This is a genomic window from Burkholderia sp. BE17 (assembly GCF_009362305.1).
Classification (GTDB): Bacteria; Pseudomonadota; Gammaproteobacteria; order Burkholderiales; family Burkholderiaceae; genus Burkholderia; species Burkholderia pyrrocinia_C.
Genome location: NZ_WHNU01000045.1, coordinates 1 through 56,170 on the forward strand (window position 1 = coordinate 1; position 56,170 = coordinate 56,170).

At 67.3% G+C, this 56,170-nt stretch carries 52 protein-coding genes and 1 tRNA gene (1 of these 53 cut by a window edge); 26 read left to right on the forward strand and 27 right to left on the reverse strand.

Going from position 1 to position 56,170, the window contains the following annotated elements; genetic code table 11:
* The 3 genes from GD429_RS31730 to GD429_RS31740 all read right to left on the reverse strand — a co-directional run.
* Nucleotides 1–1,206, reverse strand: a 1,206-nt coding sequence (locus GD429_RS31730; RefSeq protein WP_152863067.1) for a DEAD/DEAH box helicase, incomplete at its 3' end; no start/stop codon positions are given.
* 127 nt (nt 1,207–1,333) lie between these two features.
* Nucleotides 1,334–2,632 (reverse strand): c-type cytochrome, encoded by a 1,299-nt coding sequence (locus tag GD429_RS31735; protein ID WP_152863069.1) that lies wholly within the window; start codon nt 2,630–2,632, stop codon nt 1,334–1,336.
* Nucleotides 2,633–2,651: 19 nt separating this feature from the next.
* The gene (locus GD429_RS31740) at nt 2,652–3,416 is read right to left on the reverse strand and encodes a c-type cytochrome (protein WP_072443436.1); all 765 of its coding nucleotides are present in this window, start codon (nt 3,414–3,416) and stop codon (nt 2,652–2,654) included.
* Nucleotides 3,417–3,794: 378 nt separating this feature from the next.
* Between GD429_RS31740 and GD429_RS31745 the strand changes: the two genes are divergently transcribed.
* On the forward strand, nt 3,795–4,727 hold the full coding sequence (locus GD429_RS31745) for a CopD family protein (protein ID WP_152863071.1): 933 nt from the start codon (nt 3,795–3,797) through the stop codon (nt 4,725–4,727).
* A 156-nt stretch (nt 4,728–4,883) separates the two neighbouring features.
* Here GD429_RS31745 and dgoD read toward each other — a convergent pair whose 3' ends face one another.
* The gene (gene dgoD, locus GD429_RS31750) at nt 4,884–6,032 is read right to left on the reverse strand and encodes a galactonate dehydratase (RefSeq protein WP_021160175.1); all 1,149 of its coding nucleotides are present in this window, start codon (nt 6,030–6,032) and stop codon (nt 4,884–4,886) included.
* Between the two features lie 155 nt (nt 6,033–6,187).
* Here dgoD and GD429_RS31755 point away from each other — a divergent pair, with 155 nt between their 5' ends.
* Entirely contained in the window at nt 6,188–6,871 is a 684-nt protein-coding gene (locus GD429_RS31755; RefSeq protein ID WP_258282884.1) for a FadR/GntR family transcriptional regulator, read from the forward strand.
* Between the two features lie 27 nt (nt 6,872–6,898).
* Here the strand turns inward: GD429_RS31755 and GD429_RS31760 are convergent, their stop codons facing one another.
* Complete coding sequence (locus GD429_RS31760) at nt 6,899–7,147, reverse strand: DUF1272 domain-containing protein (protein ID WP_034178947.1); 249 nt, start codon at nt 7,145–7,147, stop codon at nt 6,899–6,901.
* Nucleotides 7,148–7,297: 150 nt separating this feature from the next.
* Between GD429_RS31760 and GD429_RS31765 the strand changes: the two genes are divergently transcribed.
* Complete coding sequence (locus GD429_RS31765; protein WP_152863076.1) at nt 7,298–7,645, forward strand: GFA family protein; 348 nt, start codon at nt 7,298–7,300, stop codon at nt 7,643–7,645.
* A 34-nt stretch (nt 7,646–7,679) separates the two neighbouring features.
* Here GD429_RS31765 and GD429_RS31770 read toward each other — a convergent pair whose 3' ends face one another.
* Nucleotides 7,680–10,787: a biosynthetic peptidoglycan transglycosylase gene (locus tag GD429_RS31770; RefSeq protein ID WP_152863078.1), complete on the reverse strand. Its 3,108-nt coding sequence runs from the start codon at nt 10,785–10,787 to the stop codon at nt 7,680–7,682.
* A 421-nt stretch (nt 10,788–11,208) separates the two neighbouring features.
* Between GD429_RS31770 and GD429_RS31775 the strand changes: the two genes are divergently transcribed.
* Nucleotides 11,209–11,601: an MAPEG family protein gene (locus GD429_RS31775; RefSeq protein WP_152863080.1), complete on the forward strand. Its 393-nt coding sequence runs from the start codon at nt 11,209–11,211 to the stop codon at nt 11,599–11,601.
* A 248-nt stretch (nt 11,602–11,849) separates the two neighbouring features.
* Complete coding sequence (locus tag GD429_RS31785) at nt 11,850–12,134, forward strand: PAAR domain-containing protein (RefSeq protein ID WP_034179418.1); 285 nt, start codon at nt 11,850–11,852, stop codon at nt 12,132–12,134.
* Between the two features lie 37 nt (nt 12,135–12,171).
* Here the strand turns inward: GD429_RS31785 and GD429_RS31790 are convergent, their stop codons facing one another.
* Nucleotides 12,172–12,483 carry a cupin domain-containing protein gene (locus GD429_RS31790; RefSeq protein ID WP_152863082.1) on the reverse strand — a complete coding sequence of 104 codons (312 nt, stop codon included), beginning with the start codon at nt 12,481–12,483 and terminating at the stop codon, nt 12,172–12,174.
* A 59-nt stretch (nt 12,484–12,542) separates the two neighbouring features.
* A complete protein-coding gene (locus GD429_RS31795) occupies nt 12,543–13,226 on the reverse strand; it encodes a DJ-1/PfpI family protein (protein WP_152863084.1) in 684 nt (227 codons plus the stop codon).
* A 117-nt stretch (nt 13,227–13,343) separates the two neighbouring features.
* Here GD429_RS31795 and GD429_RS31800 point away from each other — a divergent pair, with 117 nt between their 5' ends.
* Entirely contained in the window at nt 13,344–14,315 is a 972-nt protein-coding gene (locus tag GD429_RS31800) for a GlxA family transcriptional regulator (protein ID WP_152863085.1), read from the forward strand.
* Nucleotides 14,316–14,501: 186 nt separating this feature from the next.
* Complete coding sequence (locus tag GD429_RS31805) at nt 14,502–15,476, forward strand: LysR family transcriptional regulator (RefSeq protein ID WP_152863087.1); 975 nt, start codon at nt 14,502–14,504, stop codon at nt 15,474–15,476.
* Nucleotides 15,477–15,661: 185 nt separating this feature from the next.
* Here the strand turns inward: GD429_RS31805 and GD429_RS31810 are convergent.
* From GD429_RS31810 to GD429_RS31825, 4 genes are all read right to left on the reverse strand, one after another.
* Nucleotides 15,662–15,738 (reverse strand) — tRNA-Met (locus tag GD429_RS31810).
* A 156-nt stretch (nt 15,739–15,894) separates the two neighbouring features.
* Complete coding sequence (locus tag GD429_RS31815; protein ID WP_152863089.1) at nt 15,895–17,553, reverse strand: MFS transporter; 1,659 nt, start codon at nt 17,551–17,553, stop codon at nt 15,895–15,897.
* A 226-nt stretch (nt 17,554–17,779) separates the two neighbouring features.
* Nucleotides 17,780–19,327 carry a sensor histidine kinase gene (locus GD429_RS31820; RefSeq protein ID WP_152863091.1) on the reverse strand — a complete coding sequence of 516 codons (1,548 nt, stop codon included), beginning with the start codon at nt 19,325–19,327 and terminating at the stop codon, nt 17,780–17,782.
* Between the two features lie 17 nt (nt 19,328–19,344).
* Nucleotides 19,345–20,073 carry a response regulator transcription factor gene (locus GD429_RS31825; RefSeq protein ID WP_152863093.1) on the reverse strand — a complete coding sequence of 243 codons (729 nt, stop codon included), beginning with the start codon at nt 20,071–20,073 and terminating at the stop codon, nt 19,345–19,347.
* Between the two features lie 188 nt (nt 20,074–20,261).
* On the opposite strand from GD429_RS31825, the gene recA reads away from it, so the two are divergent.
* The 9 genes from recA (at nt 20,262) to GD429_RS31870 (ending at nt 29,438) form a co-directional block, all read left to right on the forward strand.
* Complete coding sequence (gene recA, locus GD429_RS31830) at nt 20,262–21,332, forward strand: recombinase RecA (RefSeq protein ID WP_152863095.1); 1,071 nt, start codon at nt 20,262–20,264, stop codon at nt 21,330–21,332.
* On the forward strand, nt 21,332–22,201 hold the full coding sequence (gene recX, locus GD429_RS31835; protein WP_152863097.1) for a recombination regulator RecX: 870 nt from the start codon (nt 21,332–21,334) through the stop codon (nt 22,199–22,201). The genes recA and recX overlap by 1 nt, the downstream gene beginning before the upstream one ends.
* Before the next feature lie 146 nt (nt 22,202–22,347).
* Nucleotides 22,348–22,956 carry a DUF2889 domain-containing protein gene (locus tag GD429_RS31840; RefSeq protein ID WP_152863100.1) on the forward strand — a complete coding sequence of 203 codons (609 nt, stop codon included), beginning with the start codon at nt 22,348–22,350 and terminating at the stop codon, nt 22,954–22,956.
* A 68-nt stretch (nt 22,957–23,024) separates the two neighbouring features.
* Entirely contained in the window at nt 23,025–24,191 is a 1,167-nt protein-coding gene (gene sucC / locus GD429_RS31845) for an ADP-forming succinate--CoA ligase subunit beta (RefSeq protein WP_110281496.1), read from the forward strand.
* 68 nt (nt 24,192–24,259) lie between these two features.
* Entirely contained in the window at nt 24,260–25,141 is an 882-nt protein-coding gene (sucD, locus tag GD429_RS31850) for a succinate--CoA ligase subunit alpha (RefSeq protein WP_034178933.1), read from the forward strand.
* A 157-nt stretch (nt 25,142–25,298) separates the two neighbouring features.
* A complete protein-coding gene (locus GD429_RS31855; protein ID WP_152863102.1) occupies nt 25,299–26,003 on the forward strand; it encodes a TerC family protein in 705 nt (234 codons plus the stop codon).
* Nucleotides 26,004–26,100: 97 nt separating this feature from the next.
* Complete coding sequence (locus GD429_RS31860; protein WP_152863104.1) at nt 26,101–26,697, forward strand: pilin; 597 nt, start codon at nt 26,101–26,103, stop codon at nt 26,695–26,697.
* 156 nt (nt 26,698–26,853) lie between these two features.
* Entirely contained in the window at nt 26,854–28,632 is a 1,779-nt protein-coding gene (locus GD429_RS31865) for a PglL family O-oligosaccharyltransferase (protein WP_152863106.1), read from the forward strand.
* Nucleotides 28,633–29,087: 455 nt separating this feature from the next.
* Nucleotides 29,088–29,438, forward strand: coding sequence for a TonB family protein (locus tag GD429_RS31870; RefSeq protein ID WP_152863107.1), 351 nt, complete (start codon nt 29,088–29,090; stop codon nt 29,436–29,438).
* Between the two features lie 100 nt (nt 29,439–29,538).
* On the opposite strand, the gene GD429_RS31875 is transcribed toward GD429_RS31870, so the two are convergent.
* The 6 genes from GD429_RS31875 to moaC all read right to left on the reverse strand — a co-directional run bounded on the left by GD429_RS31875 (nt 29,539) and on the right by moaC (nt 37,624).
* Nucleotides 29,539–30,759, reverse strand: a complete 1,221-nt coding sequence (locus GD429_RS31875) for a hypothetical protein (protein ID WP_152863109.1) — start codon at nt 30,757–30,759, stop codon at nt 29,539–29,541.
* A 31-nt stretch (nt 30,760–30,790) separates the two neighbouring features.
* Nucleotides 30,791–32,050: a WD40/YVTN/BNR-like repeat-containing protein gene (locus GD429_RS31880; RefSeq protein ID WP_227791836.1), complete on the reverse strand. Its 1,260-nt coding sequence runs from the start codon at nt 32,048–32,050 to the stop codon at nt 30,791–30,793.
* Nucleotides 32,051–32,246: 196 nt separating this feature from the next.
* Nucleotides 32,247–33,398, reverse strand: coding sequence for a WD40/YVTN/BNR-like repeat-containing protein (locus GD429_RS31885; RefSeq protein WP_152863165.1), 1,152 nt, complete (start codon nt 33,396–33,398; stop codon nt 32,247–32,249).
* A gap of 79 nt (nt 33,399–33,477) precedes the next feature.
* On the reverse strand, nt 33,478–34,344 hold the full coding sequence (locus tag GD429_RS31890) for a hypothetical protein (RefSeq protein ID WP_105390029.1): 867 nt from the start codon (nt 34,342–34,344) through the stop codon (nt 33,478–33,480).
* Complete coding sequence (locus GD429_RS31895) at nt 34,337–37,024, reverse strand: type VI secretion system Vgr family protein (protein ID WP_152863113.1); 2,688 nt, start codon at nt 37,022–37,024, stop codon at nt 34,337–34,339. The genes GD429_RS31890 and GD429_RS31895 overlap by 8 nt, the downstream gene beginning before the upstream one ends.
* 111 nt (nt 37,025–37,135) lie before the next feature.
* On the reverse strand, nt 37,136–37,624 hold the full coding sequence (moaC, locus tag GD429_RS31900) for a cyclic pyranopterin monophosphate synthase MoaC (RefSeq protein WP_031402572.1): 489 nt from the start codon (nt 37,622–37,624) through the stop codon (nt 37,136–37,138).
* A 178-nt stretch (nt 37,625–37,802) separates the two neighbouring features.
* Between moaC and GD429_RS31905 the strand changes: the two genes are divergently transcribed.
* Nucleotides 37,803–39,497, forward strand: coding sequence for a M48 family metalloprotease (locus GD429_RS31905; protein ID WP_152863115.1), 1,695 nt, complete (start codon nt 37,803–37,805; stop codon nt 39,495–39,497).
* Between the two features lie 22 nt (nt 39,498–39,519).
* Here GD429_RS31905 and GD429_RS31910 read toward each other — a convergent pair whose 3' ends face one another.
* From GD429_RS31910 to GD429_RS31935, 6 genes are all read right to left on the reverse strand, one after another.
* Nucleotides 39,520–40,104: a DUF2946 family protein gene (locus GD429_RS31910; protein ID WP_152863117.1), complete on the reverse strand. Its 585-nt coding sequence runs from the start codon at nt 40,102–40,104 to the stop codon at nt 39,520–39,522.
* Nucleotides 40,097–41,134, reverse strand: coding sequence for a hydrolase (locus GD429_RS31915; protein ID WP_152863119.1), 1,038 nt, complete (start codon nt 41,132–41,134; stop codon nt 40,097–40,099). The genes GD429_RS31910 and GD429_RS31915 overlap by 8 nt, the downstream gene beginning before the upstream one ends.
* 34 nt (nt 41,135–41,168) lie before the next feature.
* The gene (locus GD429_RS31920; protein ID WP_152863121.1) at nt 41,169–41,615 is read right to left on the reverse strand and encodes a nuclear transport factor 2 family protein; all 447 of its coding nucleotides are present in this window, start codon (nt 41,613–41,615) and stop codon (nt 41,169–41,171) included.
* A 115-nt stretch (nt 41,616–41,730) separates the two neighbouring features.
* Complete coding sequence (gene waaF / locus GD429_RS31925) at nt 41,731–42,768, reverse strand: lipopolysaccharide heptosyltransferase II (RefSeq protein WP_027785312.1); 1,038 nt, start codon at nt 42,766–42,768, stop codon at nt 41,731–41,733.
* Nucleotides 42,769–42,907: 139 nt separating this feature from the next.
* Nucleotides 42,908–43,102 (reverse strand): zinc-finger domain-containing protein, encoded by a 195-nt coding sequence (locus GD429_RS31930; RefSeq protein WP_006749970.1) that lies wholly within the window; start codon nt 43,100–43,102, stop codon nt 42,908–42,910.
* A gap of 50 nt (nt 43,103–43,152) precedes the next feature.
* Nucleotides 43,153–44,076: a branched-chain amino acid transaminase gene (locus tag GD429_RS31935; RefSeq protein ID WP_131946669.1), complete on the reverse strand. Its 924-nt coding sequence runs from the start codon at nt 44,074–44,076 to the stop codon at nt 43,153–43,155.
* A gap of 194 nt (nt 44,077–44,270) precedes the next feature.
* Here GD429_RS31935 and GD429_RS31940 point away from each other — a divergent pair, with 194 nt between their 5' ends.
* From GD429_RS31940 to GD429_RS31950, 3 genes are all read left to right on the forward strand, one after another.
* Entirely contained in the window at nt 44,271–45,026 is a 756-nt protein-coding gene (locus GD429_RS31940; protein ID WP_152863123.1) for an AzlC family ABC transporter permease, read from the forward strand.
* Nucleotides 45,023–45,346 (forward strand): AzlD domain-containing protein, encoded by a 324-nt coding sequence (locus GD429_RS31945; protein WP_152863125.1) that lies wholly within the window; start codon nt 45,023–45,025, stop codon nt 45,344–45,346. Before GD429_RS31940 ends, GD429_RS31945 begins: the two co-directional genes overlap by 4 nt.
* Before the next feature lie 280 nt (nt 45,347–45,626).
* Nucleotides 45,627–46,823 (forward strand): phosphoglycerate kinase, encoded by a 1,197-nt coding sequence (locus tag GD429_RS31950; protein ID WP_152863127.1) that lies wholly within the window; start codon nt 45,627–45,629, stop codon nt 46,821–46,823.
* 157 nt (nt 46,824–46,980) lie between these two features.
* Here GD429_RS31950 and GD429_RS41695 read toward each other — a convergent pair whose 3' ends face one another.
* Nucleotides 46,981–47,109, reverse strand: coding sequence for a hypothetical protein (locus GD429_RS41695; RefSeq protein ID WP_258170483.1), 129 nt, complete (start codon nt 47,107–47,109; stop codon nt 46,981–46,983).
* Between GD429_RS41695 and pyk the strand changes: the two genes are divergently transcribed.
* The 6 genes from pyk to GD429_RS31985 all read left to right on the forward strand — a co-directional run bounded on the left by pyk (nt 47,108) and on the right by GD429_RS31985 (nt 54,005).
* Nucleotides 47,108–48,544, forward strand: a complete 1,437-nt coding sequence (pyk, locus tag GD429_RS31960; RefSeq protein ID WP_034178917.1) for a pyruvate kinase — start codon at nt 47,108–47,110, stop codon at nt 48,542–48,544. The genes GD429_RS41695 and pyk overlap by 2 nt on opposite strands.
* 306 nt (nt 48,545–48,850) lie before the next feature.
* A complete protein-coding gene (gene fba / locus GD429_RS31965) occupies nt 48,851–49,915 on the forward strand; it encodes a class II fructose-bisphosphate aldolase (RefSeq protein ID WP_034178916.1) in 1,065 nt (354 codons plus the stop codon).
* Nucleotides 49,916–50,144: 229 nt separating this feature from the next.
* On the forward strand, nt 50,145–51,035 hold the full coding sequence (locus GD429_RS31970) for a phosphoribosylaminoimidazolesuccinocarboxamide synthase (protein WP_152863129.1): 891 nt from the start codon (nt 50,145–50,147) through the stop codon (nt 51,033–51,035).
* 115 nt (nt 51,036–51,150) lie between these two features.
* A complete protein-coding gene (gene purE / locus GD429_RS31975) occupies nt 51,151–51,672 on the forward strand; it encodes a 5-(carboxyamino)imidazole ribonucleotide mutase (protein ID WP_152863131.1) in 522 nt (173 codons plus the stop codon).
* Nucleotides 51,673–51,753: 81 nt separating this feature from the next.
* Nucleotides 51,754–52,965 (forward strand): 5-(carboxyamino)imidazole ribonucleotide synthase, encoded by a 1,212-nt coding sequence (locus GD429_RS31980; protein WP_152863133.1) that lies wholly within the window; start codon nt 51,754–51,756, stop codon nt 52,963–52,965.
* A gap of 11 nt (nt 52,966–52,976) precedes the next feature.
* On the forward strand, nt 52,977–54,005 hold the full coding sequence (locus GD429_RS31985) for an L-threonylcarbamoyladenylate synthase (protein ID WP_152863135.1): 1,029 nt from the start codon (nt 52,977–52,979) through the stop codon (nt 54,003–54,005).
* A gap of 191 nt (nt 54,006–54,196) precedes the next feature.
* On the opposite strand, the gene GD429_RS31990 is transcribed toward GD429_RS31985, so the two are convergent.
* Together GD429_RS31990 and GD429_RS31995 are read right to left on the reverse strand one after the other, a co-directional pair.
* Complete coding sequence (locus tag GD429_RS31990) at nt 54,197–55,336, reverse strand: SGNH/GDSL hydrolase family protein (RefSeq protein ID WP_152863137.1); 1,140 nt, start codon at nt 55,334–55,336, stop codon at nt 54,197–54,199.
* Nucleotides 55,337–55,430: 94 nt separating this feature from the next.
* Nucleotides 55,431–56,170: the 3' portion of a sterol desaturase family protein gene (locus tag GD429_RS31995; protein ID WP_152863139.1), read on the reverse strand. Its footprint extends 175 nt past the window's final position; 740 of the gene's 915 nt are visible here — the last part of the coding sequence; its start codon lies off the right edge, out of view — the gene reads right to left on this strand; the stop codon is at nt 55,431–55,433.

Consider the following 56,170-nt stretch of genomic DNA (forward strand, 5'->3'; position numbering starts at 1 on the left):
AAGGTGCGATGGGGGTGGAGCGTGCTGCCCGCGGCGCTGCTGGATCGGCTCCGGCTTCACGTTCGGATCGGGTTCGAAGCCCGCGATCACTTCCTGCGGAATCTCGCGCTTGATCAGCCGCTCGATGTCGCGCAGCAGCTGCTTCTCGTCGACGCACACGAGCGACACGGCTTCGCCGGTCGCGCCCGCGCGGCCCGTGCGGCCGATCCGGTGCACGTAATCCTCGGGCACGTTCGGCAGGTCGAAGTTGACGACGTGCGGCAACTGGTCGATGTCGATCCCGCGCGCGGCGATATCGGTCGCGACGAGCACCTGCAGCGTGCTGTTCTTGAACTCCGCGAGCGCGCGCGTGCGTGCCGACTGGCTCTTGTTGCCGTGGATCGCCATCGCGCTGATGCCGTCCTTCGTCAGCTGTTCGGCGAGCCGGTTCGCGCCGTGCTTGGTGCGCGTGAACACGAGCACCTGGAACCAGTTGTGTTCGCGGATCAGGTGCGTGAGCAGCTCGCGCTTGCGGTCGCGGTCGACCGGGTGGATCTTCTGCGCGACGCTCTCGGCGGTCGTGTTGCGGCGTGCGACCTCGATCAGCGCGGGCGAGTCGAGCAGGCTGTCGGCGAGCGCCTTGATCTCGTCGGAGAAGGTCGCCGAGAACAGCAGGTTCTGGCGCTGCGGCGGCAGCTTCGCGAGCACGCGCTTGATGTCGTGGATGAAGCCCATGTCGAGCATCCGGTCGGCTTCGTCGAGCACGAGGATGTCGAGATCCGACAGGTCGATCGTCTTCTGCTGCATGTGGTCGAGCAGGCGCCCCGGCGTCGCGACGACGATGTCGACACCGCGCTTGAGCGCATCGATCTGCGGATTGATGCTGACGCCGCCGAACATCACGGTCGAGCGCAGCTTCAGGTACTTGCTGTACGCACGGACGCTTTCCTCGACCTGTGCGGCGAGTTCGCGCGTCGGCGTGAGGATCAGCGCGCGCACCGCGCGCTTCGCGCCGCGATGCTCGGCGTAGAACGTGTGCAGGCGCTGCAGGATCGGCAGCGTGAAGCCGGCGGTCTTGCCGGTGCCCGTTTGTGCGCCGGCGAGCAGGTCGCCGCCGCCGAGGACAGCAGGGATCGCCTGCTGCTGGATCGGAGTCGGCGACGTATAGCCGAGCTCGTTGACCGCCTTGACAAGCGGTTCGGCCAGGCCGAGAGATTCGAAAGACATAGATACCACTCTTGAGTTTTATGATCGGCGACACCTCGCGCGGCCCGCGCGGGGACTGGCGTCGCAAAAAGCAAAGGGGCGCGGCTGCGGTTTCCCGCAGCCGCGCCCCGTTTGCGTCACGCGTTATTTAGTCAAGCGGCGCGGAACGCAGGTCGCTCACCTGTTGGGGCGAGATCGGCGTACCGTTGTTGCCCCACGACATCCGAATATACGTTACAACGGCTGCGACTTCCTGGTTCGACAGCGACTGCGCGAACGGCGGCATGCCGTACGGACGCGGATTCTTGAACGTACTCGGCGGATAACCACCGTTCAGCACCATGCGGATCGGGTTGACCGCCGATTCCATCATGATCGAGTGGTTGCCCGCGAGCGGCGGATACGCCGGCGGCTTGCCCGCGCCGGTTTCGGCGTGGCAGGTCGCGCAGTTGTCGGCGTAGATCTTCTTGCCCTGGTCGAACAACGCGTTGCCGAACTGCTTCGACGGCTCGTACTGCATGTTCTTCGGCGCTTCAGCCTTCTGCGGGATCGACTTCAGGTACGTCGACATCGCGCGCGTATCTTCGTCGGTCATGTACTGCAGGCTGTTGTGGACCACGTCCGCCATCGGGCCGAACACCGCGCCCTTGTGCGACACGCCGGCCTGCAGCAGGTCGGACAGTTCCTGCACGTGCCAGTCGCCGAGGCCGAGTTCCTTGTCGTTCGTCAGCGACGGCGCATACCAGTTCTGCAGCGGGATCAGGCCGCCTGCGAACGCCGACGAGCTCACCGGGCCGCCCATCATGTTGATCGACGTGTGGCACATCGAGCAGTGGCCGAGGCCTTCGACGAGGTAGGCGCCGCGGTTCCATTCGACCGACTTCGTCGGATCCGGCTTGTATTCGCCTTCCTTGAAGAACAGCGTGCGCCAGCCGATCAGCAGGTTGCGGTTGTTGAACGGGAACTTCAGTTCGTGCGGACGGCTCGGCACCGACACCGGCGGGACCGAACGCAGGTACGCGTAGATCGCGTCCGAATCCGAGCGCGTGACCTTCGTGTAGCTCGCGAACGGGAAGCCCGGGTACAGCAGGCTGCCGTCCTTCGAGCGACCCGTGTGCATCGCGCGGTAGAAGTCGTCCGACGTCCACTTGCCGATGCCGTTCTGGTCGTCCGGCGTGATGTTCGGCGTGTACATCGTGCCGAACGGCGTCGCCATCGGCAGGCCGCCCGCGAACGACTTGCCGCCGCGCACGGTGTGGCACGCGATACAGTCGCCGACGCGCGCGAGGTATTCGCCCTTCTTGATCAGCGCGGCCTGGTCGGCCGGCGTGGCCGCGACGGCGGCAGCGCCGTGCAGCGTATCGTTGCCCGGCCACAGGACCGGCACGAGGGCGGCAGCCGCGACGATCGCGACAGCCGAGAGTGCAAACAGGGACTTGCGTTTCATTGTGTCTGTCTCCCTTGCCTTATTGCGGTTCGCTGCCGCAGGCGAGCGGAGTCTTCATCGAGCGCGCCGGGGCCGGCACGGGGTTGGCGGGCGCCGGTTGCGCGGCGAGCCATGCGGTCACGGCCGTCACGTCTTCGTCGGAAAGCTTCGCCGCGATGTCGTGCATGCAATCCGGTGCCTTCGCGTGGCGGTTGCCCGAGCGCCATGCGCCGAGCTGTGCGCTCAGGTAATCGGCGTGCAGGCCGACGAGGCCCGGGATCGCCGGCTGCATGCCGGTCAGCCCTGCGCCGTGGCAGGCAACGCAGGCCGGCAGCTTGCGGGACGGGTCGCCCTGCGTGACGAGCTGCTTGCCGCGCGCGAGCGTCGCGGCCGGCAGCGTCGGCTTCGCCGGCGTCGGGTACGGCGGACGTTCGGCCGAGAAGTGCTCGGCGATCTCGCGCAGGTAGTCGTCGTTCAGGTAGGTCAGCAGGTAGTTCATCGGTGGGTACTTGCGCCGGCCGTCACGGAAGTTGACGAGCTGGTTGTACAGGTACTCGGCCGGCTTGCCGGCAAGACGCGGGAAGTAGTCGTTGTCCGTGCCCTGGCCGTGGACGCCATGGCATGCGGTACAGCCGCGCACGCGCTCGGCCATCGTATCGGGTGCCTTGAGCGGCGCCTGCTGGGCGTGCGCTTGCTCCGTGGGCTTGGTCTGCGCTTGGGCAGCGCTCATAAGGCCCGCTCCGCCGATCAACAGAACGGCGAGCAGCGGACGGAAGAGGCGTCTTGAAGACACACGAGACTCCATGATTATTCGTCGGGGACCTTGTCCGGGCTACGATCGGCTCGGCGCATGGACGGCAGGACAGCCGGGCTGCTGCGACGCGGCATTCTATCATCGATGGGTAATGACGGCTATTTGGCAAAAGGACAGCGGTTCCTGTCTGTTTACGACTTGCGACAATTTGACGCGTATTGCACAGCAGCGAAGTGAACCGGCGTGCGCTTTCACCATCGAAGACCGTACACTCGCGGGTCGCGCGGCGCCGCCTCCGCCGCAGGTCCAGTCATTTCTCCCGTTTCCGGATTCATCGATGACGTTTTCTACCGTGCCGTTGCCTCGTTCCCGTTGTCTGTCCCGTTGCCGCCGCGTCGCCGGCCGGCCGTTTCCGGGAGGGTGCGCGCAATGAAGTTCGACAGCTTGTGGATCGGGCAGGTCGCGCTCGCGGCGCTGATGGACGCCACGTTCGCGATGGCGGTCGGCTCGGCGCTGCTCAAGGCGTGGCTCGGCAAGGACGGCGCGCGGCCGGTCATCGCGCCTTCGCATCCCGCGTGGTTGCGCGCGCAACATTCGCTGGTCGCGGCGGCGCTGGCGCTCGTGCTCGCGGATCTCGGCTGGCTCGTCTACGAGGCCGCGACGATGAGCGGCGCGGGGCTTGGCGGCGCGTTTGCCGCGATTCCCGTCGTGCTGATGCAGACGCACGCGGGCTTCGCGTGGAGCGTCGCGTTCGCCGGTGCGGTGGTGCTCGCGATCGTCGCGCTGGCGAAGCCGGACGGCCCGGTCGCGCACGCGGTGCTGTGGCTCGCGGTGATCGTGGTCGCGGCCGGCAAGGCATCGCTCGGCCATGCGGCCGATACGGGCGCGCTGTCCGCGGCGGTCGGCGTGCAGACGCTGCACCTGCTCGCGACGGCCGTGTGGGGCGGCCTCGTGCTCGCGGGCGGGCTCGCGGTGCTGCCGGCGCTCGGTTCGTCGGTCGCACGCGGCGCGCTGATCCGCATCGGCCAGCAATTGTCGCGTACGTCGATCGTCGCGGTCGTATTCGTGCTCGGGGCGGGCGTGCTCAATGCGGTGCGCGGGCTCGGCGGTTCGCTCGCGCCGCTCGACGGCAGCACGTGGGGGCGCGTGTTGCTGCTGAAGCTGCTGCTCGTCGCGCTCGCGCTCGTGCTCGGCGGCCTGAACCGCTTCTCGGCGCTGCCGCGGCTGCGTCGCACCGCGTCGACCGAGGATGCGCACACGTTCCGCAACATCCTGCATCTCGAAGCGATGACGATGATCGGCGTGTTCGTCGCGGCCGCCGTGCTGTCGTTCAGCGTGCCGGGGTTCGCGGCGCTCGGCTGACGGCAGGTTCCGCATGGCGCGGCGCAAGGTCGCCGGCGCATGCATGGCACGTGCCGCTCGTCGCGCCGCTCACGTAAAAACGGCCGCCTGTCGGGCGGCCGCTCCGAAGTCGCTGCGTATCGCACGGGCCGCAGCCGCGCGCGATGCGCAGCGCGCTCACCACTCGGCGACGCTGCCGTCCGCATGGCGCCACACCGGGTTGCGCCAGCGGTGGCCCGTCTTCGCCATCTCGCGCACCTTTTCCTCGTTGACGTCGATGCCGAGCCCCGGGCCCTGCGGGATCGCGACGAAGCCGTCCTCGTAGCGGAACACCTCGGGGTTGCGCAGGTAGTCGAGCAGGTCGTTGCCCTGGTTGTAGTGGATGCCGAGGCTCTGCTCCTGGATGAACGCGTTGTAGCTGACCGCATCGAGCTGCAGGCACGCGGCGAGCGCGATCGGGCCGAGCGGGCAGTGCAGCGCGAGCGCGACGTCGTAGCTCTCCGCGAGCGTCGCGATCTTGCGGCACTCGGTGATGCCGCCCGCGTGCGACGCGTCGGGCTGGATGATGTCCACGTAACCGCCCGCGAGGATGTGCTTGAAGTCCCAGCGCGAGTACAGCCGCTCGCCGAGCGCGATCGGCGTGTTGGTCTGGTTGACGATGTCGCGCAGCGCCTCGGCGTTCTCCGACAGCACAGGCTCCTCGATGAACATCAGCTTGTACGGGTCGAGCTCCTTCGCGAGCACCTTCGCCATCGGCTTGTGCACGCGGCCGTGGAAGTCGACGCCGATCCCGACGTGCGGGCCGACCGCGTCGCGCACCGCCGCGACGTTCGCGATCACCTGCTCGACCTTGTCGTAGGTGTCGACGATCTGCAGTTCCTCGGAGCCGTTCATCTTCACGGCCTTGAAGCCGCGCTCGACGACCGCGCGCGCATTGTTCGCGACGTCGCTCGGCCGGTCGCCGCCGATCCACGAATACACCTTGATGCGGTCGCGCACCTGGCCGCCCAGCAGCGCGTGCACCGGCACGCCGTGATGCTTGCCCTTGATGTCCCACAGCGCCTGGTCGACGCCCGCGATCGCGCTCATCATGATCGGGCCGCCGCGGTAGAAGCCCGCGCGGTACATCACCTGCCAGTGATCCTCGATCAGCAGCGGATCGCGGCCGACGAGGTAGTCGGCCAGCTCCTGCACGGCGGCCTCGACCGTGTGCGCGCGGCCTTCGACGACCGGCTCGCCCCAGCCGACGATGCCCTCGTCGGTTTCGATCTTGAGGAACAGCCAGCGCGGCGGGACGACGAAAGTTTCGAGGCGAGTGATTTTCACGATGCGAGTCTCCATGGTTGGCCGGCGCGGGCGCTCGGGCGCGGCGCACGGTCGCGTGCTTTCACGATTATCCTAGCGTAGCCGGATAAAAAATAGTATTAATAGCATTATTGTGCAGATAGTGGGCAGCCTGCACGCCGGCCCAACGGAGAACGATCATTCAACACGACCTGCATGGACAGACGGCTTTCCGGCTTGCGACGGCGATCCTGCGCGGCGACTATCCGCCCGAATCGCTGCTGCCGAGGGAGCCCGACCTGATGGAGATGTACGGCGTGAGCCGCACGGTGATGCGCGAGGCGCTGCGCACGCTGACGTCGAAGGGGCTGGTCGAATCGCGGCCGAAGGTCGGCACGCGCGTGCGGCCGCGCCACGCATGGAACCTGCTCGACGCCGACCTGCTCGACTGGTACGCGCGTGTCGCGCCGCCGCTTGCGTTCGCGCTGAAGCTGCAGGAGATGCGCGAGATGATCGAGCCGTACGCGGCCGCGCTCGCCGCGCGCGCGCATACGCCGGAAGCCTTCGACGCGATCGACGACGCGGCGCGCGCGATGGCCGATGCACGCAACGTAGACGAATGGGTGCGCGCCGACCTGCGCTTTCACCTGAGCGTGCTCGCGGCGGGCGGCAACGAGCTGCTGGTGCCGCTCGGCGCGCTGATCGATCGCACGCTCGAGGCGCAACTGCATCTGAATGCGCGCCGCGCGGACGTGTACAACGCGTCGCTTGCCGAGCACACGGCCGTCAGCGACGCGATCCGCGTGCGCGACGAGGACGGCGCGCGCCGCGCGATGGCGGCGCTGCTCGCGGTGACGCGCGCGCGGATCGAGATGTCGTGACGGAACGGGGCGGGCGGGGCGGCGCCGTCAGGCGGCGTTTGCGCAGCCGCCCGGCTTGTGGATGCGCTCCGTCGACGCAGGATACTTCGCGAGCAGGCTTGCCGGACGCCGCGGGCGCACGACCAGGTCGCCGCCGCAGTTCGGGCAGCGGCCTTTCAGCACGTCGTCGGCGCAGGTCGCGCAGAACGTGCATTCAAACGTGCAGATGCGCGCGTCCGCTGAATCGGGCGGCAGGTCCTTGTCGCAGCATTCGCAGCCGGGGCGCAGTTCGAGCATGACGGTTTTCCTTGGTTGGGGAGGGTCAGGACGGGCCGCCGGACATTGCGTGCGGCGCATGTGCGCGCTACTGTACCCGCTTGAATCGGCCTAGCCAACGGTGCCCGTCCGGGCGCCGCCGACGCGCACGGGCCGCACCGGGAGACGACCATGCTTTATCGCGGAAGCTGCCACTGTGGAGACGTGAAGTTCGAGGTGGAAGGCGACCTGCAGGGCGTGATGGCGTGCAATTGCTCGATCTGCCAGCGCAAGGGCGCGCTGATGTGGTTCGTGCCGCGCGACCACATGAAGCTCCTCACGCCCGACGAGAATCTCGCGACCTACCTGTTCAACAAGCACGTGATCAGCCATCGCTTCTGCAAGCGTTGCGGGATGCAGCCGTTCGCCGAGGGCGTTCATCCGAACGGTACCGCGATGGCCGCGATCAACGTGCGCTGCCTCGAGGATGTCGACCTCGACACGCTGCCCATCACGCACTACGACGGCCGCTCGCACTGAGCGGCGTGCCGTCGCGTGAACATGCGCGCCGCGGTCAGGAAGGTTGCGCCGCGGCGGTGCCCGGCGCGGGCATTTCCGCCCGCGGCGCGGGGGCCGCGGCGTGCGTGCCGGTGGCGGCCGGACGCTCGATCAGCGGCGCGAGCGCCGGCGCCATCGACTTCAGCAACTGCACGGCCATCGCGCTCGTGAAGTCGTAGCGCGCCGCATACGGTTCGTGCGCGGTTGCCGTCAGCACCCCGAAGAACCGATCGCCGATCACGAACACGAACGTGCCGCTGCGGTTCACCTTGCGCGACTCGATCAGCCGCGCGCCGCGTGCGTAGACGTTGAAGCGCTGGTCGCCCGTGCCCGTCTTGCCGTATACCGCGAGCGTCTTGCCGTCGGGCAGCGTGAAGCCGCCCGCGAGGCGGCGCGCGGTGCCGTTGAGCACGACGTCGCGCAGCAGCGTGCGCGCCACGGTGACGATTTCCGGCGACAGCGTCGGCTGCGGCTGCGCGGCCGCGCGCACGAAGCGCGTCTCGTACGGCGTGCCCTTCGCGAAGTCGAGCCGCGTGATCGTCTCGGTCGGCGCTTTCTGGCCGCCGTTCGCGATCAGGCCGATCAGTTTCGCGAGCGCGTCGGGCTGGTCGCCCGATGCGCCGATCGCGGCCGCGTAGGACGGCGTGACTTCCGCGAACGGGTAGCCGAGCGCGCGCCACGACTTCGTGATCTCCGCGTACGCGCGCAGCTCGACCATGCGGCGGATGCGCCGGTCCTGGGTTGCGTGGTAGCGCGTCTTGTACAGCCACGAGTACGTGTAGAAACGCGCATCGCGGCTCTCGCGCTGGACCTCGCCGAGCGACGCGGCAGGGTGCGCGCGCAGGTAGTTGAGCGTCCACAGCGCGAGCGGGTGCACGCTTGCGATATAGCCACGATCGTTGAGGTTGAAGCGGTCGATCGCGTATTTCGCGTAGAGCGCGGCGAGATCGTCGTCGGACAGCGTCGCGGCCGGCGTGCCCTTCAGTTGTGCGCGCATCTGCGCATCGAACCATGCGAGCGATTCGTTCGGCGCGACGCTGCGCAGCACCGTCGCGATCTTCGGCGGCGATTTGCGCACGTCCTTCAGCAGCAGCGCGAGCGCGTCGTCGGGCGCCTTGCCCGCATAGCGCGTGTAGTAGCGCTTCACGTAGACCTGGCTTTCGCCGTCGACGAACTGCTGCAGGTAATGCCGGCGCTGCTCGGGATCGCCGAGCCACGACGTCGACGGGCCGGCCGCCTGCAGCGTCTCGTAGTGGACGATGTCGCGCATCAGCCGCACGAACACGAGGTTGACCGAGTGCTCGAACGCCGCGTGCAGCGTCAGGATGCGGCCGTTGTCCGACTTCTCGAAGTTCGAGAACACCTGCGCGCCGCCGCCCGTGTAGAACACGTCGGGGCTCGCCGAATACTTGCGTTCGACGGCCGCGTCGAGCATCGCCTGCAGCGAGCGGTCGCGCGTATGCGACAGATAGTCGAGCGCCCAGCGCGACAGCGCGTCGGCCGGGTCGGGTTTCACGCGGGCCAGCTCCGCGTTCGACAGGTTCGCATAGCGTGCATGCAGGTCGGAGACGATCTGCAGGTACGTGATCAGCGTGCGCAGTTTCGCGGTCGAGCCGAGGTTGATGCGGCCGCCGCGATTCACGTCGAACGGCTCGTTCACGCTGTCGGTCTGCACGCGCAGCATGTTCGCGCCGTTGCGGCGTTCGTACAGCGTGAAGCTGTATGTCAGATGCGACGGGTCGTCCTTCGGCGCGAGCATCTCGTAGCCGTAGAGGCCGGCGGCCTGCGCGCCGTCGCGCGTCGACGCTTTCGCGAGCCGCTCGGCGACGGCCTGCTGCACGCCGTTGTCGAGCGTACTCGTGGCCTCCAGGTCGAACTGGTCGAGCTGGTACACGTCGCTGATGCCGAGGGCCGACAGCAGCGACGCGCGCGCGGACGTCACGGCCTTGCGCGACACGAAGGACTGCACCTGCGCGGCGGCCGGCGGCGCGCTGCGTTCGATCTGCGCGGACAGCGCGGCATCGCGCAATGCAGGCGAGATCACGCCGCCGTTCGACAGCAGCCGCAGGTAGCTGTCGGTCAGCCGCTGCAGTGCCGGATAGCCGCGGTTGAGGAAGTACGACGGCGCGCGCTGCGCGATGATCAGCGACAGCACCTCGCGGAACGTCTTGCCCTGTTCGTCGACGTTGTCGCCGGTCGTCGGCGCGGACAGGACCCGGTTCACGTCGTTGAAGTCGCGGCCGTACCAGGCGGCGAGACCGTCGCCGATGCCGGTGATTTCGCCGATGTGCGGCCGCGCTGCGAGCGGCACCGAGTTCAGGTAGCGCACGACGATCGTGCGGCGCGCGAGCATCGTCTGCGGGCCGTTCAGGTACGCGCGGACCGATGCGGACGCGATCTGCCGCAGCTTTTCCGGCGGCGTCGCGGTGCGGCCCTCGGGCGAATGGCGGAACTTCTCGATCTGTGTCGCGAGCGTGCTGCCGCCCGGGCGCGCCTGGTGACGGTTGACGACGTGCAGGGCCTGGTCGGCGAGCGCGCGGCCGAAGCGCCCCCAGTCGATCGCCGGGTTGCGGTTCGGTTCGTTCGCGTCGAGCAGGTAGCGATCCTCGATGAACAGCAGCGCATCGACGACCACGCGCGGCACCGTGTCGAAATCGGCGTAGACGCGCTGCGGGAACACGGTCGCGAACAGCGGCGCGCCGGTCGAATCGAACAGCATCAGGCCCGCCTGGTCTTTCTCTTCGTAAGGGAGGAACAACCCGCGATCGCCGAGCGACAGCATCCGCTGCGAATCGCGTGCCTGCTTGCCGACGACGAAGCCGCGCGCGAGCAGCCGCTCCTGGAACGACGGAATCATCGCGTAGCCGAGGCGCTGGTCGTAAGGGCCGCTCGCGGGGAAGCGGATATGATCGCTCGGGCCCGTTTCGACCGTGTAGCCGACATCGCGGGTGAGCTCGGACAGGTAGCGCGCCTGCAGCCGGGACGTTTCGATTTCGGTCTGCACGAGTCGCGCAACGATCGCGAACGCGATCACCAGCGCGGCCAGCAAAGACCACTTGACCCACGTCCAGACCGATGCAAGACCGGTCACGCGCGGCAGGATACGATTCAGCGGCCGATTCATGGCGGCGTCTCCCTGAAGGCGCGGGCTCCGGCCGCACCCCATTAAGAATTAGTGTAGTCCTCAACCGCGTGCTGCCAAGGGTGGTTCACTACCGAGATGCGCCGACGCAACGCACGTGCCTGCGACGCGCGGCAAGCGGCGTTGCGGTGCGGCGGCGCGCGCCGTCGCGGGCTAACGTTTGCGCGTTTCGCGCCGAAGCGTCCGCGTGACAAGGGTGCCGGCGCGCAGGCTCGGGCGGCCGGGCAGGCGGTCGATGCACCGGTTTCGTGCGCTGCGGTATCGCGGCAATTCGGGCCGGATCCTGTTCGTGAAATCGCGGGCGGCGCGCGACGACGCTCCGGTTTTCCGCGATAGCCGCGCGCGCCGGCCGCGGGTACGATCGCCGGATCTGCGGCGCATTTCCGCTTTTGCCGGGAGTCCCATGCCGATCCATCCCGTCGCGCTCGTTTGTACGGCCATCCTCGGGCTGCTGCTGTTCGGGCTCGGGCTCGTCGTGTCCGTTACGCGCTTTCAGTGCACCACCGGATCCGGGTGTGCGTCCGATCCGACGAATGCGTTGCACAAGGTCGTGCGCGCGCACGGCAACACGGCCGAATACGCGCCGTTTCTCGCGGTGCTGTTTCTCTATTTCGGCGCACACGATCCGTCGCGCGCGATCCTGTCGCTGATCGTCGCGGCGACCGCGTGCCGCTGCCTGCTCGTGATCGGATTGCTTGCGTGGCCGACGATGGCCAGACCGAATCCCGTGCGTTTCATTGGTGCGCTCGGCACGTATCTGTGCGGCGCCGCGCTGTGCATCGCGCTGTTCGTCTGAGCGGCCGCGACGGCGCGACGTATCACCAGGTCGCGGCAGGGCTCGACGACTTCCCGTCGAAGAGCACCGACGTGTATCTGACTGCCGTCTGCCAGCGCGCGTCGGGCACCGACTCGACGGGGCGGGCGGCGGTCGCCGCGAGCGGTGATATGCTCGCGGGACGCCCGCGACCGACGGGCGGATTCCGATTGCCCGTGCGCGGCCATGCTGCCGCGCGACGCGGCGTTTCCGAGGGAAGAACCGACATCATGAGCCGCAAATTCATTCTGAAGGGCGACACGACCGACCACGGCGGCGTGGTGCTCGAGGGGATCGCCAATTCGTCGTTCGACGGACGCGAACTCGCCTATCTCGGCGCACCCGTGTTCTGCGCCGCGTGCAAGACGACGGGCGTGATCGTGTCGGACGGCGGCGAGCGGACGATGACCGTGATGGGCAAGGTCGTCGCGCTCGAACACGACCTGTGCCAGTGCGTGTGCACGCCGCAGCCGAAACTGATCCCGTCGCAGGGCACGGGGACGATCTCGGGGTGAAACCCGCCGCCGCGGCTCGGCCCGCGGCCGCCCGACCTCAGACGCTGCCTTCCGTCTCGATCACGAGGATGCGCGCTTCGCCGAGCGGATGCGCGACGTGCTCGGTGCCGGCCGTCGCGTGGAAGACGTCGCCGGTTTCGAGCACCGTTGCGTGCTCGTTGCCCGCTACGCGGTAGCGCATCTCGACGCGACCGTCGAGCACGGCGAACACTTCGTCGCCGTCGTTTACATGCCATCGATACGGCCGGTCGGTCCAGTGCAGCCGGACCGTGATGCCGTTCAGGTTCGCGATGTCGAGCGCGCCCCACGGGCGGTTCGCGGTGAACGCTGCGCTGCGGATGATGTTCATCGATATGTTCTCCGGCGCGAGTGCGCGTCGTCTTCCAGCCAACTCATCCGCACCCGAATTCAACGCGACATCGCGCGCAGCGCCTGCTCGATTATCTGCTTGCGTTTCGCGAAGCCGGCCGCCGAACGCTCGGTGACGCGCTTCACGACCGATGCCGGCGCGGTGTCGGGCGAGCCGGCGTCGAACGGCGGCGCGGGTGCGTATTCGAGCTGAAGCTGGATCGCCTGCGCCTCTTCATCGCCGGCCAGCTCCGCGGCGATCGTCAGCGCGAAGTCGATGCCGGCCGTCACGCCGCCGCCCGTGATCAGGTTGCCGTCGCGCACGACACGCTCGCGCACGGGCACCGCACCCAGCGGTTCGAGCAGCGCGTGGAACGCCCAGTGCGTCGTCGCGCGTCGACCGCGCAGCAGGCCGGCCACACCGAGCAGCAGCGCACCCGTGCAGACCGACGTCACGTAGCGCGCGGTGGCCGCGCGCTGCTGCACGAACGCGATCGTTTCGGCATCGAGCAGCAGGTCGTTGATCCCGATGCCGCCCGGAACGCAGATCACGTCGAGCGGCGGGCAATCGTCGAACGTGCAGGTCGGAGCGAGCGCGAGGCCGCTGCTCGACGCGACGGCATCGGGAGACTTCCAGACCAGGTGGACGGTTGCGTCGGGCAGCGACGCGAGCACGTCGTGCGGGCCGGTGAGATCGAGTTGCTGGACGCCGGGAAACACGAGAAGACCGATATGCAGGGTCATGCGAAGACTCCGGGTGGAAGTGGAGCGCGCCGTTGCCGGCACACGATGGACAGATCGATTCTAGGCGCGTAGTGTTTGGCGAAATTGCCATATCACCCACGTTTTCAGCCAATCGCCATGCCTGCCGTTCCGCGCTCGATCCTGATCCTTGCTTTCCCCCGCGCGCAACTGCTCGACGTGACGGGGCCGCTGCAGGTGTTCGCATCCGTCAACGAACTCGCGCTGGAGCGTGGGCAGTCGGCGCCGTATGCGCCGCGTGTCGTCGCGGCCGATGCCGGGCCTATCGAGACGTCGTCGGGCCTCGTCGTGATGGCCGAGTCGCTGCGTTCGGCCGCGCGCCGTCCCGATACGGTGATCGTCGCGGGCGGCAAGGGCGTGCACGCGGCATCGCAGGATGCCCGGCTGGTGCGCTGGGTGCGGCAGCAGTCAGAGCGTGCGCGGCGCGTTGCGTCGGTCTGCACCGGCGCGTTCCTGCTCGCCGAGGCCGGCCTGCTCGACGGACGGCGCGCGGTCACGCACTGGGCGCGCTGCGACGAATTCGCGGCGCGCTACCCGAACGTGCGTGTCGAAGCCGATCCGATCTTCATCCGCGAAGGCGCGCTGTGGACGTCGGCCGGCGTGACGGCCGGCATCGATCTCGCGCTCGCGCTGGTCGAGGAGGATCTCGGCCGCGCGACCGCGCTCGACGCCGCGCGCGAACTCGTCGTGTTCCTCAAGCGTCCGGGCGGACAGGCGCAGTTCAGCGCGATGCTGTCGATGCAGCGCACCGACGACCGCTTCGGCGAACTGCATGCGTGGATGGCCGAGCACCTGGCGGCCGACCTGTCGGTGCCCGCGTTGGCCGAGCGCGTGCGCATGAGCGAGCGCAGCTTCGTGCGCCACTATCGCGCGGAAACCGGGCGCACGCCCGCACGCGCGGTCGAGCAGATCCGCGTCGAGGCCGCGCAGCGCCTGCTCGGCGAAACGACATGGCCCGTCAAGCGGATCGCCGCGCGATGCGGATTCGGTTCGGAGGAGACGTTGCGGCGCAGCTTCGTGCGTGTACTGGGCGTGTCGCCGCAGGCGTATCGGGAGCGGTTCGTGCGGTAGGTTCGTGCGATAACGCGCGGCGCGCGATCGGGGCCGGAGCGGTTGCCGTCTGGAACTGAACGAAAACCGGTCGTTTTCCAGTGCGAAATGCCGAGACTATTCAGGGTTGAAGAACAATGGGTGGGGGCTTGTGCCGTGCCCGCCGCGCGCTCTATTCTGTCCAGTTGGCGATTCGAAGGGGGCAGCATGGACCGAATCCAGGCAATGGAAGTTTTTACCCGTGTGGTCGACGCGAACAGCTTTACGCGCGCGGCCGATACGCTCGCGATGCCGCGTGCGTCGGTGACGACCATCATCCAGAATCTCGAGGCGCTGCTCGGCGTGCGCCTGATGCACCGGACGACGCGCCGGCTGTCGCTGACGCCGGAAGGTGCCGCGTACTACGAGCATTGCATGAAGATCATCGCGGAGATCGCGGAAGCCGACGCGAGCTTCCAGACCGGCAACCGCAAGCCGAGCGGCGTGTTGCGCGTCCACATGCCGAGTTCGCTCGGGCGGCGCATCGTATTGCCGTCGCTGTCGATTTTCCGGCAGCGCTATCCGGACATCACGCTCGAACTGGGGCTTTCCGACCGCTATGTGGATCCGATCGAGGAGGGCATCGACTGCATGATCCGGGTCGGGCCGCTCGAGGATTCGTCGATGGTCGCGCGGCGCATCGGAATGCTGAAGCGCGTGACCTGCGCGTCGCCCGATTACGTCGCGCGTCACGGCGAGCCGCACGAGATTGCCGATCTCGCCGAGCATCATGCGGTGAATTTCCGTTCGAGCCACGGCGCGCGTGCGATTCCGTGGGTGTTCATGATCGACGGCAAGCCGGTCGAGGTGCGGATGAGCGGCGACGTCACGGTCAACGATTCGGATGCCTACGTGACGTGCGGGCTCGAAGGATTCGGGATGATCCAGCCGACGCTGTTCATGGTGCTGCCGAACCTGCTCGACGGGTCGCTGGTCGAGGTGCTGCCGGACTGCAATCCGAAGCCGAAGCCGATCTCGATCGTCTATCCGCACAACCGGCATTTGTCGCAGAAGGTGCGCGTGTTCGCCGACTGGATCGCGGAGGTGTTCGAGTCGACACCGGCGCTGGAGGGTGGGGAGAACTGGCGCGGGAAGGTGCTTGCGCACGCGGCGAAGCTGGAGAGAGGGTCGGTGGCGGCGTGATGAGAGCGGTGCGGCCTGGTCGTCGGCTGCGCCGATTTCATTGGCATCATTAAACGCTGTCGATGGGTTTGCCTTACGGCATCATCGTGGCTGCAAAGCTGATGACGTTGATGCCGACCGCGACAGGAGCGTTTTTTTCTGAGCAAAGAAAAAGAGCCCAGCTTGCGCTGGGCCCTTTTTGCATTTGGTGGCGAATCAGGGATTCGAACCCCGGACCTGCGGATTATGATTCCGTCGCTCTAACCGACTGAGCTAATTCGCCGAAGAAATGAATTATGGAGGTCGGCCGTCGGGCTGTCAACACCTTTTTTCGTCTTAGGTGAAAAAAGGTGCCGGCGGCCCGTGCCGGCGGTGTCGCGGAGCCGGTTGCCGGTCACCGGAGCAAGCCCGGCAACGGCAGCCAGCCCGCGCGTCGACATCAATCCTGCGCGTAGATGTTCGAGTCCTTCGTCTCCTTGACGAACAGCAGGCCGATCACGAACGTGCCCAGCGCGATCACGATCGGATACCAGAGCCCCGAGTAGATGTTGCCCTTCGCCGCGACGATCGCGAACGCGGTTGCCGGCAGGAAGCCGCCGAACCAGCCGTTGCCGATGTGGTACGGCAGCGACATCGACGTATAGCGGATCCGCGTCGGGAACATCTCGACCAGCATCGCGGCGATCGGCCCGTAGACCATCGTCACGTAGATCACGAGGATCGTCAGGATCACGATCGTCATCGGCCAGTTGAGCTGCGCGGGGTCGGCCTTCGCCGGATAGCCCGCCGACTTCAGCGTGGTCGCGAGCGTCTTGTCGAACGCCGCGCCCTTCGTCTTTGCGTCGGCCCCCTTGGCGTCGTATGCGTCGATCACGGTGTCGCCCACCTTGATCTGCGCGGTCGTGCCGGCCGGTGCCGCGACGTTCTCGTAGTTCAGGCCGGCCTTCGCGAGCGCGCTCTTCGCGATGTCGCACGAGTCGGTGAACTTCGACGTGCCGACCGGGTTGAACTGGAACGAGCAGGTGGCCGGATCGGCGACGACGGTGATCGGCGCCTTCTGCGTGGCGATCTCGAGCTGCGGGTTCGCGTAGTGCGTGAGCGCCTTGAACAGCGGGAAGTAGGTCAGCGCCGCGATCAGGCAGCCCGCGAGGATGATCGGCTTGCGGCCGATCTTGTCCGACAGCGAACCGAAGAACAGGAAGAACGGCGTGCCGATCAGGAGCGCGATCGCGATCAGGATGTTCGCGCTTGCGCCGTCGACCTTCAGCGTCTGCGTGAGGAAGAACAGCGCGTAGAACTGGCCCGTGTACCACACGACGGCCTGGCCGGCGGTCAGGCCGACGAGCGCGAGGATCACGATCTTCAGGTTCTTCCACTGGCCGAACGCTTCGGTCAGCGGCGCCTTCGACGTCTTGCCTTCAGACTTGATGCGCAGGAACACCGGCGATTCGTTCAGCTGCAGCCGGATCCACACCGACACCGCGAGCAGCGCGATCGATGCGACGAACGGCACGCGCCAGCCCCAGCTGCCGAACGCTTCCTCGCCGATGAACGTGCGCACGCCGAGGATCACGAGCAGCGACAGGAACAGCCCGAGCGTCGCGGTCGTCTGGATCCACGCGGTGTAGAAGCCGCGCCGGTTCGACGGCGCATGCTCGGCGACATAGGTCGCCGCACCGCCGTACTCGCCGCCGAGCGCGAGGCCCTGCAGCAGCCGCATCGCGATGAAGATCACCGGCGCGGCGATGCCGATCGACGAGTAGCCGGGCAGGAAGCCGACCACGAACGTCGAGATGCCCATGATCACGATCGTTACGAGAAACGTGTGCTTGCGTCCGACCATGTCGCCGAGCCGGCCGAACACGATCGCGCCGAACGGCCGCACCGCGAAGCCGGCCGCGAAGCCGAGCAGCGTGAAGATGAACGCGGCGGTCGGATTGACGCCGGAGAAGAAGCTCTTGCTGATGTAGGCCGCGAGTGAGCCGGCCAGATAAAAGTCGTACCACTCGAACACGGTCCCGAGCGACGACGCGAAGATCACCTTTTTCTCTTCGCCCGTCATCGGCGCGTGCGAAATTTGCCCGCCTAACGTTGCCATGAATCGTCTCCAAGTCCCTTGATATAGATATGCGGCCGCCTTGGGTGGGCGGGCCTGTCGACGATTATTGGCACGGAAACTTACGGCGCACTGACTCGCGCGCACAAAACGACTGCGCGTTAACCCGTGCCGAATCGGATGCTTCGCGCGCCGATCGTGGTGCGAACGTCCGGCAAATCGCCGGTTTCGGCGCGATCGCGTCGCGTTGCCGCGGCGCGTGTCAGGGTTAATCCGGAGCGGCTTCCGCCAGCGGCAGGCTGACGCGCACGAGCGTGCCGGCGAGGCGGGGCGCCTGCTGGTAGACGTGATCGTCGAGCGTCAGCGTGCCGCCGTGCTGCGTGGCGATCTCGCGCACGATCGCGAGCCCGAGGCCGCTGCCGTCGCCTTCGCGGCCGAGGATCCGGTAGAAGCGCTCGACGACGCGCTCGCGCTCGGCGGCCGGGATGCCGGGGCCCGTGTCCTCGACTTCGAGATGCACGAGCCGCGCCGCGGGCTCGGCACGCACGCGCACCGTGATGCGGCCGCCTTCCGGCGTGTAGCGGATCGCGTTGTCGATCAGGTTGCCGAGCATCTCGCGCAGCATCACAGGATTGCCGTCGACGTCGAGCGGCGCGTCGTCCGGCGGGCCTTCGTAACCGAGATCCATCCGCTTCGCGAGCGCGGCCTGCACCCAGTCGCGCACTGCGCGCCGTGCGAGCGCGGCGATCTCGACCGGCGCGAACGTGAGCCCGCTCGCGCGGTTCTCGGCGCGCGCGAGCGCAAGCAGTTGCGTGACGAGCCGCGCGGCCTGCTCGGAGCTCGTCGCGATCTGCTCGAGCGAGCGCTGCACGTCGGGCGGGACGGGGTGGCGCAGCGCGAACTCGGCCTGCGTGCGCAGGCCCGCGAGCGGTGTCTTCATCTGGTGCGCGGCATCGGCGATGAAGCGCTTCTGCAGCGCCATGTTCTGTTCGAGACGCGCGAGCAGGTCGTTGAACGACGTGACGAGCGGTTCGATCTCGGGCGGTGCGCGCTGTGCCTCGACGGGCGACAGGTCGTCGGGCCGCCGCGCGCGGATGTGCGCCTGCAGCGCATTGAGCGGCGCGAGCCCGCGCGACAGCCCGAACCAGACGAGCAGGATCGCGAGCGGCAGGATCACGAACTGCGGCAGGATCACGCCCTTGATGATGTCGTTCGCGAGCGCGTTGCGCTTGTCGAGCGTCTCGCCGACCTGCACGAGCACGGGCTGCGTGCCGCTCGCCTGCGGCAGCGCGACCGTCGTATACGCGACGCGCACGTCGTTGCCGCGCAGCAGGTCGTCGCGAAACACGACGACGCCCGGCGGCGGGCGATCCTCGTCGCGCGGCAGCGGCATGTCGGCTTCGCCCGCGACCAGCTCGCCGCGCGCGCCGAGCACCTGGAAGTAAACGCTGTCGACGTTGTCCGCGCGCAGGAAGTCGCGCGTCTGCTCCGGCAGCGTCAGCTCGGCGACGCCGTTCACCGGATGGATCTGGCGCGCGAGCACGTATGCGTTGGTCTCGAGCGCGCGGTCGAACGGGCCGTTCGCGATGGTCTTCGCGACGAGATAGGTGACGGCGATGCTCATCGGCCACAGCAGCAGCAGCGGCGCGAGCATCCAGTCGAGGATTTCGCCGAACAGCGAGCGCGGGCGCGCAGCCTCGGGCGCGTCGGTTTCGTCGGGCGGCGCGAACGGGTTCTCGTAGCGCGCGTCGCGCGCATCGTCGGCGGCCGACGACGGCGCGCCGGTCGGGTGGCGGGAATGGGCCGGCGTGGCCATCGCGGCGACGCCCGGCTTCAGCGCAGCGGCGTGCCGGCCGTCGCGGGCTGGGGCGCTGTCGTGTCGGCCGGCGCGGCGGGCGCGACCTTTTCGAGGCAATAGCCGAGGCCGCGTACGGTCGAGATCCGGACGCCGCTCGGTTCGATCTTCTTGCGCAGCCGGTGCACGTAGACTTCGATCGCGTTGTTGCTGACTTCCTCGCCCCATTCGCACAGATGGTCGACGAGCTGCTCCTTCGATACGAGCCGGCCGATCCGCTGCAGCAGCACCTCGAGCAGGCCGAGCTCGCGTGCAGAGAGATCGAGCACGCGCTCGTTCGCATACGCGATGCGGCCGACCTGGTCGAACGCGAGCGAGCCGTGCCGCACGACGGTCGGGCCGCCGCCCGCGCCGCGCCGGGTCAGCGCGCGTACGCGCGCCTCGAGCTCGTTGAGCGCGAACGGCTTGGCCATGTAATCGTCCGCGCCGAGGTCGAGACCCTTCACGCGCTCGTCGACACTGTCGGCGGCGGTCAGGATCAGCACGGGGAGGTTGGAATTGCGTGCGCGCAGGCGCTTGAGCACGTCGAGCCCGGACATTTTCGGCAACCCGAGATCGAGGATCAGCAGGTCGAATGTCTGCATCGACAGCGCCGTATCGGCATCGACGCCGCTCTTCACGTGGTCGACCGCATAGCCCGATTGGCGGAGTGACCGGGTGAGGCCGTCCGCGAGTATGCTGTCGTCTTCGGCGATGAGAATTCGCATGTTGCTGACCGATGGCCGGCAGGGTATTCACGCCGGCGCGGCTGTCTCCGAAGTTATTCGTGTACAACGCTCTGCATTGCGGGCTTGCACAAAACACTGTTTTTTTATACAGTGTCTGCATTCGTGGGCGGCGCTTGAAAGCGGGCGCGCCTTTAACAGACGCTGCTCATCATAGCAAAGGACGATTCATGGAAGAAAGCAAGAAGGGCTCCGGGATGACCGCCGAGAAGAGCAAGGCGCTGGCGGCTGCACTCGCGCAGATCGAAAAGCAGTTCGGCAAAGGGTCGATCATGCGGATGGGCGACGGCGAGGTGGCCGAGGACATCCAGGTCGTCTCCACGGGTTCGCTGGGGCTCGACATCGCGCTTGGCGTCGGCGGCCTGCCGCGCGGCCGGGTGGTCGAGATCTACGGTCCGGAATCGTCCGGTAAAACCACGCTCACGCTGCAGGTGATCGCCGAGCTGCAGAAGATCGGCGGCACGGCCGCGTTCATCGACGCCGAGCATGCGCTCGACGTCCAGTACGCGTCGAAGCTCGGCGTGAACGTGCCGGAACTGCTGATCTCGCAGCCGGACACCGGCGAGCAGGCGCTGGAAATCACCGATGCGCTGGTGCGCTCGGGCTCGATCGACATGATCGTCATCGACTCGGTCGCGGCGCTCGTGCCGAAGGCCGAAATCGAAGGCGAGATGGGCGATTCGCTGCCGGGCCTGCAGGCCCGCCTGATGTCGCAGGCGCTGCGCAAGCTGACCGGCACGATCAAGCGCACGAACTGCCTCGTGATCTTCATCAACCAGATTCGCATGAAGATCGGCGTGATGTTCGGCAACCCGGAAACCACGACGGGCGGCAACGCGCTGAAGTTCTATGCGTCGGTGCGTCTCGACATCCGCCGGATCGGCTCGATCAAGAAGAACGACGAAGTGATCGGCAACGAAACCCGCGTGAAGGTCGTCAAGAACAAGGTGTCGCCGCCGTTCCGCGAAGCGATCTTCGACATCCTGTACGGCGAGGGCATCTCGCGTCAGGGCGAGATCATCGACCTCGGCGTGCAGGCGAAGATCGTCGACAAGGCGGGCGCCTGGTACAGCTACAACGGCGAGAAGATCGGCCAGGGCAAGGACAACGCGCGTGAATTCCTGCGCGAGAATCCGGAAATCGCGCGCGAGATCGAGAACCGCATCCGCGAATCGCTCGGTGTCGTCGCAATGCCCGATGGCGCAGACAACGAAGCCGAGGCGATGGACGAAGAAGAGTGATGGTCGGGCGCCGAGGTCAGGCTGGCGAGCCGGCGGAGAGCGACGCGCCCGAAACGGCGGGTCGCTCCGGCCGGCGAGCCGGTTCCTCGGGCGCCGACCGGCGGGTCGCGGGCAGCAACGCCGCGAACCGCACCGCGACGAGGGCATCCGACGATGCCCTCGTTTCGTTTGAGATTGCCGCGCCGGACGATCCGTTCGACGACGATGAATCGTTCGACGCGCACGACCGGTCCCGCCGTCGCGTATCCGGTGTCAGCTTCCCGGGCGATCGCGCGTCCGATGCGTCGGCGCCTGCGACGGAAGACGTCTATACGCGCAGCAGCCAGCATCCGCGTCGCACGCGCCGCGCGTCCGGCACTTCTTCAAGCGCTGCCTCCGGCGACGATCCGGGCACCGGCAAACGCAAGTCGTCGAAGCCGCCGCGTTCGTTGAGGGGCCGCGCGCTCGGCTATTTGTCGAGGCGCGAATACAGCCGCACGGAACTCGCGCGCAAGCTCGCGCCGTATGTCGGCGAAGACGAGTCCATCGAACCGGTGCTCGATGCGCTGGAGAAGGAAGGCTGGCTGTCCGACGCGCGCTTTGCCGAGAGCCTCGTGCATCGTCGCGCGTCGCGCGTCGGGGTCGCACGCATCGTCAGCGAGCTGAAGCGCCATGCGGTCGGCGACACGCTCGTCGAGGAAGTGAACGCGCAGTTGCGCGAGACCGAATGGGCGCGCGCGCAGGCGGTCTGGCGCAAGAAATTCGGTGCACTGCCGCAAACGCCGGCCGAGCGTGCGAAGCAGGCGCGCTTTCTCGCCGCGCGCGGCTTCTCGAGCGCGACCATCGTGAAGTTGCTGAAGGTCGGCGACGACTTCCCGATCGACGACTGACCGGTTCAGTCGCGCGCGCTGCGCGCGATTTTGCTGCAACGCAACCGCTTCCGGACAGGCGGGAATACCCGCCGTCGCGGCCGGATGCCTCAAATACCCAATATGCTAAAATCCACGGGTTTTCCTCTTCGGCCTCAACCTCCAGCATGCCGCTATCCGAGCCCGTGCCCCGTCAGTTGCGACATCGACGCGCAATCCGAGCGGAAGCTTACGAGCGCGGCGACGGCTTGTGGGACATCGAAGCCTGCCTGACCGACCACAAGCCGCGCGACGTCGCGCTTGCGTCGGGCATCCGGCCCCAAGGCCTGCCGATCCACGAACTCTGGCTGCGCGTGACTATCGATCGTGAACTCAATGTCGTCGACGCCGAAGCGTCTTCGGAATGGGTGCCTTATCCCGGTCAGTGTCAATCCGCCCCTCCCGCCTATCGGGCCCTCATCGGGCTCAATCTCTTCCGCCACTTCCGCCGCGATGCGAACCGACTGCTGTCCGGTGTCGCAGGCTGCTCCCATCTCACCGAACTGTGCGCCGTGCTGCCGACGGCAGCGATCCAGGCGTTCGCCGGTGACGTGTGGAACGTGCGCGAGGAGGGGGGCGAAGGGCCGGATCACGACGGCGTGCGCGACGAACCGCCTTTCCAGCTCGGCCGCTGCCGTGCGCTGCGGTTCGACGGCGAGGTCGTGCGGCAGTACTACCCGCGCTGGTATGGCGCGGAGCGGCCGAACGTGCCCGGTGAAGGCAGCACGAAGGAATGAACGGAAATCATTCGAAGAAGCGTCTTAAGCGACTTTTCATCCAACTCTCAGACTGAAGGGAATCACGCATGAAGATTCACGAGTACCAGGGTAAGGAAATCCTGCGGAAATTCGGAGTCGCGGTACCGCGCGGCAAGCCGGCATTCTCGGTTGACGAGGCCGTCAAGGTGGCGGAAGAGCTCGGCGGCCCGGTGTGGGTCGTCAAGGCTCAGATTCACGCGGGTGGCCGCGGCAAGGGCGGCGGTGTGAAGGTGGCGAAGTCGATCGAGCAGGTTCGCGAATACGCGAACCAGATCCTCGGCATGCAGCTCGTCACGCACCAGACCGGTCCGGAAGGCCAGAAGGTCAACCGTCTGATGATCGAAGAAGGCGCCGACATCAAGCAGGAACTGTATGTCAGCCTCGTCGTTGATCGCATCTCGCAAAAGATCGTGCTGATGGGTTCGAGCGAAGGCGGCATGGACATCGAGGAAGTTGCCGAGAAGCACCCGGAACTGATCCACAAGGTCATCGTCGAGCCGTCGACCGGCCTGCTCGACGCCCAGGCCGACGACCTCGCCGCGAAGATCGGCGTGCCGGCTGCCTCGATTCCGCAAGCGCGTGCCATCCTGCAAGGCCTGTACAAGGCATTCTGGGAAACCGACGCGTCGCTGGCCGAAATCAACCCGCTGAACGTCTCCGGCGACGGCAAGGTCATCGCACTCGACGCGAAGTTCAACTTCGACTCGAACGCACTGTTCCGTCATCCGGAAATCGTCGCTTACCGCGACCTGGACGAAGAAGATCCGGCTGAAATCGAAGCGTCGAAGTTCGACCTCGCGTACATCTCGCTCGACGGCAACATCGGCTGTCTCGTGAACGGCGCAGGCCTTGCGATGGCGACGATGGACACCATCAAGCTGTTCGGCGGCGAACCGGCGAACTTCCTGGACGTCGGCGGTGGTGCGACGACCGAGAAGGTCACGGAAGCGTTCAAGCTGATGCTGAAGAACCCGGACCTGAAGGCGATCCTCGTGAACATCTTCGGCGGCATCATGCGCTGCGACGTGATCGCGGAAGGCGTGATCGCCGGTTCGAAGGCCGTGAACCTGAAGGTGCCGCTCGTCGTGCGCATGAAGGGCACGAACGAGGACCTCGGCAAGAAGATGCTGGCCGATTCGGGCCTGCCGATCATCTCGGCGGACAGCATGGAAGAAGCTGCGCAGAAGGTCGTCGCGGCTGCCGCAGGCAAGTAAGCGCGCTCAATGAATAGGTATGGCGGCGCGGCTTGCACGCGACGCCAATCGAACAGAGGTCAAAATACATGTCGATTCTGATCAACAAGGACACGAAGGTCATCACGCAGGGCATTACCGGCAAAACCGGTCAGTTCCACACGCGCGCCTGCCGTGAATATGCAAACGGCCGCGAAGCATTCGTCGCGGGCGTGAACCCGAAGAAGGCCGGCGAAGATTTCGAAGGCATTCCGATCTACGCAAGCGTCAAGGAAGCGAAGGAAGAAACCGGCGCGACCGTGTCGGTCATCTACGTTCCGCCGGCAGGCGCTGCCGCTGCGATCTGGGAAGCGGTCGAAGCCGATCTGGATCTCGCGATCTGCATCACGGAAGGCATTCCCGTGCGCGACATGATCGAAGTGAAGGACCGTATGCGCCGCGAAGGCCGCAAGACGCTGCTGCTCGGGCCGAACTGCCCGGGCACGATCACGCCGGACGAACTGAAGATCGGCATCATGCCGGGTCACATCCACCGCAAGGGCCGCATCGGCGTCGTGTCGCGTTCGGGCACGCTGACGTATGAAGCCGTGGCACAGCTGACGGCACTCGGCCTCGGCCAGTCGTCGGCAGTCGGTATCGGCGGCGACCCGATCAACGGTCTGAAGCACATCGACGTGATGAAGATGTTCAACGACGATCCGGATACGGACGCGGTCGTGATGATCGGCGAAATCGGCGGTCCGGACGAAGCCAATGCGGCCGAGTGGATCAAGGCCAACATGAAGAAGCCGGTCGTCGGCTTCATCGCAGGCGTCACGGCGCCTCCGGGCAAGCGCATGGGCCACGCCGGCGCGCTGATCTCGGGCGGCGCGGATACGGCCGAAGCGAAGCTGGAAATCATGGAAGCGTGCGGCATCACCGTCACGCGCAACCCGTCGGAAATGGGCCGCCTGCTGAAGGCAGCGCTGTAATATTTCCGCCAGGGTTCGTCCCGCAGAAAACGCCGGCTTCGCCGGCGTTTTTTGTTATGCTCGCGCAATGAATTCGTAAGCACCGGGCATGCATCGCGCATGTGCCGGCGATGAACCGGGCCGCCCGCCGGGTGGCCATATCCAGCACATCACCCCCATGCTCGAATTCCTGACGTCGCTGCACTGGGGCGCCGTTCTCCAGATCGTCATCATCGACATCCTGCTCGGCGGCGACAACGCGGTCGTGATCGCGCTCGCGTGCCGCAACCTGCCGGCGAACCAGCGGCTGCGCGGCGTCGTCTGGGGTACCGCGGGGGCGATCCTGCTGCGCGTCGCGCTGATCACGTTCGCGGTCGCGCTGCTCGACGTGCCGTTCCTGAAGATCGGCGGCGGGCTGCTGCTGCTTTGGATCGGCGTCAAGCTCATGGCGCCGGCCGCCGATGCGCACGACCACATCAAGCCGGCCGACCGGCTGTGGGACGCCGTGAAGACGATCGTGATCGCCGATGCGGTGATGAGCCTCGACAACGTGATCGCGATCGCCGGCGCGGCCGAGCAGGCCGACCCGTCGCACCGGATCGCGCTCGTGATCTTCGGGCTTGTCGTCAGCGTGCCGATCATCGTGTGGGGCAGCACGCTGGTGCTGAAAATGCTCGACCGCTTCCCCATCGTCGTGACGCTCGGCGCCGCGCTGCTTGGCTGGATCGCGGGCGGGCTGATCGTGAACGATCCGGTCGGCGACCGTTGGCCGGTGCTCGATACGCCACCCGCGATCTACGGCGCGAGCATGGCCGGCGCACTGTTCGTCGTGGCGGCCGGTTACGCGCTCAGGAGGCGCCGCGGCGTACCGGGCGCGCACTGACGTTGGCCGTCCGGCCGACTGCCGGGTTCGCGGCCCGCTGGCTACGATCGAGACGCCTGCCTTTATCGGCAGGCGTTTTTCGTTTCCGGAGCCTGCCATGTTCGAAGCCTTTTCCGTTTCACTGTTCCGTCGCGTTGCCGCCGATCTGCGGCGCGCGAACCGGCCGTCGCCGCGCTGGCGGCCGGCCGGCTTCACGCTGATCGAGCTGATGATCGTGCTGGCGATCGTCGGCGTCGTCGCCGCCTATGCGATTCCCGCGTACCAGGATTACCTCGCGCGTTCGCGTGTCGGCGAGGGGCTCGCGCTCGCATCGTCCGCGCGGCTCGCGGTTGCCGACAACGCGGCGAGCGGCGCGAGCCTCGACGGCGGCTACAGCCCGCCGGCCGCTACCCGCAACGTCGAATCGGTTGCGATCGACGGCGAGACCGGCCAGATCACGGTCGCGTTCACGACCCGCGTCGCCGCGGCCGGCACGAATACGCTGGTACTCGTGCCGTCCGCGCCCGACAAGGCCGATGCGCCCACCGCGCGCGTGGCGCTCAAAAAGGGCGCGATGCAAGCCGGTGCGATCGCGTGGGAATGCTTCGCCGCCGGCAAGGATGCGTCGTCGCTGCCGGCGCCGGGGGCCGGGCCGCTGCCGGGCACCGCCGCGACGCTGCCGGCGAAATATGCGCCCGCGGAGTGCCGAGCGTAGCGCCGGCGGAGGAGGAGGGCGACGGCGCGCGGGGCACGCCGGCCGCCGCTTCGGCCGGCCGGGCCGGTCGCGCGTCGTCGGGTCGCCGCGCGACGGCCCCGCACAGAGGGGGCAAAGTTTTGTATAGTGCGCCGGTTGCTGACATCCGGTTCGCTCATGCCCTCTACTTTTTCCCGTTCGTTGTCGCTCGTTGCGCTGGCTGTCGCCCTGATCGTGCCGTACGCGATCACGAATCACACGTATCCGATCCCGACCTTCTATTCCGAGTTTTCCGCGCTGGTGCTGTATCTGCTGGTGGGGCTGTCGGTCGTCCTGCTCGTGCGGACGAGCCGTGCGGCCGAGCCGTTTGCCGCGCCGGCCGCGTTCGTCGTGCCGCTCGGGTTCGCCGCGGTGCTGATCGCGCAGGTTGTGCTGATGCGGCTCAAGGTGCCGTCGATGAACTGGCTGGCGCTCGGCTATCTCGCCGCGGCGCTGGTCGCGATGCAGGCCGGCTACGCGCTCGCGCGCGACGGGTTGGCCGAAATCGTGTCGCGGATGATGGCCGGGGCGCTGCTCGTCGGCGGCGTGTTCGCGGTCGGAACGCAGATCGTGCAGTTGTTCCACCTCGAGTCGGCCGTATCGCCGTTCGTCGTGATGTACAACGTCGCGGTCGATCGCCGCCCGTACGGCAACATGGCGCAGGCGAACCACCTGGCCACCTACATCGCGTTCGCGCTCGCGGGCGCGCTGTATCTCGTGCAGACGCGCCGGCTCGCGGTGTGGGCGTGGTTCGTGCTGTCGATCGTGCTGTCGGTCGGTCTCGCGCTGACGGTGTCGCGCGGGCCCTGGCTGCAGGTCGCGGTGATGGTCGTCGCGGGCTTCTGGATGGCGTGGCTCGAATCGCGCCGCGCGCCGGGCAATACGCGTGCATGGCTGATGCCGGCCGTGCTCGCGGTTGCATTCATCGCGGTGAACGTCGCGGTGCGCTGGGCCAATGTGCACTATCACCTGAATCTCGCGGAGTCGGCGGCCGACCGGATGCGCGATGCGGGGCAGATCGCGCCGCGCCTCGCACTGTGGAAGTACGGGCTCGCGATGTTCCGCGAGCATCCGCTGCTCGGCGTCGGCTGGGGCGAATTCCCGTCGCACCAGTTTGCGCTCGTGCGCACGCTCGGCGGCGTCGAGATCGCGAACAACTCGCACGACATCTTCATCGACCTGCTCGCGAAGTCCGGTCTCGCCGGCCTTGGCGTGCTCGTCGTCACGCTCGTGATGTGGTTCGTGCGTGCGCTGCGCGCGCCGCAGTCGAGTACGCGCGTGTTCGGCTTCGCGCTGATCGGCATCCTGCTGATGCATGCGCTGGTCGAGTATCCGCAGCAGTACATGTTCTTCCTGCTGCCGGCGATGTTCGTGATCGGGCTGCTCGACGTGAAGCCGCTGCGCATCCTGCCGGGCCGCGCGGCGTTCGGCCTGTTCGCGGTGCTGTCGTTCGGCGGCGTGCTGGCGGCGGTGCCCGTGCTGCGCGACTACCAGCGCGCGGAAGTGCTGTATTACGGCAGCGATCCGGCCGCGCAGTATCGCGATGCGCCGTCGCTGCTGTTCGGCGCCTGGGGCGATTACGGCGCGGCAACGCTGCTGACGATTTCGCCGGAAGACTTGCCGGCCAAGCTCGCCGCCCATGAACGCGCGATCGCGCTGTTGCCCGGCGAGACGGTGCTGCGCCGCTACGCGGCGCTGCAGGCGCTGGCGGGCCGCGAAGCCGACGCGCTCGATACCGTCGCGCGCCTGCACGTGTTTGCGAAGGAGCTGAAGGACTGGCCGCAGCAACTGGCGTTGCTGTACAGGCTGTGCGACCAGCAGCCGGCGCTGAAGACGTTCAAGGCGGCCGTTGTCGCGAAGTACGGGGAAGTGCCGGCCGATGCGGCCGACGACTCGGACGACGACGACTCGGATTAAAACGCGCAGCGGCCGCCGGAACGGGGAATTCCGGCGTTTGCCGCGCAGCGACGCGCGACAGGGTTAGCCGTCGGGGCAGATCGGCCCTGCGTGAATCGCGTGAATTCGGCCAGGTAACGATTACCTCACGAATTGCGCGGATTCCGGCCAAAGGCGCGTCGATTCGCGTCAACCATTGTCAAATCGCCGCCACTGGCCGGGTGGCGCGTGCACAATGCGCGCAAGCGCTCGTATGCCGGCCCGCGTCGGGCACGGGGGCGGCGCGAACATGCAACACCCCGGCTATCCGGGAAGCCCTTCAGGCAGGATCGCGGCCGAGCATCGATCGGCCGTGCGGCTGTAACGGGGCGCCGGTCCGATGGCCGCGGCGCAGTGCGACGCACGTGATGCGGAGGCGAGGTCTTCCGGTGCGCGGCGCGTTCGTCCAGAACAGTGCTGAAGAACGATATTCGACCATGGCTATTCGCTCGACCTACCTGATCCTGCCCGCCGCCGCGATGCTGTTTTCCGGCTGCGCGATGCTGTCGTCGTCGCAGGAAAGCAAGCTGACCTGCCACATTCCGCGCGCCGTCTATCCGGACACCGCGAAGCCGCTCACGCGCCCGGCCACCGTGCTCGTGCGCGCGCTGATGACGACGTCCGGCGAAGCGCAGAACGTCACCGTGACGACGAGCAGCCGCAATGCGGCCGCCGATCGTGCGGCCGTCGAAGCGATGACGCACGCGACTTGCGCGCAGACGGGCGCGACCGCGAATCCGTTCCTGCTGACCCAGCCGTTCGTGTTCGAGCCGCGACGCGGCGAGTGACGTCGGACGGCGCGCGCTGCGCGCCGCTTCCCGTCCGGTTTTGCCGCAATCCTCCGGCCGTACCGTTGCGCGCGGCCGTTGCGCCGCGCGTGCCCGATGTTCAGTGCTGCGGCATCAGGTTTGCGCCGCGGCAGGCCGGTTCGGCCGAATTGCGCAGCCCGAGCATCGTGAAGCCGTTGTGCTCCTGGCGAATCAGCGCATAGTGTCGGGCGACGGTTTCCCCGCTCTTGCCCGTCAGATCCAGTTCGACCTGAAAGCGATCCTTGCCGTCCGAGCAGCCGCGCACGGGGCCGTACGCGAAGCCGGTATCAGGCGCCTTGCTTGCCGCGTTGAACGCCTGCCTGGCTTTCAGCGCGGCGGCCGCGGCGGCGGGCTCGCTCCATTCGCGCGCAAGCGCATCGTCCACCTTCAGCCATTCGTCGACGAAATCGCGGCCGTTGAGCGCCGCGGGCTGCACGCGTTGCACGGTGTCGCCGTCGACGCGGTAGCGGAAGATGCCCGGCCGCGTCATGACTTCGCTGTCGAGCGAGCCGACCGTCGTGCGCAGTTCGAAGCCGTCTGGGCGCACCTTGAACCGGATCGCGTCGTCGTCGATCACGTAGCCGTGTTCGGTATGGAACAGCGTGCGTTGCGCGGTCGGGCCGTTTGCCGGTGCGACCACGTCCGCGCCGAACCGGCTCCAGCGCGACGAGCACCACGGCGTGCCGTGCACGACCGCGACCTGGCCGCCGGGCAGCGCCGAGAACCAGAAGCCGCCGCCGTAGGCGCCGCCGATGTCCTTGTAATCGTCGGCCTGCCAGCGCAGCGCGCGCCGCCAGCCGCCGTTTTCCCATGCGTACGCGGTGAGCAGGTTGTCGTCGCCGCACGCGATGTCGAAGCCGGCGCGCACGAACAGAAGCGGGCGGGACGTGCCGCCGCGTTCGACGTCGATTTCCGGATTGCGGCCGAACGCCGATTCGCCGTTTTTCAGCGCGGCCGACTGGGCCGATTGGGCCGATTGAGCCGGCACACCGAGCGCGGCCGCGAGCGTGCGTTTCAGTGCAGCCGGGTCGACGTGTTCGTCGCTGCACACGAGCCGTGCGTCGATTGCGCCGACGAGCGCCTGCTTGTATGCGCGAAGCGCGTCGCGCAGCGGTGGTGAAACATCGACGTTGCCGCCACCGTCGCCTTGCGGATTGCGGACCTGCTGCACGCGGTGCTGCGCGTCGATTGCCGCGCGCGCGGTGGTGTCGGCGGTGGGGCAGGTGCCGGCGGCGAAGGTGGCGGCCGGTGCGGCGGCAACCCACAGCGAGAGCGCGGCGTAATGCAGCGTTTTCATCATCGATTGAATTCTCAGGTTGTAGCGAGGGGATTCAGTCTTTTGAAGCGGGGGCATTTCGCATCAGGAACGACAGCTTCTTCAGTCTCGCACCGAGCAGCGAATAGAGCGTGTTCGTATCCGGATCGAAGTACTTGCTGCGATAGATCGTCTCGTCGTCAGTCTGCTTCCAGGTCTTGCCCGCGTCAGTGCTACTGAACATCCGGGTGACCGGTGGATCATCGATTGCCTGCTTGGGATCGATCGCGTACACGAGCAGCAGGCCATCGCGGCCCACGTCGAGGCCACCCAGAATGAGCTTTTTGTCGAACGTCGCCACTTGCCGGACGTGCTCGGGTTGCGCGTTCGTCCATGTGGAAATTGCGCCGGTCCGGTGTCCGCGATCCCGTGCCGCGTCGATGTCGCTCGCATTGTCGAGGTGGGACAGCACGTAAAGCGCGTAGCTCCCCGTCGTGGCAGGCGTCGACGCGAGCCGAACGACTGTCTGGTTCGGCAGGACGGCATCCGGAACGAACGCCTGCTGATCTGGGACGAGTCGATATATGACGCTGCGGGCAGGGGCCGTTGCCGATCGATCGACATGGTAAGCCACTCGAAGTACGCCGTCAGGGCCAAGGCTCACACCGTTGAAATTGCGCCGAGTTTCACCGGGGACAACCGCGCCTGGGGGGGACGCGATCTGCTTCCAGGATTCACCGCCGTCGGATGTGCGTCGGACGGTAGGGCCCCAGCCGATCGCGTAGCCGTGCTGCGCATCGATGAAAAGGAATTGATCGATATCTTCGTGCGCGGGCCGTTCGAGCCGTGACCAATGGCGGCCGCCGTCGAGCGATTTCCAGACCTGGGTTTGCTGCGGGACGAGATCGTCTGCAGTACGCGCAGACGTGTAGCTCATCCAGCTGGCACTGATCAAGTGGATGTTCCCGTCGCGCGAATGCCACCACGCGGTGTGCTGGCCGGGAGCTTGAAAGTAGCGCTGCAGCCCGTGATCGATCGTGCCGCGGAAGAAATTCGCGGTTCGTCGATTCAGCGTTTCTCCCGCATTGTTCATCCACGCTTCGGTGGGTTCGGCGACCATCGGTCTTTTCCACTCGCTGGCAGGCTTCAGCGTAATCACGGGATCGGAGACCGTGAGCGACATGATCGCGCTGCCATCAAGGTAGAAATCCCCACCACCGACCGGCGGGTCCGGCCACGTGACCTCCGACGAAACGGTTTCCCATCGAGGGCCCGTGCTTTCGTACAGAAAAGCCAGCGCGGCGCTTCCGAGCGCGATGGCAGCCAGTCGCTTCAATTTGGATCGATTTCGCATGGGGACCGACGGAAGTCGACGGACGAATTCGGGTTGGCGCTTGACCGGCCTCGCGCGCGACGGTTTTGCCTGGTCACTGAACTACGCTACGCCGTTGTGTTTGCTCGTGCGACGGGGCATGTCGCGGGCTTTGTCGAGTTCTGCGGACGCAGCCCGCGCCAAGCACGTCGGGCGGCAATCAGAATTGCCGCTTCCTCAGCGTGTAGGCGAACACCGAGTAGAGCGTGTTCGATTCCGGGTCAAAGTAGCCGCCCTGCGAAGCCTTGTCGGTGGTCTGCTGCCACGTCTTGCCGCCGTCGGTGCTGCTGATGGTCAGGTCGATGGGCGAGCCACCGCCGTTGGCGGTGTTTGGATCGGTCGCGTGGACAAGCACGACGCCGTTGCGCCCCGCGCTCAGCCCGTTGAGCGTCAAGCGGTCTTCGAATGTGTGCAACTGCCGGATCTGATCGGGGTGCTCGCTGGTCCAGGCTGAAATGACACCTGCACCGTGGCTGACGCCGGATTCACTACTCGCGCGCGACAGCGCATACAGGGCGTAGTCCCGAGAGGGCGTCGGCGATGATTCGAGGCCGACGACGACTTGTCCGGGCAGCACCGCTTCCTGGGTGAAGTCCTGCTGATCCCAGTCGAGGCGACTGACGATGCCTGCCGGTTGCGGATGCTCGGTGTCGTCGGCCTGATAGGCGACGCGCAATGCGCCGTCCGGGCCGAGGTTGGTACCGTCGAAAGTCCTGCGGGACTTCCCCTGGACGATCGCGCCCGGAGGCTCCTTGATTTCCTGCCACGATTGGCCACCGTCTGCCGTTCGCCAGACGTGTGGCCCCCAGCCGATCGCGTAGCCACGTTGAGCATCGATGAACAGCAACCGGCTGATGTTGTGGTCCGCCGGCCATTGGAGCTGGGACCAGTGTTGGCCGCCATCGCTCGATTTCCAGAGCTTGGTGGTCTGAGGGACCGCGCCGTCGTCGGGGCGAGGCGCCTTGTAATCCATCCAGCCGGTACTGACGTACAGGACGCGCCAGTCTGGCGAGTACCACCATGACGCGGTCTGACCCGGTTGCTGGAAGTGACGCGCGACGCTGCCGCCCAGGGTGCCGCGCAGGAAACTGACGGTGGACCGGTTCAGGCGCTCGTTCGAGTCGTCCATCCACGGTTCGGCGAACTCCGCGACGTCAGGGTTCTTCTGCTCGCTTTCCGGCTTGAACGTGAGTTCCGGTCTCGCAACCTTCAACGACATGAAGTCGTTGCGTTGCACGCGAAATGCGCCTGCGCCGTACGGCTTGTCGTTGCGCATGAATTCGGTCGATACCGTTTCCCACCCTGAAGTCATTTCCGTATATCCGTAAATAGCGATCGGCAGAACAAGAACGCATCCCGCGATCAAAAGCCATCGTTTGCCTTTTCGCATGTCACTTCACCAGCAGTCTTCCGAGCGCCTTGCCGACCGGATCGTCGACATCCCATTCCTCGGCCTTTTTCCGGAGAACGGGGATGCCCGAATCGAAAGCCTGCCCCCACGTCTTTCCTTCGCTCCATTCCTGGATGTTCGGACGCATCCCGATCTTGACGAGATCCGTGACCGGCAGGTCCGCCAATCCTCCGTCGAGGTACGCCATCGGGTGCGTCTTGAACGCGAACTCCTTGAATTTTTCGTTGTTCATTTCCAGTTCGAATTGCGGCCAGGTCATATCGACCCCGCCGTTTCCCGGTGTCGGGCTGGCCATCTGGATCGTATTGCCCATCATGTTCTGGTTCAGGCCGTCTTCCATGTTGGCCTGGAGCAGCTTGCGCGCCTTGTTCAACCACGCTTTCCCCTGGGCGGACAGTCGCGGGAGGAGGTTGGCGCCGTAGTCGGAGCAATAGTAGTAGCCGTAGCTGATGTAGTAATCGGGCGGTTTATGTCCGCATCCGATATGACGCATCATGAAGTTTCCATGCCGCGACCAGTCGGAATCCGAACTGCCGGGCTCGATCAGTTGCTCGCGCCGATGCAGGAGGCGGTGCGCTACATCGGAGTCGGTCCACGGATCCCACGAGAGGGCGAAGCCCTTGATGGTCGACCAAATGCTCGACATGCTGACCTTTTCAACCGTTTCCAGATAGGCGCCGTGAAGCGGTCGATAGTAGAACGGACAGGTGCCGACGATCCATTTCGGCGCCGGCGTTACATGCTTGTCGCAGATATTGATCTCCACCTTCGGCCGATCCTTGTACCCCGTCGGCGTCAGCATCCCCGAGCCGGTGCCGAGCACCTTTTCCTGTTGTCCGTCAGCCATTCGATTTCCCTAGAAACTTGACGACGACGTCATGCGGCACGTGGCTCTGTGTGAGCCCCGTCTCTCCCGCCGCGTTGGTGACGCCTTCCGAGAGCAGCTTGCCGTTCGAGAACATCTGGTACCGCGTGTTCGCGACCGGAATGTCGGTGCCGGCCCAGTGCGCGATGAACGCCTGATCGTAGTTGCCGGTCGAGTTCGGCAGCGTCGGCATGGTTTGCGACAGGTGCGTGGGGCCGCTGAACGCATGCTGCGCACCCTTGATGTCGATCTTGCCGGGCGCGTGCACTTCGATGTTGCCGTCCGCGATGCGGATGTAGGCGCCGCCGGACGTCAGCAGGATTTCCTTCGCCGCGGCGCCTTCGATCGATTCGGTGACCGCCATCAGCTTCAGCGCCTTCTGTGCGGTCAGCTCGATGTTGTCCGCGTGCGCCTGGACTTCGACCTTGCCCTTGCCCGCGAACAGCTTCATCCCGGCGTTTTGCGCGAACAGGCTGATCCGGTCGAGGACGCTCGCGATCAGCGACTTTCCGGCGGCGACGTGCGTGCTTTGCCCGCTGACGAGGTTGATGTGCCGGTCCGCGGCAAGCTGCGTGGACTGCTGCGTGGACATCCCGATGCCGGCCGGGCTGCCGAACAGCATCACGGGCTCCTTGAACGCATTGGCGCTGCCGGTTCCGCCGCCGGCGGTTCGGCCGCCCGACGCACTGCCGCTCACGCTGTTCTGCGTTGCGTCGGTGAACTGCTTCAGCGCCGCGTGGCCGGGGTCGAGCGACTCGCCCTGATGCTGTGCGCTGACATCCGACATCGCCTCCATCAGGCCTTCCGCGCGAACGAGTTGCTGTTGCGTCTCCTCGACGTCGAGCGGTTGGCTTGCCGGCCGTTTCGGATGCGTCGTGACGTACAGGCCTCGATTCGCGCGCACGGCGCCGAATGCGTCGGACCGCAGGTCGAAGCCGCTGCCGAGATAGCTGCCGCGGTTGTTGCCCGTGTGGTCGATCAGGTAGCCGAGGTGCAGGTGTGCGTTGGTCTGGCTGCTGTACAGGTGCACGCGGTTCTGCGATGTCGCGTCGTCGAGCACCAGCTGGTTGTAGCCGGCGCCCGCGTATTCCTTGGACCGGTATCCGGACAGGATCCCGTTGGTGTGCCACTGCGGGCTCGTCGCGCCGTTGTACAGCTTGCCGACGATGATCGGGCGATCGCAGTCGCCGCCGAGGAAATCGACCAGCACCTCTTCGCCGCTGCGGTGCGGGTGCACGGCGCCGTAGCCGTTGCCCGAATCCGATGTCACGGCACGCAGCCAGCACGATGCTTTCTCGTCACCGTCGTTGAGGCGGTCCCAATGGAAGCGGACCTTGACCCGGTTGAGTTCGTCGGTATGGACTTCCTCGCCTTGCGGTGCGACGACGATCGCCGATTGCAGGTGCATCGGCGGTTTCGCGTGTTCGAGCGGGCTGCGGAACGGCACGGTCGTGCGCTGCGCTTCGATGCTGATCCGGAAAAAGCCCTCGCTGCCGTCAGGATGGCGAACGCGCGACGAGTCGGCGCCACCGGCCTGCACGATGCTGCCGACCTCGGCCTGCAGGCTGTGCGGGAAGGCGGCCTCGCCGTCACCGACGGGCAGGTTGTTGACGATGATCCATGCCGTCTCGATCACGGCGAATTCGCGCTGGCCGGCATCGTCCTTGTCGTGTTCGGGGTGATCCGCGAACTCGAACGTGCGTCCCGCGTCCATGCGCCGCACGCCGCCGACGCCGTGAAAGCGCTTCGCGTGCGACTCCTGCTCCTCCATCCAGATCTTCGACAGATGATCGCCGCGGGACTGCTCGGGGTACGTATAGGCGCCCGTGTATTCGTAGACTTCGAGCTGCTGCGGCAGGTCGCCCTGGTTCGCGATCGTCGGCGTATGGGTCGCTTTCGGATTCGACGCGGTGGGCGGCTGCTTGTAGTCGAACGTACGCGTGGTGCGCTCGACGCTTCGCAGCGTACGCGTACCGGAAAACTGGACGAGCGTGTCGGCTTCGTCGCCCGTGCCTGCGTGATGAAAGCGCACGGTTCGCGGCGACAGCGCGGGCAATGCGTCGATGCGGTCGACGACGACGAGCCGATGCGACTTGCCGTCCTTGTCCTGTTCCCAGAAGCCGTACAGGCCTTCCGATTCCATCAGGCGATGCACGAAATTCCAGTCGTCTTCGTATTGCATGCAGAACGAGCGGGACGGCAGCGGCTGGTAGAGCCTGAAGGTGAAGCGCCCCTTGGCCTGCGGATGCTGGTTCAGCACGTCGGCGATGATGTCGTCCGCGGACCGGTCCTGCCAGATACGCTGATCGCGGCGGAACCTCAGGAAGTGCAGGAACGACGCAAACACGATCTGATAGTGCGTGAGGCCGCTGTCCGATCCGAGCCGGCGGGCGGCATGCACGTAGCCGTGGTGAGGCGCGTACGACCGGTCGGCCTGCTGGATCCACAGCGTCACCGGCTGCGCGATCAGTTTCTTGAGTTCGAGGTTGTCGGACACCGAGACGGTATCGACGGTGAACTCGAAATGGCGCCCGAGCCGCGATCGTCCCTTGACGCGATGCGGCAGCAGCACGTCGGGGCCGAGCGGCGTGTCCAGTTTGACAAGCCGTTCATGCTGAACCGGTCCGGCCAGCAAGGCGCTTCTTAACGCTTGCGAATTCATCACCAGTGCTCGCTCTTTTTGTGCTGGTTCGCACGCTCTCTCGTGCGGAATCCGGTAATTGTATGAGAAACCGGTTCTATCTCGAATTTTCAGGCGGGCGGCGCGCTGGCTTCAACCCGCGACGTCTTCCGCCTTCCAGTCCCCCGACTTCCCGCCGCGCTTTTCCCGCACGCTCACATCGGTGATCACCATCCCGCGATCGACGGCCTTGCACATGTCGTAGACGGTCAGCAGCCCGACCTGCACGGCGGTCAGCGCTTCCATCTCGACGCCGGTCCGGCCGAACGTCTCGACCTGCACGACGCAGTGCACGCCCGGCAGCGCATCGTCGAGTTCGAAGTCGACGGCCACGCGCGTCAGCGCGAGCGGGTGGCACAGCGGAATGAGGTCGGCCGTGCGCTTCGCGCCCTGGATGGCCGCGATGCGCGCGACGCCGAGCACGTCGCCTTTTTTCGCCTTGCCGTCGCGGATCAGCGCGAACGTGGCCGGCAGCATCCGGATCGTGCCGCGCGCGATCGCGATGCGTCGGGTTTCCTGCTTGTCGCCGACGTCGACCATGTGCGCATGGCCGGCGGCGTCGAAATGGGTGAGTCCTGACATGTCTTGCTCCGTCTCAACGGGCGCTTATCATAGCAGCGGCGTTCGCGTCGCCGGGGGCGCAGATGATGCATGCGCGGCACGAGACAGTCGCGGCACCGCCGGTACAATGAACCGAATATTCAGACCAAACGCCGCGATGCGCGCCGGGCGCGCGGGACGGCGTCGTTTTCATCCTGCCATGCGTGTCAAACAGTTGCTTGCCGTGTCGCTGTCGGCGGCGCTCGGGTTGCCGCCGAGCGGCCATGCGCAGAGCGCGTTCGCGCCGCCGCTCGAGCCGGCGGCCGGCGGCTCCTCGTCGATTTCCACCGTGCCGCCCGGCATCGCGACCGGCGTGTTCGGCACTTACGGCGGTGCGGAGAGCCGGTTTTCGGGCGCGGGCGGCGCGTCGGCGCCGGCCGCGAGCCTGCGCGCGCCGCTGCGCGCACTCGAGCTGCCCGACCTCGGCGACGGCTCCGGCGGTTCGCTGACGCCGCGTGCCGAGCGCCGGCTCGGCGAGCGCGTGATGCGCGAGGTGCGGCGCGATCCCGATTATCTCGACGACTGGCTCGTGCGCGACTACCTGAACGCGATGGCGGCGCGCCTCGCAGCCGCGGCGGCCGCGCGCTACATCGGCGGCTACACGCCGGACTTCGACCTGTTCCCGGTACGCGATCCGCAGATCAACGCGTTCTCGATGCCGGGCGGCTTCATCGGGATCAACAGCGGGCTCGTGGTCACGACGCAGACGGAATCGGAGCTCGCGTCGGTGGTCGGCCACGAGATGGGCCACGTGCTGCAGCGGCACATCGCGCGGATGATCGGCGCGAGCGAGAAGACCGGCTACACGGCGCTCGCGACCATGCTGATCGGCGTGCTGGCCGGCGTGCTCGCGAGAAGCGGCGATCTCGGCAGTGCGATCGCGGTGGGCGGGCAGGCATACGCGGTGGACAACCAGCTGCGCTTCTCGCGTTCGGCCGAGCGCGAGGCCGATCGCGTCGGCTTCCAGCTGCTCGCGGGCGCGGGCTACGACCCGTACGGGATGCCGGGCTTCTTCGAGCGGCTCGACCGCGCGTCGATGGGCGATGCCGGCGTGCCGGCCTATGCGCGTACGCACCCGCTGACCGGCGAGCGGATCGCCGACATGGAGGATCGCGCGCGCCGTGCGCCGTACCGGCAGCCGCGCCAGTCGGCCGAGTACGGATTCGTGCGCGCGCGGCTGCGCGTCCTGCAGAACCGCGCGCCGACCGACATCGCGGACGAGGTGCGCCGGATGCAGCTCGAGATCGACGATCGCACGGCGCCGAACGTCGCGGCGAACTGGTACGGCATCGCGCTCGCGAACACGCTGCTCGGCCAGTACGACGCAGCGGACAAGGCGCTCGCTGCGGCGCGCGGCGCGTTCGATGCACGCGAGCGGCACGAGGGCGACCCGGCGGCCAGTTCGCCGAGCCTCGACGTGCTGGCCGCCGACATCGCGCGGCGTGCGGGCCGGACCGACGACGCGGTGCGGCTCGCGGCGCTCGCGCAGCGGCGCTGGCCGGCGTCGCACGCGGCGATCGTCGCGCACCTGCAGGCGCTGATCGCCGCGCGCCGCTTCGCGCAAGCGCAGGCGCTCGCACGCGCGCAGGCGCAGGCCGATCCCGAGCAGCCGGACTGGTGGGACTACCTCGCGAAGGCGAGCGACGGCAAGGGCGACGTGCTCGCGCGGCGCCGCGCGCTCGCGGAGAAACTCGCACTCGACGGCGCATGGCCGTCGGCGATCCGTCAGTTGAAGGAAGCGCGCGATGCGAAGGACGTGTCGTTCTACGAGCAGTCGATCATCGGCGCGCGGCTGCTGGAATTCGAGGCGCGCTACAAGGAAGAGCGCGACGACGAGAAGAACGGCCGCGGGTAGCGGCCGGCGCGGCGGGTGCGGGTCAGTTGCCGCTGTCGGCCGCGTCGCGTGCCTGTCGTGCCGGACTCGCGACGTAGCCGAACCGCGCGGGCACGTCCGCGCAGACGATGTTGCCGAGCGGCAGCGCGCGGCCACGCCAGCGCAGCACGGGCGGCGCGGCGTCGAAATCCGCGTGATCGGCGAACAGCCCGAGATCATGGTCGTGCAGCGCCGCGATGCGCGGCGGCGCGCCCGCATCGCGAAACAGCACGCCGCCCCCATCGTCGAGCCATGCTTCGCCCGGTTCGAACGGTGCGCCCGTCTGGTCGGTGAGCGTGAGCTGTCCGTCGCGCTCGGCGAGTCGCACGACCCACGGCGTATACGCGAGCTCGACGTACACGCGCTGCGGCCCGTTCTGGAAGAACCACTGGCCCCGCGCGTCGCATTCGTAGTTGCGGCCGATGAACGCGTTCAGCGCCGCATGCCGGATCGGCGAGCCGAGCTCGCCGGCCGCCTGCGCCGCGTCGTCGCGCAGCCGCCATTCGCCGCGCCGGTCGAGCAGCAGCCAGCCGGTGCAGTGCGGCACGTTCGGCCATTTGGCGAGCGCCTGCCTGACGATGTCATCCATGGTCGACGAATTTCGAGCAATAACCGAACACCCGCGCCGACAGCCAGTCGAGGCGGCCGGGGAACGGCCCGGTCATGAATCCCGCGTGCCCGCCGTCCGCGGGCTGGTCGAGCTCGACGGCCGGCGATACGTCGGCCGGGCCAGGCAGTGCCGATTCGGGCAGGAACGGGTCGTTGCGGGCGTTGAGGATCAGCGTGGGCACGTCGATCGCGGGCAGCAGCGGCCGGGTCGTCGCCTTCGTCCAGTAGTCGTCGGCGTCCGCGAAACCGTGCAGCGGCGCGGTCACGACCTCGTCGAAGTCGCGCATCGTCACGGCCTGCAGCATCGCGTCGCGGTCGAACAGCCCCGGGTACTGGTCGAGCTTCGCGAGCGCCTTGCGCTTGAGCGTCTTCAGGAAGCTGCGCGTATAGACCATCGCGAACCCCTGCGACAGCGCGCGGCCGCCCGCATGCACGTCGATCGGCGTCGAGATCGCGGCGGCGGCCCGCAGGATCGACGTGTCGCTGCGATGCTCGCCGAGCCAGCGCAGCAGCACGTTGCCGCCGAGCGACACGCCGGCCGCGACCAGCGGCCCGCGATGCTGCGCGGCGAGCCGGCGCAGAATCCAGTCGACCTCGGCACTGTCGGCGAGATGGTAGAAGCGCGGCTGGCGGTTGATCTCGCCGCTGCAACTGCGAAAGTGCGGCACGACGGCATGCCAGCCCTTCGCGCGCGCGGCGGCCATCATCTCGAGCGCGTAGTGCGAGCCGGAACTGCCTTCGAGGCCGTGGAACAGCACGAACAGCGGCGCATCGGGCGGCGGCGCCGCACTGTCGAGATGGGCGACCCAGTCGAGATCGATGAAGTCGTGATCGGGGGTTTCCCATCGCTCTCGTCGGTATGCGACGGCCGGTCGTCGCGCGAACAGCGCGGGCACGATGGTTTGCGCATGGCTGTTCGGCAGCCAGCGTGGTGCGCGATAGCGCAGTGTGTCGTCGTCCGGGGCCGGAGCCCCGGCGAGCGGCGAGGTGGGCGGAGAAGCCGTACTCATGATCGCCCCGCGTATGCGTTGCTTCGTCTTTTCGTCAGTGCAGCGGGCCCTGCCCATGACGGATCTTCGCGGCGAACTGCCCGGCCGCTTGTTCGGGAATCGGGCTCGCGTGGATGTGCGCGATGCGCCACTCGCCGCGTTCGTGAATCATCACGTACGTGGCGAAAACCATGTCGGGGTCGGCCGTCAGGTCGGCCTGCTGATGCGCTTCGGCGATCGTGTAGACGACCGTGCCGAGGCTGTCGTAGACGCGGATGTCGAGCGGTTCGATCGTCACCGGGCGCGTCGCGAGCCGGTTGGCGAGCCCGCTGCGGATCTGGTCGAGGCCGTGCAGATGCTCGCCGTCCGCCCACACGCAGCTGGCGAAATCCTCGTCGATCCACAACGCCAGCAGCGCGTCGAGATTGGCATCGGCGACGGCCTGGTAGTAGGCGTTCAGCGTATCGGCAGCGGCTTCGAAGAGGCGGGCAAAACGTGGCATCGGGGTTGTCTCTCGCGCGCGTCGCGCGCCGTATTCAGCACGGCGGCCCGGATGGGGCCGCCGCACACCGGTGAATCGGATTGCCCGGCGCGTCGTGCGACGCTGCCGGCCAGGGTCAGCGCTGCCCGACGAGCATGCCGCGCAAATCGCCGAATACCTGCTCGGGACCGAGTTCGCGCAGGCACTTCAGGTGGCCGAGCGGGCACTCGCGTTCGAAGCAGGGACTGCATTCGAGATGCAGCCATTGTACCTTCGCCAGGTCCGACAGCGGAGGGGTGTGGCGCGGATCGGTCGATCCGTACAGCGCGACGAGCGGCCGGCGCAGCGCGGCGGCGACGTGCATCAGCCCCGAATCGTTGGTGACGACCGCGTTCGCGCGCGCGATCAGCGCGCATGCCTCGGACAGCGACGTCTGCCCGCACAGGTTGCGCACGTTCGGCGCGTGGTCGGCGATCGCCTGCGCGGCCGCGGCGTCCTTCTGCGAGCCGAGCGCGACGATCTGCGTGTACGGGAACGACTGGTGCACGATCGTCGCGAGCGACGCGAAGTGCTCGGGTGGCCAGCGCTTGGCCGGGCCGTATTCGGCGCCCGGGCAGAACACGACGAGCGGCTTGCGTGTATCGAGATTGAAACGCGCGGACACGCGTGCCGTCTCGTTCAGGTCGGCGTCGAGGCGCGGCGCCGGCAGCGTCTTCATCGATTCGGGCAGCTTCGCGCCCGGCGCATATGCGAGCGCCGCGTAGTGGGTCGTCATCGGCGGGCGCTCGCCCGACTTGGTCGGATTCGCGTGCCGCACGTTCAACAGCCCGTAGCGGTGCTCGCCCGTGTAGCCGATCCGCAGCGGGATGTTCGCGAGCCACGGGATCACCGCGGACTTCAGCGAATTCGGCAGCACGTACGCCGCGTCGTAGCCGACGTCGCGCAGGTCGCTCGCGAGCTGCCAGCGGCGCAGCAGCTGCAGCTTGCCGTGCGCGAGATCGGTCGCGTAGACATCGTGGATCTCGGGCATCCGCTCGAGCACGGGCGCGACCCACGAGGGCGCGACGGCATCGATCGCGATGCGGGGATGGAGTTTCTTCAGCAGCGCAAAAAGCGGCTGCGCCATCAATGCGTCACCGATCCAGTTCGGTGCGATAACCAGCGCTCGACGCATCAGGTGGACTTCCGATGTCGTAATGAAGCACGGCGCGCGGGCGCCGCGTTCGGGTTGCCAGAATGGGGAAGGGCGGCGCGCCGGGCATCCGGCTGCGCCGCCTCGCGAGGGGCGGGCCCGCGGGCCCGTCCGCCCGGGCTCAGTGGCCCTTGACGACCTCGCCGTCGCGCAGCTTGTAGCGCGTGCCGCAGTACGGGCAGCGTGCCTCGCCGTGCGAGACGTCGATGAAGACGCGCGGGTGCGCGCTCCAGCGCGCCATGGCCGGGTTCGGGCAGTAGGCGGGAAGATCCTTGGCCGTCAGCTCGACCAGCGGCATTTCCTTGATTTCACTCATGAGACTTTCTCTTATCACTCTTTTGTGGGGCGGTCGGTGGCGTGGCGCGCTCAGACCTTCGTCAGCCAGTGCGCGTACTTCGCGTTCTTGCCCGACACGATATCGAAAAACGCCGACTGGAGCTTTTCTGTGACGGGGCCGCGCGCGCCGCTGCCGATCGTGCGGTTGTCGAGCTCGCGGATCGGCGTGACTTCAGCGGCCGTGCCGGTGAAGAACGCCTCGTCGGCCGTGTAGACCTCGTCGCGCGTGATGCGCTTCTCGATCACCTCGATGCCGGCGTCCTTCGCGAGCGTGATGACCGTGTCGCGCGTGATGCCGTCGAGGCACGACGCCAGGTCGGGCGTGTACAGCTTGCCGTTGTTGACGAGGAAGAAGTTCTCGCCGGAGCCTTCCGACACGTAGCCGTCGACGTCGAGCAGCAGCGCTTCGTCGTAGCCGTCGGCCGTCGCTTCCTGGTTCGCCAGGATCGAGTTCACGTACCAGCCCGACGCCTTTGCGCGGACCATCGACACGTTCACGTGGTGGCGCGTGAACGACGACGTCTTCACGCGGATGCCCTTCGCGAGGCCTTCCTCGCCGAGGTACGCGCCCCACGGCCATGCGGCGATCGCGACGTGGATCGTGTTGCCCTTCGCCGACACGCCGAGCTTTTCCGAGCCGACCCAGATGATCGGGCGCAGGTAGCACGACTCGAGCTTGTTCTCGCGCACGACTTCGAGTTGCGCGGCTTCGAGCGTTTCCCGGTCGAACGGCACGTCCATCTGGAAGATCTTCGCCGAATTCAGCAGACGTTTCGTGTGCTCGCGCAGGCGGAAGATCGCGGTGCTGCCGTCGGCCGTCTTGTACGCACGCACGCCCTCGAAGACACCCATGCCGTAGTGCAGCGTATGGGTCAGGACGTGGATCTTGGCGTCGCGCCAGTCGATCAGCTTGCCGTCCATCCAGATCTTGCCGTCGCGGTCGGCCATTGACATAGGATTCTCCTGGGATGCGGTTGTATGCAGCGTTGAGCCGGAAAGACGCTTATTTTAGCGTCATTTGGCGACGATCCGGTCGGCCGGCGCGGGGCCGGCGCTATAATCGCCCGGTACCGATTCCAATAACGATGGGTCGTGCCGGCAGGAGGCGCCGGCGTCCCGACGAACCGCCCGCTGCGGCCCGCTTTCCCATGCTCGCTCGATTGTCCGCCACCGACCGTTTTGCGCTGATCCAGGGCGCGCGCGACTATTCCCCGACACTGATGGCGATCCTGTCCTGGGGGCTCGTCACCGGCATCGCGATGAGCAAGTCGGTGATGACGCTCGGGCAGGCGAGCGCGATGTCGCTGCTCGTCTACGCGGGCTCGTCGCAGCTCGCGGTGCTGCCGCTCCTCGCCGCGAAGCTGCCGATCTGGACCGTGCTGCTCACGGCCGCGATGGTCAACACGCGCTTCGTGATCTTCAGCGCCGGGCTTGCTCCCCATTTTTCCTACCTGCCGCTGTGGCGGCGCCTCGCGATCGGCTATTTCAACGGCGACGTGATCTACCTGCTGTTCCAGAAACAGGGCTTCGCCAACGGCCACGTGCCGGGCAAGGAAGCGTATTTCTGGGGGATGGCGCTCGCGAGCTGGGTGTCGTGGCAGGTGTCGTCGCTCGCCGGCATCCTGCTCGCGAGCTTCTTTCCCGCGAGCTGGGGGCTGGAACTGGCCGGCACGCTCGCGCTGATCCCGATCATGGTGTCGGCGGTCGCGAACCGCTCGACGCTCGCGGCCGTCGCGGTGGCGGGCATCGTGTCGCTCGTGGCGCTCGACCTGCCGTACCGCCTTGCGTTGCCGCTCGCGGTGCTCGCCGCGCTCGCGGCCGGCAGCATGGCCGATTTCTTCGTCGAACGGGCCGACTGGCGGCGCATCCGCACCGAAACCGTGCACGAAAAGGAAATCGAATGAGCGCGACGGAGATCTGGATCGTCATCATCGGGATGACGATCGTCACGGCCGTCACGCGCGCGCTGTTCCTGATCGGCGGCGAGCGCACCGTGCTGCCCGAACGCGCGCAGCGCGCGCTGCGCTATGCGCCGGCGGCCGCGCTCGTCGCCGTCGTGCTGCCCGACGTGCTCGAAACGCCGGCCGGGATGTCGTTCGCGCTGTCCAACCATCCGTTCTACGCGGCGCTCGCCGGCCTCGGCTGGTTCTTGTGGCGGCGCAGCATGCTCGGCACGATCGTCGTCGGGATGCTCGTGTTCACCGCGCTGCGCGTGATTTTCTGATGAGCCGCCGTTCCGGCCCGCCGGGCGCCGGCCGCTCGCGCGCATGCATTGCTGCGTTGCAGCAATATATTCGTTCCCGCGCGCGATCCCAAATAGGCGGAATTCGCCGCCGCACGGGTCAGTCTGCCGGGTGGATCGGCTAGAATGCCCGTTCGAGATTTTTTACACGTGCGCGTCATGCGAACCGCCAGCCACGGCCGCATCCGGCGCCCTTTCGCGGCAGCCCGCGCACGTCCAGCGTGAACCCCCTTTCCCCATCCACTACTTCAATCTGTTCAACATGAGCCAAGTCAAGCGTCTTACCGACCTGATCGCCGCCGGCCAGCTTGCCGGCAAGCGGGTGTTCATCCGCGCCGACCTGAACGTCCCGCAGGACGATCACGGCAACATCACCGAGGACACGCGCGTGCGCGCGTCCGTGCCGGCCATCCGGGCCGCGCTCGACGCCGGCGCGGCAGTGATGGTCACGTCGCACCTCGGCCGTCCGACCGAAGGCGAATTCAAGCCGGAAGACTCGCTCGCGCCGGTCGCGAAGCGCCTCGCCGAGCTGCTCGGCCGCGACGTGCCGCTCGTGTCGAACTGGGTCGAGAACGGCGTGAACGTCGCGCCGGGCCAGGTCGTGCTGCTCGAGAACTGCCGCGTGAACAAGGGCGAGAAGAAGAATTCGGACGAGCTCGCGCAAAAGATGGCGAAGCTCTGCGACGTGTACGTGAACGACGCGTTCGGCACCGCGCACCGCGCGGAAGCGACCACGCACGGGATCGCGAAGTACGCGCCGGTCGCGTGCGCGGGCCCGCTGCTGGCCGCCGAACTCGACGCGCTCGGCAAGGCGCTCGGCAACCCGGCGCGCCCGCTGGTGGCGATCGTCGCCGGCTCGAAGGTGTCGACCAAGCTGACGATCCTGAAGTCGCTGGCGGAGAAGGTCGACCAGCTGATCGTCGGCGGCGGCATCGCCAATACGTTCATGCTCGCGGCCGGCCTGCCGATCGGCAAGTCGCTCGCGGAAACCGACCTCGTCGGCGACGCGAAGGCGATCATCGACGACGCGCGCAAGCGCGGCGCATCGGTGCCGATCCCGACCGACGTCGTGACCGCGAAGGAATTCTCGCCGACGGCCGCGGCCACGGTGAAGCAGGTCGCCGACATCGAAGCGGACGACATGATCCTCGACATCGGGCCGGAAACGGCCAAGGCGCTCGCGAGCCAGCTCGAGAAGGCCGGCACGATCGTGTGGAACGGCCCGGTCGGCGTGTTCGAGTTCGACCAGTTCGGCAACGGCACCAAGACGCTCGCCGAGGCGATCGCCAAATCGTCCGCGTTCTCGATCGCGGGCGGCGGCGACACGCTCGCGGCCATCGCGAAGTACGGCATCCACGACCAGGTCAGCTACATCTCGACGGGCGGCGGCGCCTTCCTCGAGTTCCTCGAGGGGAAGAAGCTGCCGGCGGTGGAAGTGCTCGAAACGCGGGCGGCCTGAGCGTGGCGGCGCGCGCAGGGGTGACGAAGGCCGCGCGCTCCGCGAAAGCGGAGCAGCCGGCCGGCGCGGGCAAGCGCAAACGCGCGCCCGCGCGGGCGAACTCCACCCCGCGCGCACCGGCGGCCGCTGGCGACGCGGTCATGCAGCACCACGAGATTCAGAACAAAGCGATGCCGGGCGCAAGCACCGGCACGCCCTCCGGAACGGCCGCCGCTGGGCCCGCCGTGTCCGGCTCTCGCAGCGTTTCACCCAGCGCATCCACCTTGATCCAGATGAGGAGTTTCATGCAGCGCGCCACCAAGATAGTCGCCACGATCGGCCCGGCTTCCAGTTCGCCGGAGATTCTGCTGCAGATGATGCAGGCGGGCCTCGACGTCGTGCGGCTCAATTTTTCGCACGGCACCGCCGACGATCACCGCCAGCGCGCCGAGATGGTGCGCGAGGCCGCCCGCAAGGTTGGCCGCGAGATTGCGATCATGGCCGACCTCCAGGGCCCGAAGATCCGCGTCGGCAAGTTCGAGAACGGCAAGACGACGCTCGCGCCCGGTCAGCCGTTCATCCTCGACGCGGCCTGCGAGCTCGGCAACGACGAGCGGGTCGGCCTCGACTACAAGGAACTGCCGCGTGACCTGAAGCCGGGCGACCTGCTGCTGCTGAACGACGGCCTGATCGTGCTGACCGTCGAGCGCGTGCTCGGCGACGAGATCCACACGATCGTCAAGGTGGGCGGCGAGCTGTCGAACAACAAGGGGATCAACCGCCAGGGCGGCGGCCTGTCGGCGCCCGCGCTGACCGCGAAGGACATGGAAGACATCCGCACCGCGATGTCGCTCGGCGCGGACCTGGTGGCGGTGTCGTTCCCGAAGAACGCGACCGACATGGAAATGGCGCGCCAGCTCGCGAACATCGCGGGCGCGCCGTACGGCATCAAGCCGAAGATGATTGCGAAGATCGAGCGCGCGGAGGCGATTCCGGCGCTGCAGAGCATCCTCGACGCGTCCGACGGCATCATGGTCGCGCGCGGCGACCTCGCGGTGGAAGTGGGCAACGCGGCCGTGCCGGCGCTGCAGAAGCGGATGATTAGGATGGCGCGCGAGTCGAACAAGCTCGTGATCACCGCGACGCAGATGATGGAATCGATGATCTACGCGCCGGTGCCGACCCGCGCGGAAGTGTCGGACGTCGCGAACGCGGTGCTCGACGGCACCGACGCGGTGATGCTGTCGGCCGAGACGGCCGCCGGCAAGTACCCGGTCGTCACGATCGAGACGATGGCGGCCGTGTGCGTCGAGGCGGAAAAGTCGGAACACGTGGAGCTGGACAAGGATTTCCTCGACCGTACGTTCACGCGGATCGACCAGTCGATCGCGATGGGCGCGCTGTTCACCGCGTACCACCTGGGCGCGAAGGCGATCATCGCGCTGACCGAATCGGGCGCGACCGCACTGTGGATGTCGCGTCACTACACGCACGTGCCGATCTTCGCGCTGACGCCGCGCGTCGGCAGCGAGCGCACGATGGCGCTGTACCGCAACGTGACGCCGCTGCACGTCGACTTCAACAGCGACCGCGACTCGGCGCTGCAGGCGGCGCTCGAGCTCGTCGTCAAGCAGGGCTACGTGCAGCACGGCGACATGGTCGTGCTGACCGTCGGCGAACCGATGGGGCAGGCGGGCGGCACCAACACGCTGAAGATCGTGCGCGTCGGCGAGCACTATTGAGTCGAGCGTTCGCCGGGCACCTGGCCGGCGACCCGGGTCGATCGAATTCGATCCGGCACCGTTTTTCACGCGAAAGCCGCGCGGGGTCCGAAGCCCCGCGCGGCTTTTTTTCTCTTTTTTGCCCGCATTGTGCCGTGCGAACGTAACAAATTGCGAGTGGGCGCCACCGGGCGGTCGGAATCGGAGGCGCTTCGCGATAAAATGCGGCTATTCGACGCTCAGCCGCGCCGCGCCGCCCCGGTTCGAACGAGGGCGGGTGCCGCGCCGGCGTCAGGGCGCACCGGTTTTCATTCAAGGAGTTCCACAATGCCTCTCGTATCAATGCGTCAATTGCTGGATCACGCGGCAGAGCACGGTTACGGCCTGCCGGCCTTCAACGTGAACAACCTGGAGCAGGTCCAGGCGATCATGGCGGCAGCGGACCAGGTCGGCGCGCCCGTGATCATGCAGGCATCGGCCGGCGCGCGTAAGTACGCGGGCGAGCCGTTCCTGCGCCACCTGATCGAAGCGGCGGTCGAGTCGTACCCGCACATCCCGGTCGTGATGCACCAGGATCACGGCCAGTCGCCGGCGGTCTGCATGGGCGCGATCCGCAGCGGCTTCACGAGCGTGATGATGGACGGTTCGCTCGAAGCCGACGGCAAGACGGTCGCGTCGTACGAGTACAACGTCGACGTGTCGCGCAAGGTCGTCGAGATGGCGCACTCGATCGGCGTGACGGTCGAAGCCGAACTCGGCGTGCTCGGCTCGCTCGAGACGATGAAGGGCGACAAGGAAGACGGCCACGGCGCGGAAGGCACGATGACCCGCGAGCAACTGCTGACCGATCCGGAGCAGGCGGCCGATTTCGTGAAGCTCACGCAGTGCGATGCGCTCGCGATCGCGATCGGTACGTCGCACGGCGCGTACAAGTTCTCGAAGAAGCCGACGGGCGACATCCTGTCGATCCAGCGCATCAAGGAAATCCACGCGCGCATCCCGAACACGCACCTCGTGATGCACGGTTCGTCGTCGGTGCCGCAGGAACTGCTGGAAGAAATCCGCCAGTTCGGCGGCGACATGAAGGAAACCTACGGCGTGCCGGTCGAGGAAATCCAGGAAGGCATCAAGCACGGCGTGCGCAAGATCAACATCGACACCGACCTGCGTCTCGCGATCACCGGCGCGATCCGCCGCTACCTGTTCGAGAACCCGGGCAAGTTCGATCCGCGCGACTACCTGAAGCCCGCGCGCGAAGCGGCGAAGCAGGTCTGCGTCGACCGCTACCTCGCATTCGGCTGCGAAGGCCAGGCCGCGAAGATCAAGCCGGTGTCGCTCGACAAGATCGCCGAGCAGTACAAGTCCGGCGCACTCGCGCAGGTCGTGCGCTGAGACTGTAGTACGATTGCCCCGCCCGATTCTTCCGCAAGGCAGGGGCGGGCTGCCAGGCCGGACCTGATCCGGCCCCAGGCAGCCGTTCCGTCCGGCCGAACGAGGGCCGGCCGGCAACCGTCCGGGCACTACCCGGCCGGTTCGCCGACGTATTGCAAGACCGCCGTTCCCGCCTGCCGCGGGGAACGGCGTTTCCCTTTTTGTTTGGCTCCTTATCTGCGAAAAGACGATGTCTACCCTTTACGAATCCACGCTCCGCTCGCTGCCGCTCCTCGGTCGCGGCAAGGTCCGCGATAACTACGCGGTCGGCAACGACAAGCTCCTGATCGTCACGACCGACCGTCTGTCGGCATTCGACGTGGTGATGGGCGAGCCGATTCCGAACAAGGGCCGCGTGCTGAACCAGATGGCGAACTTCTGGTTCGACAAGCTCGCGCACATCGTGCCGAACCACCTGACGGGCGACGCGCCGGAAGCGGTCGTCGCGGCCGACGAGGTCGAGCAGGTGAAGGGCCGCGGCGTGGTCGTCAAGCGCCTCGAGCCGATCATGATCGAAGCGGTCGTGCGCGGCTACCTGGCCGGCAGCGGCTGGAAGGAATACCAGGCGTCGGGCGCCGTGTGCGGCGTGCAGCTGCCGGAAGGCCTGCAGAACGCGCAGAAGCTGCCCGAGCCGATCTTCACGCCGGCCGCGAAGGCCGAGATGGGCGAGCACGACGAGAACATCACGTTCGAGGAAACCGAGCGCCGCATCGGCACCGAGCTGGCCGCGACGATCCGCGACATCTCGATCCGCCTGTACAAGGAAGCGGCCGACTACGCGGCGACGCGCGGCATCATCATCGCCGATACGAAGTTCGAATTCGGCCTCGACAACCACGGCAAGCTGTACCTGATGGACGAAGTGCTGACGGCCGATTCGTCGCGCTTCTGGCCGGCCGACCAGTACCAGGTCGGCACGAACCCGCCGTCGTTCGACAAGCAGTTCGTGCGCGACTGGCTCGAGGCGCAGCCGTGGGGCAAGACCGCGCCGGCGCCGGCGCTGCCGGCCGACGTCGTCGAAAAGACGGCCGCGAAGTACCAGGAAGCGCTCGAGCGCATCACGGGCCAGTCGCTCGTCTGAGCGAGCTTTGCATGGGACCGGAGCAAGTGCTGAAGCGCCAACTCCGGTCGACCGCTTTGCATGGGACCAGAGTAAGTGCTGAAGCACTAACTCTGGTCGACAGGAAATCCACGAAATGAGTGAAATTCAGACCGCCCACACGCACAGCGCGCCGCTCATCGGCGTGCTGATGGGTTCGAGTTCCGACTGGGACGTGATGAAGCACGCGGTAGCGATCCTGCAGGAATTCGGCGTGCCGTACGAAGCGAAGGTCGTGTCCGCGCACCGGATGCCCGACGAGATGTTCGACTATGCGGAGAAGGCGCGCGAGCGCGGGCTGCGCGCGATCATCGCGGGCGCCGGCGGCGCCGCGCACCTGCCCGGCATGCTGGCCGCGAAAACCACGGTGCCGGTGCTCGGCGTGCCGGTCGCGAGCAAGTATCTGAAGGGTGTCGATTCGCTGCACTCGATCGTGCAGATGCCGAAGGGCGTGCCCGTCGCGACGTTCGCGATCGGCGAGGCCGGCGCCGCGAATGCCGCGCTGTTCGCGGTATCGATCCTGTCCGGCACGTCGGTCGACTACGCGAACCGGCTCGCCGCGTTCCGCGTGCGCCAGAACGAAGCCGCGCACGCGATGGTGCTGCCGCCGCTGGAATGACGGCGCGCCGGCGGCCGCGCGTCGCGGCTGCCTGACTCTCCCCACTGCGGCGGGCAGCGCCCGCCGCGACCGACCACTGACATGACCGCAACTCCTGATTCCGTTTCCCCGATCCTGCCCGGCGCGTGGCTGGGCATGGTCGGCGGTGGCCAGCTCGGCCGCATGTTCTGCTTTGCCGCCCAGTCGATGGGCTATCGCGTCGCCGTGCTCGATCCCGATCCGACGAGCCCCGCCGGCGCGGTCGCCGACCGCCACCTGCGCGCGGCCTACGACGACGAAGCCGCGCTCGCCGAGCTGGCCGACCTGTGCGACGCGGTGTCGACGGAGTTCGAGAACGTGCCGGCCGCGAGCCTCGATTTCCTCGCGCGCACGACCTTCGTCGCGCCGGCCGGCCGCTGCGTCGCGGTTGCGCAGGACCGGATCGCGGAGAAGCGCTTCATCGAGGCGTCGGGCGTGCCCGTCGCGCCGCACGTCGTGATCGAATCGTCGGCGGCGCTCGCCGCGCTCGACGATGCCGCGCTCGACGCGGTGCTGCCGGGCATCCTGAAGACGGCACGCCTCGGCTACGACGGCAAGGGCCAGGTGCGCGTGAGCACCGCGCAGGAAGCGCGCGACGCGCATGCGGCGCTCGGCGGCGTGCCGTGCGTGCTCGAGAAGCGCCTGCCGCTGAAATACGAAGTGTCGGCGCTGATCGCGCGCGGCGCGGACGGCCGCTCGGCCGCGTTCCCGCTCGCGCAGAACACGCATCACAACGGCATCCTCGCGCTGACGGTGGTGCCCGCACCGGCCGCCGATGCCGCGCGCGTCGAAGAGGCGCAGCAGGCGGCCGTGCGGATCGCCGATACGCTCGGCTACGTCGGCGTGCTGTGCGTCGAATTCTTCGTGCTGGAAGACGGCTCGTTCGTCGCGAACGAGATGGCGCCGCGCCCGCACAACTCCGGCCACTACACGGTCGATGCGTGCGCAACGAGCCAGTTCGAGCAGCAGGTGCGCGCGATGACGCGCATGCCGCTCGGCAACCCGCGCCAGCATTCGCCGGCCGCGATGCTGAACATCCTCGGCGACGTGTGGTTCCCGAACGGTGCGGCCGGCGTAGGTGCGGCGGCCGATGCCGTCACGCCGCCGTGGGACACGGTCGCGGCGATGCCGGCTGCGCACCTGCACCTGTACGGCAAGGAAGACGCGCGCGTCGGGCGCAAGATGGGCCACGTGAACTTCACGGCCCAGACGCGCGACGAAGCCGTCGCCGCGGCCACCGCATGCGCGCAGTTGCTGCGCGTGCCGCTCGACTGAGGCGCCAGCCGATGTCCGTCGATCTCCCGAACTCCGTGACGCCTGCGCAGATCGAAGCGGCCGCCGCGCTGCTCGACGCGGGGCAACTCGTCGCGTTCCCGACCGAAACCGTCTACGGGCTCGGCGGCGACGCGGCGAATCCCGAGGCCGTCGCGCGCATCTACGCGGCGAAGGGCCGGCCGGCGAATCATCCGGTGATCGTGCACCTGCCGCCGGGCGGCGATCCGGGCTACTGGGTCGATGCGCTGCCGGCCGATGCGCAAGCGTTGATCGATGCGTTCTGGCCGGGCCCGCTGACGCTGATCCTGAAGCGCCATGCGCGCATTCCGGACGCCGTGAGCGGCGGGCAGGATTCGGTCGGGCTGCGCTGCCCGTCGCATCCGGTCGCTCAGGCGCTGCTGGCCGCGTTCAGCGCGCGGCGCGGCGGGCATGGCGGCGTGGCCGCGCCGTCCGCGAACCGCTTCGGCCATGTGAGCCCGACGACCGCGCAGCACGTGCGCGACGAATTCGGCGACACCGTGCACGTGCTCGACGGCGGCGCATCCGAAGTCGGCATCGAATCGACGATCGTCGATCTGTCGCGCGGCTTCCCGGCGCTGCTGCGCCCGGGCCACGTGACGCCGCAGCAGATCGCCGACGTGCTTGGCCGCGCGCCGCGGCTGCCGGACGGCAGCGACGCGACCGCGCCGCGCGCATCGGGCACGCTGAAGGCCCATTACGCGCCGCGCACGCCGCTCGCGCTGCTGCCGTTCGATGCGCTCGAGCCGCTGCTCGCGGCCGCGCAAAGCGACGGCGAGCGCGTCGCGCTCGTCGCACGCGCGTCGCGCGCGGGACGCTGGGCGCAGGCCGACGGCGTGCATTTCGTCGCGGCGCCGGAAGATCCTCAGGCCTATGCGCGCGACCTGTACGGGATGCTGCGTGCGCTCGACCGCGCGCAGGTCGCGCGCATTCTCGTCGAGAAGCTGCCCGAGACCGTCGAATGGATTGCCGTCAACGATCGCCTCGGCCGTGCGGCGGCCGCGTTCGAAGCGCAGGGGTGAGGGCGGTAGCGACGCACGTGCGGACGCCGTAGGTCGCTCGCCGACGAGCATGCATTGTGCGACGCGTCGGGATCGGAAAAACAAACGCCCGACCGGTGAACCCGGTCGGGCGTTTTCGCTTATGTTCGCGTTCGCAGGCGCGAAGCATCCGCCGTCCGGTCCGCAGCAGCTGCGCGGACCGGACGCGGTGCTTACTTGCCGACGCCGGTCGCCGCGATCTGCTTCTCGACGAACTGTGCGATCAGCTGACCCATGTGCGTCGACGGGTGGACCGTGTCGGCGAACATGTAGGTCTGGTCCGCGTTGGCGGTCGTGTAGGTCTGCGGCGAGCAGAACAGCGACGAGCCGAATGCGGTCGGCATCGGCGCGCCGAATGCCTTCGCCGCGTTGATCATCGCCTGCAGGTTGCACGCGGTGCCGGTGTTCGACACCGTGAAGCCGTTCGCCTGGAAATTGGCCGTGATACCATCCTGCCACGTGAAAATGTCGAGCAGCGTGTATTTGGTCGTGTCGACCTTGAGCGCCTGCAGCGTCGCGACGAGTGTCTGATTGAACAGCCCCGACAACTGCGTGAACGCCGCCTGCGTGCCGCCTGCCACTGCCAGTGGCGTGCCGCCGATGTCCGGCATGTTCGACACGAACACGTGCGTGCCGCCTGCCGCGACGATCTGCTGGACGATGCCTGCGTACTGCTGCGCGGCGAGCCCGATCGCCTGCGCCGCCGCGAGCTGCGCGGCCGGCGTGTTGCCTTGCGCCTGCGCGACCTGCGCCTGATAGAAGATGTCGTTCGCGCCGCCGTTGAGCAGCACGATCTGGCCCGCGTTGAAGCTGCCGTGCTGCGACAGGTACTGCTTGAGCTGGTCGGCGATCGGCATCGTCGTCGCCTGCGCGAAGTCGGAATTCGGCACGCTCGCGTCAGCATGGCCGATGCCCGGCTGCAGCGTGACGCGCGAGCCGCCCTGCGCGTAGCCGAGGCCGCCGGTGGCCTGCAGCGGAATGCCGAAGCCGCCCTGGTTCGCGGGCTGCAGCGTGTCGCCGTAGTAGGTCGCGACGAGTTGCGTCCACACCTGGCCCGGGTTGGTCGTGAAGCGGCCGCCGCCGAAGCCGAGCTTGATCTGCGAATAGGTGCCGGCGTCGGACAGGCTGTCGCCGAACGACACGATCTGCATCTTCACGCCGGAAGGCGGCGTGTTCGATGCGCTACTGCTGCTGTTGTCGTCACCGCCGCCGCACGCGGCGAGCAGCGCGAGCGCGGCGCCCGCGATCGCGACTTGCGCGGTGCGCAGCAGGCGTTGCCGGGTATGCGACGGGAATTGTTGTTGTGACTGCATCGTTCGATCTCCTCGTAGATATGGCCTGATGTGTGTCTCATCTGCCGCGTGCCTGCTCGGAACCGGGCTGCGCGGCGGCCGTTGGCTGAAACGGTTATTGTTCACGCGCAGCCGCAAGCGGCACGGTGCGCGGATCCTGGTTCGCGGCCTCGTCGATCTGCGCATGATAAGCGCTCGCCCATTCGGGCGGGCCGAAAATCGCGCGCAGCTTGTTGCGCCACCCGTCGACGCGCAACGCGTCGGCCGTCATCGACACCCACTCGTGGAACGTCGCGACGAGCGGGTTGTTCGAGCCGAGCCGCTCGACGATCCCGTACTGCGGCGGGTCGTCCGGCGTTTCCTCGACATAGCTGCCGAACAGGCGATCCCAGATCACCAGGACGCCTGCGTAATTGCGGTCGATGTAGCGCGGGTTGCGCGCATGGTGCGCGCGGTGGACCGACGGCGTGTTGAGCACGTACTCGAGCCAGCCGAGCTTGCCGATTGCCTGCGTATGCACGAAGAACTGGAACGCGAGGTTGATCAGCACGATGCCGACGACCTGTTGCGGCGGAAAGCCGGCGAACGCGAGCGGCAGCCAGAACACCCACATGCCCGCGATGGGGTACATCAGGCTCTGGCGGAACGCGGTCGAGAAATTCATCCGCTCGGACGAGTGGTGCACGACGTGCGCGGCCCATAACCAGCGCACGCGATGGCTCGCGCGATGGAACACGTAGTAGAGGAAGTCCTGCGCGACGAACAGCACCGCGAACGACAGCCAGCCGTCGTGCCACGTGAACAGGCGATAGTGCCGGTAGCAGTACGCATAGACGGGGATCACGAAGATCCACG

What these genes read in the sequence shown, in the direction of transcription:
- GD429_RS31860 (WP_152863104.1), top strand. Translation starts at nt 26,101, where the DNA reads ATGTTCGAAGCCTTTTCCGTTTCACTGTTCCGTCGCGTTGCCGCCGAT.
- GD429_RS31770 (WP_152863078.1), bottom strand. Translation starts at nt 10,787, where the DNA reads ATGAATCGGCCGCTGAATCGTATCCTGCCGCGCGTGACCGGTCTTGCA.
- GD429_RS31870 (WP_152863107.1), top strand. Translation starts at nt 29,088, where the DNA reads ATGGCTATTCGCTCGACCTACCTGATCCTGCCCGCCGCCGCGATGCTG.
- GD429_RS31735 (WP_152863069.1), bottom strand. Translation starts at nt 2,632, where the DNA reads ATGAAACGCAAGTCCCTGTTTGCACTCTCGGCTGTCGCGATCGTCGCG.
- GD429_RS31745 (WP_152863071.1), top strand. Translation starts at nt 3,795, where the DNA reads ATGAAGTTCGACAGCTTGTGGATCGGGCAGGTCGCGCTCGCGGCGCTG.
- sucC (WP_110281496.1), top strand. Translation starts at nt 23,025, where the DNA reads ATGAAGATTCACGAGTACCAGGGTAAGGAAATCCTGCGGAAATTCGGA.
- purE (WP_152863131.1), top strand. Translation starts at nt 51,151, where the DNA reads ATGAGTGAAATTCAGACCGCCCACACGCACAGCGCGCCGCTCATCGGC.
- GD429_RS31945 (WP_152863125.1), top strand. Translation starts at nt 45,023, where the DNA reads ATGAGCGCGACGGAGATCTGGATCGTCATCATCGGGATGACGATCGTC.
- GD429_RS31865 (WP_152863106.1), top strand. Translation starts at nt 26,854, where the DNA reads ATGCCCTCTACTTTTTCCCGTTCGTTGTCGCTCGTTGCGCTGGCTGTC.
- GD429_RS31985 (WP_152863135.1), top strand. Translation starts at nt 52,977, where the DNA reads ATGTCCGTCGATCTCCCGAACTCCGTGACGCCTGCGCAGATCGAAGCG.
- GD429_RS31790 (WP_152863082.1), bottom strand. Translation starts at nt 12,483, where the DNA reads ATGAACATCATCCGCAGCGCAGCGTTCACCGCGAACCGCCCGTGGGGC.
- GD429_RS31950 (WP_152863127.1), top strand. Translation starts at nt 45,627, where the DNA reads ATGAGCCAAGTCAAGCGTCTTACCGACCTGATCGCCGCCGGCCAGCTT.
- recA (WP_152863095.1), top strand. Translation starts at nt 20,262, where the DNA reads ATGGAAGAAAGCAAGAAGGGCTCCGGGATGACCGCCGAGAAGAGCAAG.
- GD429_RS31930 (WP_006749970.1), bottom strand. Translation starts at nt 43,102, where the DNA reads ATGAGTGAAATCAAGGAAATGCCGCTGGTCGAGCTGACGGCCAAGGAT.
- GD429_RS31935 (WP_131946669.1), bottom strand. Translation starts at nt 44,076, where the DNA reads ATGTCAATGGCCGACCGCGACGGCAAGATCTGGATGGACGGCAAGCTG.
- GD429_RS31800 (WP_152863085.1), top strand. Translation starts at nt 13,344, where the DNA reads ATGCCTGCCGTTCCGCGCTCGATCCTGATCCTTGCTTTCCCCCGCGCG.
- GD429_RS31885 (WP_152863165.1), bottom strand. Translation starts at nt 33,398, where the DNA reads ATGACTTCAGGGTGGGAAACGGTATCGACCGAATTCATGCGCAACGAC.
- pyk (WP_034178917.1), top strand. Translation starts at nt 47,108, where the DNA reads ATGCAGCGCGCCACCAAGATAGTCGCCACGATCGGCCCGGCTTCCAGT.
- GD429_RS31775 (WP_152863080.1), top strand. Translation starts at nt 11,209, where the DNA reads ATGCCGATCCATCCCGTCGCGCTCGTTTGTACGGCCATCCTCGGGCTG.
- GD429_RS31840 (WP_152863100.1), top strand. Translation starts at nt 22,348, where the DNA reads ATGCCGCTATCCGAGCCCGTGCCCCGTCAGTTGCGACATCGACGCGCA.
- GD429_RS31740 (WP_072443436.1), bottom strand. Translation starts at nt 3,416, where the DNA reads ATGGAGTCTCGTGTGTCTTCAAGACGCCTCTTCCGTCCGCTGCTCGCC.
- recX (WP_152863097.1), top strand. Translation starts at nt 21,332, where the DNA reads ATGGTCGGGCGCCGAGGTCAGGCTGGCGAGCCGGCGGAGAGCGACGCG.
- GD429_RS31820 (WP_152863091.1), bottom strand. Translation starts at nt 19,327, where the DNA reads ATGGCCACGCCGGCCCATTCCCGCCACCCGACCGGCGCGCCGTCGTCG.
- GD429_RS31905 (WP_152863115.1), top strand. Translation starts at nt 37,803, where the DNA reads ATGCGTGTCAAACAGTTGCTTGCCGTGTCGCTGTCGGCGGCGCTCGGG.
- GD429_RS41695 (WP_258170483.1), bottom strand. Translation starts at nt 47,109, where the DNA reads ATGAAACTCCTCATCTGGATCAAGGTGGATGCGCTGGGTGAAACGCTG.
- GD429_RS31910 (WP_152863117.1), bottom strand. Translation starts at nt 40,104, where the DNA reads ATGGATGACATCGTCAGGCAGGCGCTCGCCAAATGGCCGAACGTGCCG.
- GD429_RS31895 (WP_152863113.1), bottom strand. Translation starts at nt 37,024, where the DNA reads ATGAATTCGCAAGCGTTAAGAAGCGCCTTGCTGGCCGGACCGGTTCAG.
- fba (WP_034178916.1), top strand. Translation starts at nt 48,851, where the DNA reads ATGCCTCTCGTATCAATGCGTCAATTGCTGGATCACGCGGCAGAGCAC.
- waaF (WP_027785312.1), bottom strand. Translation starts at nt 42,768, where the DNA reads ATGCGTCGAGCGCTGGTTATCGCACCGAACTGGATCGGTGACGCATTG.
- GD429_RS31805 (WP_152863087.1), top strand. Translation starts at nt 14,502, where the DNA reads ATGGACCGAATCCAGGCAATGGAAGTTTTTACCCGTGTGGTCGACGCG.
- moaC (WP_031402572.1), bottom strand. Translation starts at nt 37,624, where the DNA reads ATGTCAGGACTCACCCATTTCGACGCCGCCGGCCATGCGCACATGGTC.
- GD429_RS31815 (WP_152863089.1), bottom strand. Translation starts at nt 17,553, where the DNA reads ATGGCAACGTTAGGCGGGCAAATTTCGCACGCGCCGATGACGGGCGAA.
- GD429_RS31875 (WP_152863109.1), bottom strand. Translation starts at nt 30,759, where the DNA reads ATGATGAAAACGCTGCATTACGCCGCGCTCTCGCTGTGGGTTGCCGCC.
- GD429_RS31915 (WP_152863119.1), bottom strand. Translation starts at nt 41,134, where the DNA reads ATGAGTACGGCTTCTCCGCCCACCTCGCCGCTCGCCGGGGCTCCGGCC.
- GD429_RS31890 (WP_105390029.1), bottom strand. Translation starts at nt 34,344, where the DNA reads ATGGCTGACGGACAACAGGAAAAGGTGCTCGGCACCGGCTCGGGGATG.
- GD429_RS31980 (WP_152863133.1), top strand. Translation starts at nt 51,754, where the DNA reads ATGACCGCAACTCCTGATTCCGTTTCCCCGATCCTGCCCGGCGCGTGG.
- GD429_RS31970 (WP_152863129.1), top strand. Translation starts at nt 50,145, where the DNA reads ATGTCTACCCTTTACGAATCCACGCTCCGCTCGCTGCCGCTCCTCGGT.
- GD429_RS31795 (WP_152863084.1), bottom strand. Translation starts at nt 13,226, where the DNA reads ATGACCCTGCATATCGGTCTTCTCGTGTTTCCCGGCGTCCAGCAACTC.
- GD429_RS31825 (WP_152863093.1), bottom strand. Translation starts at nt 20,073, where the DNA reads ATGCGAATTCTCATCGCCGAAGACGACAGCATACTCGCGGACGGCCTC.
- GD429_RS31940 (WP_152863123.1), top strand. Translation starts at nt 44,271, where the DNA reads ATGCTCGCTCGATTGTCCGCCACCGACCGTTTTGCGCTGATCCAGGGC.
- GD429_RS31920 (WP_152863121.1), bottom strand. Translation starts at nt 41,615, where the DNA reads ATGCCACGTTTTGCCCGCCTCTTCGAAGCCGCTGCCGATACGCTGAAC.
- GD429_RS31785 (WP_034179418.1), top strand. Translation starts at nt 11,850, where the DNA reads ATGAGCCGCAAATTCATTCTGAAGGGCGACACGACCGACCACGGCGGC.
- GD429_RS31990 (WP_152863137.1), bottom strand. Translation starts at nt 55,336, where the DNA reads ATGCAGTCACAACAACAATTCCCGTCGCATACCCGGCAACGCCTGCTG.
- GD429_RS31765 (WP_152863076.1), top strand. Translation starts at nt 7,298, where the DNA reads ATGCTTTATCGCGGAAGCTGCCACTGTGGAGACGTGAAGTTCGAGGTG.
- GD429_RS31760 (WP_034178947.1), bottom strand. Translation starts at nt 7,147, where the DNA reads ATGCTCGAACTGCGCCCCGGCTGCGAATGCTGCGACAAGGACCTGCCG.
- sucD (WP_034178933.1), top strand. Translation starts at nt 24,260, where the DNA reads ATGTCGATTCTGATCAACAAGGACACGAAGGTCATCACGCAGGGCATT.
- GD429_RS31855 (WP_152863102.1), top strand. Translation starts at nt 25,299, where the DNA reads ATGCTCGAATTCCTGACGTCGCTGCACTGGGGCGCCGTTCTCCAGATC.